This is a genomic window from Aporhodopirellula rubra (genome assembly GCF_014192335.1).
Lineage (GTDB): Bacteria > Planctomycetota > Planctomycetia > Pirellulales > Pirellulaceae > Rhodopirellula > Rhodopirellula rubra.
Window position 1 is genome coordinate 20,758 of record NZ_JACHXU010000031.1, and the last position, 57,671, is coordinate 78,428.

33 protein-coding genes (1 of these 33 running past the window's edge) are annotated in these 57,671 nt (G+C 56.4%); 10 read left to right on the plus strand and 23 right to left on the minus strand.

Annotated elements, in window-relative coordinates; genetic code table 11:
* Positions 1–256 (plus strand): hypothetical protein (locus tag FHS27_RS27555; protein ID WP_184309120.1); only part of this gene is annotated, 256 nt, incomplete at its 5' end.
* Positions 257–667: 411 nt separating this feature from the next.
* Here FHS27_RS27555 and FHS27_RS27560 read toward each other — a convergent pair.
* Positions 668–4,054, minus strand: a complete 3,387-nt coding sequence (locus FHS27_RS27560; RefSeq protein ID WP_184309199.1) for a general secretion pathway protein GspD — start codon at positions 4,052–4,054, stop codon at positions 668–670.
* A gap of 653 nt (positions 4,055–4,707) precedes the next feature.
* Between FHS27_RS27560 and FHS27_RS27565 the strand changes: the two genes are divergently transcribed.
* Complete coding sequence (locus FHS27_RS27565; protein ID WP_184309122.1) at positions 4,708–5,799, plus strand: succinylglutamate desuccinylase/aspartoacylase family protein; 1,092 nt, start codon at positions 4,708–4,710, stop codon at positions 5,797–5,799.
* 188 nt (positions 5,800–5,987) lie between these two features.
* On the opposite strand, the gene FHS27_RS27570 is transcribed toward FHS27_RS27565, so the two are convergent.
* From FHS27_RS27570 to FHS27_RS27590, 5 genes are all read right to left on the minus strand, one after another.
* Positions 5,988–6,650, minus strand: coding sequence for a DNA repair protein (locus tag FHS27_RS27570; protein WP_184309124.1), 663 nt, complete (start codon positions 6,648–6,650; stop codon positions 5,988–5,990).
* A gap of 286 nt (positions 6,651–6,936) precedes the next feature.
* Positions 6,937–7,230 (minus strand): hypothetical protein, encoded by a 294-nt coding sequence (locus FHS27_RS27575; protein WP_009105333.1) that lies wholly within the window; start codon positions 7,228–7,230, stop codon positions 6,937–6,939.
* Positions 7,231–7,258: 28 nt separating this feature from the next.
* Entirely contained in the window at positions 7,259–8,317 is a 1,059-nt protein-coding gene (locus tag FHS27_RS27580) for a metallophosphoesterase (RefSeq protein ID WP_184309126.1), read from the minus strand.
* On the minus strand, positions 8,314–9,942 hold the full coding sequence (locus FHS27_RS27585; protein ID WP_184309128.1) for an AAA family ATPase: 1,629 nt from the start codon (positions 9,940–9,942) through the stop codon (positions 8,314–8,316). The genes FHS27_RS27580 and FHS27_RS27585 overlap by 4 nt, the downstream gene beginning before the upstream one ends.
* Positions 9,939–11,480 carry a carboxypeptidase M32 gene (locus tag FHS27_RS27590; protein ID WP_246421099.1) on the minus strand — a complete coding sequence of 514 codons (1,542 nt, stop codon included), beginning with the start codon at positions 11,478–11,480 and terminating at the stop codon, positions 9,939–9,941. Before FHS27_RS27590 ends, FHS27_RS27585 begins: the two co-directional genes overlap by 4 nt.
* Positions 11,481–12,186: 706 nt before the next feature.
* Here FHS27_RS27590 and FHS27_RS27595 point away from each other — a divergent pair.
* On the plus strand, positions 12,187–13,482 hold the full coding sequence (locus FHS27_RS27595; RefSeq protein WP_184309132.1) for a sodium:calcium antiporter: 1,296 nt from the start codon (positions 12,187–12,189) through the stop codon (positions 13,480–13,482).
* Positions 13,483–13,624: 142 nt separating this feature from the next.
* Positions 13,625–14,575, plus strand: coding sequence for a malate dehydrogenase (gene mdh / locus FHS27_RS27600; protein ID WP_184309134.1), 951 nt, complete (start codon positions 13,625–13,627; stop codon positions 14,573–14,575).
* 263 nt (positions 14,576–14,838) lie between these two features.
* On the opposite strand, the gene FHS27_RS27605 is transcribed toward mdh, so the two are convergent.
* Positions 14,839–16,275, minus strand: a complete 1,437-nt coding sequence (locus FHS27_RS27605; RefSeq protein ID WP_184309136.1) for a RecQ family ATP-dependent DNA helicase — start codon at positions 16,273–16,275, stop codon at positions 14,839–14,841.
* 95 nt (positions 16,276–16,370) lie between these two features.
* Positions 16,371–17,183, minus strand: coding sequence for a TatD family hydrolase (locus FHS27_RS27610; protein ID WP_184309201.1), 813 nt, complete (start codon positions 17,181–17,183; stop codon positions 16,371–16,373).
* 280 nt (positions 17,184–17,463) lie between these two features.
* Between FHS27_RS27610 and FHS27_RS27615 the strand changes: the two genes are divergently transcribed.
* On the plus strand, positions 17,464–19,428 hold the full coding sequence (locus tag FHS27_RS27615) for a M48 family metallopeptidase (protein ID WP_184309138.1): 1,965 nt from the start codon (positions 17,464–17,466) through the stop codon (positions 19,426–19,428).
* Between the two features lie 52 nt (positions 19,429–19,480).
* On the opposite strand, the gene FHS27_RS27620 is transcribed toward FHS27_RS27615, so the two are convergent.
* Entirely contained in the window at positions 19,481–21,352 is a 1,872-nt protein-coding gene (locus tag FHS27_RS27620) for a tetratricopeptide repeat protein (RefSeq protein WP_246421103.1), read from the minus strand.
* Positions 21,353–21,392: 40 nt separating this feature from the next.
* On the minus strand, positions 21,393–22,259 hold the full coding sequence (gene kdsA, locus FHS27_RS27625; RefSeq protein ID WP_184309140.1) for a 3-deoxy-8-phosphooctulonate synthase: 867 nt from the start codon (positions 22,257–22,259) through the stop codon (positions 21,393–21,395).
* Positions 22,260–22,487: 228 nt separating this feature from the next.
* Here kdsA and FHS27_RS27630 point away from each other — a divergent pair, with 228 nt between their 5' ends.
* Positions 22,488–23,915, plus strand: a complete 1,428-nt coding sequence (locus FHS27_RS27630; protein ID WP_184309205.1) for a DUF4346 domain-containing protein — start codon at positions 22,488–22,490, stop codon at positions 23,913–23,915.
* Positions 23,916–24,044: 129 nt separating this feature from the next.
* Here FHS27_RS27630 and pncA read toward each other — a convergent pair whose 3' ends face one another.
* The 12 genes from pncA to FHS27_RS27685 all read right to left on the minus strand — a co-directional run bounded on the left by pncA (position 24,045) and on the right by FHS27_RS27685 (position 41,125).
* On the minus strand, positions 24,045–24,647 hold the full coding sequence (gene pncA, locus FHS27_RS27635) for a bifunctional nicotinamidase/pyrazinamidase (protein WP_184309142.1): 603 nt from the start codon (positions 24,645–24,647) through the stop codon (positions 24,045–24,047).
* The gene (gene pncB / locus FHS27_RS27640) at positions 24,644–25,756 is read right to left on the minus strand and encodes a nicotinate phosphoribosyltransferase (RefSeq protein ID WP_246421105.1); all 1,113 of its coding nucleotides are present in this window, start codon (positions 25,754–25,756) and stop codon (positions 24,644–24,646) included. Before pncB ends, pncA begins: the two co-directional genes overlap by 4 nt.
* Positions 25,720–26,139: a hypothetical protein gene (locus FHS27_RS31270; RefSeq protein WP_246421107.1), complete on the minus strand. Its 420-nt coding sequence runs from the start codon at positions 26,137–26,139 to the stop codon at positions 25,720–25,722. Before FHS27_RS31270 ends, pncB begins: the two co-directional genes overlap by 37 nt.
* 115 nt (positions 26,140–26,254) lie before the next feature.
* Positions 26,255–28,279, minus strand: coding sequence for a SulP family inorganic anion transporter (locus tag FHS27_RS27645; protein ID WP_184309145.1), 2,025 nt, complete (start codon positions 28,277–28,279; stop codon positions 26,255–26,257).
* 88 nt (positions 28,280–28,367) lie between these two features.
* On the minus strand, positions 28,368–29,840 hold the full coding sequence (locus tag FHS27_RS27650; RefSeq protein ID WP_184309147.1) for a proton-conducting transporter transmembrane domain-containing protein: 1,473 nt from the start codon (positions 29,838–29,840) through the stop codon (positions 28,368–28,370).
* Between the two features lie 79 nt (positions 29,841–29,919).
* A complete protein-coding gene (locus FHS27_RS27655) occupies positions 29,920–31,314 on the minus strand; it encodes a proton-conducting transporter transmembrane domain-containing protein (RefSeq protein WP_184309149.1) in 1,395 nt (464 codons plus the stop codon).
* Between the two features lie 157 nt (positions 31,315–31,471).
* The gene (locus FHS27_RS27660) at positions 31,472–34,633 is read right to left on the minus strand and encodes a DUF2309 domain-containing protein (protein WP_221225441.1); all 3,162 of its coding nucleotides are present in this window, start codon (positions 34,631–34,633) and stop codon (positions 31,472–31,474) included.
* A gap of 454 nt (positions 34,634–35,087) precedes the next feature.
* The gene (locus FHS27_RS27665; protein WP_184309153.1) at positions 35,088–35,690 is read right to left on the minus strand and encodes a response regulator; all 603 of its coding nucleotides are present in this window, start codon (positions 35,688–35,690) and stop codon (positions 35,088–35,090) included.
* A gap of 58 nt (positions 35,691–35,748) precedes the next feature.
* Positions 35,749–37,368 carry a sensor histidine kinase gene (locus FHS27_RS27670; RefSeq protein ID WP_184309155.1) on the minus strand — a complete coding sequence of 540 codons (1,620 nt, stop codon included), beginning with the start codon at positions 37,366–37,368 and terminating at the stop codon, positions 35,749–35,751.
* Positions 37,365–37,802 carry a hypothetical protein gene (locus FHS27_RS27675; protein ID WP_184309157.1) on the minus strand — a complete coding sequence of 146 codons (438 nt, stop codon included), beginning with the start codon at positions 37,800–37,802 and terminating at the stop codon, positions 37,365–37,367. The genes FHS27_RS27670 and FHS27_RS27675 overlap by 4 nt, the downstream gene beginning before the upstream one ends.
* A gap of 351 nt (positions 37,803–38,153) precedes the next feature.
* Positions 38,154–39,299, minus strand: a complete 1,146-nt coding sequence (locus FHS27_RS27680; protein ID WP_184309159.1) for an HD domain-containing phosphohydrolase — start codon at positions 39,297–39,299, stop codon at positions 38,154–38,156.
* Complete coding sequence (locus FHS27_RS27685) at positions 39,296–41,125, minus strand: hybrid sensor histidine kinase/response regulator (protein WP_315854720.1); 1,830 nt, start codon at positions 41,123–41,125, stop codon at positions 39,296–39,298. Before FHS27_RS27685 ends, FHS27_RS27680 begins: the two co-directional genes overlap by 4 nt.
* 374 nt (positions 41,126–41,499) lie before the next feature.
* Here FHS27_RS27685 and FHS27_RS27690 point away from each other — a divergent pair, with 374 nt between their 5' ends.
* A complete protein-coding gene (locus tag FHS27_RS27690; protein ID WP_184309163.1) occupies positions 41,500–42,690 on the plus strand; it encodes an HD domain-containing phosphohydrolase in 1,191 nt (396 codons plus the stop codon).
* Positions 42,691–42,774: 84 nt separating this feature from the next.
* Here the strand turns inward: FHS27_RS27690 and FHS27_RS27695 are convergent, their stop codons facing one another.
* A complete protein-coding gene (locus FHS27_RS27695) occupies positions 42,775–44,220 on the minus strand; it encodes an OprO/OprP family phosphate-selective porin (RefSeq protein ID WP_246421109.1) in 1,446 nt (481 codons plus the stop codon).
* Positions 44,221–44,844: 624 nt separating this feature from the next.
* On the opposite strand from FHS27_RS27695, the gene FHS27_RS27700 reads away from it, so the two are divergent.
* From FHS27_RS27700 to FHS27_RS27710, 3 genes are all read left to right on the plus strand, one after another.
* On the plus strand, positions 44,845–46,209 hold the full coding sequence (locus FHS27_RS27700) for a sigma-54-dependent transcriptional regulator (protein WP_184309165.1): 1,365 nt from the start codon (positions 44,845–44,847) through the stop codon (positions 46,207–46,209).
* Positions 46,209–47,594: a two-component system sensor histidine kinase NtrB gene (locus FHS27_RS27705; RefSeq protein WP_184309167.1), complete on the plus strand. Its 1,386-nt coding sequence runs from the start codon at positions 46,209–46,211 to the stop codon at positions 47,592–47,594. Before FHS27_RS27700 ends, FHS27_RS27705 begins: the two co-directional genes overlap by 1 nt.
* A gap of 494 nt (positions 47,595–48,088) precedes the next feature.
* On the plus strand, positions 48,089–57,671 hold the 5' portion of the coding sequence (locus FHS27_RS27710; protein WP_184309169.1) for an SdrD B-like domain-containing protein. It continues 713 nt past the right edge of the window; only the first 9,583 of its 10,296 coding nucleotides appear in the window; the start codon lies at positions 48,089–48,091; its stop codon lies off the right edge, out of view.

The window sequence follows — 57,671 nt, forward strand, 5'->3', positions numbered from 1 at the left end:
ATTGGTGTTGGTGTTGGTGTTGGTGTTGGTGTTGGTGTTGGTGTTGGTGTTGGTGTTGGTGTTGGTGTTGGTGTTGGTGTTGGTGTTGGTGTTGGTGTTGGTGTTGGTGTTGGTGTTGGTGTTGGTGCTGGTGCTGGTGCTGGTGCTGGTGCTGGTGCTGGTGCTGGTGCTGGTGCTGGTGCTGGTGCTGGTGCGCGACCAGGCCCGGAGGGCCGATACAACCCATGCCGGTGGCGCGAGCCACCGGTTTTGTTGATGGGAAATCATTTGAGGCCTGGAGGGCCGGTACAAACTCAGTTGTATCGGCCCTTCAGGCCTTGGGTGATTGGATCGGGGCGGTAACCGGGCCTTATCAGGCCCGGCACTGGTTGTGCCGGCCCTCCGGGCCTTTTGGTGGGGAGGCTTGGGGTGCACGGGAGCAAACCTTGGCCGGTTGTGATTCGCGGGGATGGCTGGGTGATCTAGAGGGCGGCGTGTCTCAAGCCTGCCTGGCGAGTCCCTTCAGTGTTGGCGTGCGACCGGGCCCGGAGGGCCTGTGCAACCTTTGCCAGTGGCGGGAGCGACCGGTTTTGCTGACAGATTCTTCCCCACCCAACGAAAGAACCCTCCATCAGTTTCCTGATGGAGGGTTCCGGTTGTTTGACCTGAAAGCGGTTTGCTTTCGGGTTTAGTTTCTTGGGTCGAAACCGGTTTGGGCGATTTCTTCCTCTTCTTGGATGATGATCCGTGGCGTCACCATCAGCATCAGGCTGGTCGAGGTCCGGCCCACACCCGTGTTGCGGAACAAGCGGCTGACGTAAGGGATCTTGCTCAAGAATGGGACACCGCGTTCGTTGCGGCCTTCGCTCATTCGCTTGATACCACCGAGCAGGATCGTACCGCCGTCTGGGACACTCACGGTCGTGCTGACCGAAGTGGACGCAAACGTTGGTTGCTGCACGGTCGTACCTTGGATGATGTCCTCTTCTTCGTTCTCGTCGTTTTCATCGATCACGCCGTCACCGTTGGTGTCGACTTCGCTTGTGCTCGAGCTGCGTGTCGTGCGGCTGCCTTCGTAGGTGAACGTGTTGACTTCACCGATCTGGCTGAACGTCGGAACGAGCGTCAGGCGAACGAATCGCTTGTCATCACTGACAACACCTTGCACGTTCAGCCGTGTGCCTTCGTCGAGGACGACAATGACGGGCTGTTGTGCGACGGCGAAGTCACCGACGACGGGGACGATACTGGTCACGAATGGTCGCGACACGGTGTCGTTAATCGATGCGATCTGTCCGTCGAACAGGGTCACCTTCGGTGCCTGCATGATGTTACTGCGGTTGTCACCTTGAGCGGCCTGCAAGAAGAAGAACGCTTCGATGTCACTCAGGATCGCAAAGCCGATCGTTGAAATGGCACCGGTGTCACCACCGAACGGGGCAACCGCACCACTGAAGGTTTGGTTGTCGAATCGAATGTCGAGGTCAGCGGTTGGGATACCAGGGGCGTCCAGACCGATCGTGACGGCGGAACCCGAGTCATCGTTAGGGATGCTTTGGGCGTTGTCATCGAAGCGAACGTCGAAGTCGATACCGATTTGTTCGAAGAACGTGTCGGCGAGCGTGATGAAGCGAACTTCGATCGTGATCTGCAGGTTTTGCAGGCGGCGAAGCGATTCGAGCAAGTCGACGATTTGGTCGTGCACGTCACTCGTCGTGCTGATCACCAGCGACAAGTTTTGTGGGTAAGGAGCCATCGTTCCGACGCCACCGAGAGCTTCCCAGCTATCCGGTTCGATCGTTTGTTGGATCAGTTGCATGAGCGAGTCGAAGTCAGCCATCGATCCACCACCACGACCCGATTGGGCCATGCCGGAGGTGCCGAGGCCGCCTGCGAATCCTGAGCCGCTGCCCATCGGATTGTACTGGCCGAGCATGTTGCGACCGAGGTTGTTGCTCGCATTGTTGGCCATGCCGCCGCCGAGATCGGTCATCGAAACCGGTACGACTTGAACGTCTGTTGTCGGGCGAATCATTTGGTAAGCCGACTTCAACGCACCGGCGAGCCCGTGTTCGTAGCCCGAGATGAAGTTCGGGATCGGGGTCACGAGGTCAGCGACGCGATATGTTCGTGGGAACGTCATCGTGCGTCGTGCTTCGCGGCTGGTCACGTTGAGCACGTCATTTTGCAGCACGTAGGTCAAGTCGAGGTCTTCGAGCAAGATGTTCAGTGCACTCTTGAGCGGCAGACGGCTGGTGATCGATTTCGATACCGGCGTGTCGCGGCTGATTCGGATCGCAGCAAGGGCTCGTTGGTCGATCACGATCGGCACACCGGTGACGGCGGACAGATCATCAAGGACTTCACCGAGAGGGCTGTTGCGGTATTTCAGTTCGACATCGGTTTCGAGTTTGCGTTCGATCTCTTGTTCGCGGAGGCTCAGACGTGAGTTGCTGTCACGTGCGGCGAGACGGCGACGAGAGATGGCTTCCCAGTCTTTCGGGTCACGGAATTGAAACGGACGATCCGGGTCGGGAGCGACTGCGGTTCGGCCGATGTCGAGCATGGTGCGTGCGAATCCGTTCTCGCTGTCGGCACGAATGTCGTCGTCCATTTGGATTCGGACTTGCGTGCGACTGTTGTGGAACATCGTCATCGCGATGGTCGAGTCAGGCTTCAGCTCGCCGACTTGTTTGGCGATCACTTCGGCTTCTTCGTACCGCTTTTGATCCATCAGGTCGTTGAAGCTGTCGACCAGCAACGAAATCTCTTGATCGATTCGTGCTTCTCGAGCGTCTTCAGTTTCCATCTCGGTACGAATGCGTTCGTTTTCGAGATCGAGGTCGATTTTGGCGCGGTTTGCGTTGACGTAGTTTTGTTGTTCGGTCAGGGCACGACCGACCATTGCGGCGAGCGAGGCACGTGAGGCTTCGTCGATGTTCGCACCTTCGACCTTGCGAGCGAGGCGTTCGAGGTCGTTGACGGCGTCCAGTGGAGCGTCGGTTTTCTTCTCGTTCGCTTTGGCGAGTTCGGTGGTGACTTCGCGGTACAGTCGTTTGACTTGTTGAGCGGCAGCCAGGTCAGCCTTTTCGATTGCCGACATGGGTGCGGCGGGGCTGGTTGGCGTTGGCATCCGCGAAGGTTGCAGCAACGTCAGTTTGTCTTGCAGGGCACGGCGAGTGTCGACGGGCAGGTCGGCTTCGAATTCCCATGCTTTGACGAATTTCGCACGTGCTTCGGATTGGTTGCCGGCCGACAAGAGCTTCATGCCTTCGGAGAACAGGCGTTCGCCTTCGGACGATCCGCTGTTGTTGTCACCAACGAAAGTCGACGCGGTGGCTTGCACTTGTTGAATGTTGGTCGGTCCGCCTGGGGTGAACGTGCCGCCGGCTTGGGCGACCATCGCGTTGGCGGGTTGGCCGGCTTGTCCGATCGGCATCACGCCGTTGGTTTGGGTGATGTTTGGATTGGTGATTGGCATTTGAGCCAATTGATTCAGGTCCAGTCCGCTGCGGCGAGCGGCCGACTGAACGTCGAGCATCAACTGCCAAGGGCGGGCATCGCCAGGATTGAATTCGTGTTGAGCCACCCCGAGCCGTTGGGCGGCGGTGGCGAATTGGAAGGCGGCACCAACGTCGCCACGATCCAAGGCCGTGCGGCCCATCGCGGTGAGTCGGCGGCTTTCCTGTTGGCGTCGTTCGAGCGGCCATAATGTCGGATTAGCAGGAGAGGCGTTCACCTGTTGAGCGTCGATCGGCTGCATCGCCGATGCCGAGGGTGCGGCGACGGGCGTGAGGTTCAACAGGCTGCCGTCGATGCCACGTGCGACCAAACGGTCGTAACGTTGACGAAGCTCGGGGCTCGACGGTGCGGATTGGTGTGCCGCACGGTAGGCTTGCACCGCACCGGTGAAGTTGCCCGCGGCGATCGCTGCGTCAATGGTTTGCAATTGCGACGCGATGCTCTTGGCACCGGCACCGTTGCCGCTCGGTTGGGCCGTCGATCCGGGCAGCGTGAACTGCCCATTGGCGGTTGGTGTTACGATGAACAGACATCCGACCAAGCACAGAGGCATGACCGAACCTTTCGGGATAGTCATACGCGATCTCCTTGGCGGATGGGGTAATGAGGTCGGGCTTGTTCCGACAATCTCACCGGGGTCGAGGTTACAGTCGACAGCACGCCGCTCTTCATGAGTGGTGTAGCTGTGTTCGACACTAGATGAACTCTTCTGCCTGGACGGCTTATTCGAGCGGTTCAACGCGACTCTCCTTCTTCGCGGTGAGACATTGGACAGATTTCGGAAAGCTCTCGCATCAGCTCAAAATCCTTTCGAGGCGATACGGAAACCTTCCGAGTGGGTCTGGCAATACGAACTGATCGAAGGCGGCGTCAAGTCGTTTTTGGGTGTTTTTTATATAGCGAAATCTTCAAAGTTTGGCTCAAGTCGTCGTTTCGACCGAGGAAAACGGGGTGATTGAAACGGTGCGACAACCTCGTGGGTGGGGGGCAAAACGGACTACGGCAAAAAAATGTGAAAAAAAAATTTCGGTTTACGCGATATCTCGTTCCATACGCGATGTCGCGAAATCAGCGTTTCCAACGGCTGATCGTTGGGAGGAGATGCCAGCATTGACGTGCCAAAATCGCCGCAAGTGATGCCATCTCACGGAAAGTCGCATGTTGCATTAGAATCATGTAATTCCGTGGATAATTTGAAAGCTCGCGATGAAAGACTGGAAAACGCAAAACTGGTTTGGGCACGAAATCGAGGCGGGATCGCATCAAAACGTCGACTTAGAAATTTCCGAGAGTTACAGCGGTCGTAACATCTCGATTCCCTTGCGAGTGATCCGCGGCAGCAAACCTGGCCCGACCGTTTTCGTTACCGGGGCACTGCACGGGGATGAACTCAATGGGACCGGTGCGATTCGGTCGCTGTTGGCGGATCCTGAATGGGGCCCCTCGTGCGGCAACGTGCTGATGATCCCGGTCTTGAACGTGTTGGGGTTCGAACGACACTCGCGGTACCTCCCCGACCGTCGAGACCTCAACCGTTGTTTTCCCGGCAACGCGTCGGGCAGCATGGCGACACGGATGGCGAAAGTCATCTTTGATGCGGTCGTCGCGCAATGCGATTTCGGGATCGATCTTCACACCGCGGCGGTCCGGCGGACGAACTATCCCAACGTGCGTTGCGATTTCAAGAATCAAGAATGTTTGCGATTGGCGATGGCGTTCGGCGCCGGTGTGCTGTTGGACGGTCGCGGGCCGAAGGGATCGTTTCGACGTGAGGCGACCTTGGCGGGATGTCCAACGATTGTGGTCGAAGGTGGCGAAGTTTGGAAAGTCGAGCCTTCGGTTTTGGAATGCATGACACGTGGGATCGTGAACGTTCTGAAAGTTCTCGAGATGATCGAGGGCGAACCCGACGTGCCCGAAAACCAAGTCAGGTTGAAGCACACGAAGTGGGTGCGGGCCGAACACGGCGGTTTCATGGACATGCACGTGTCACCAGGATCCACCGTTGTCAAAGGACAACCACTGGCAACGAACAGCAGTCTCGTGCAAGAGGACCACAACCGATTGGAGGCCCCTTTTGATGGGATCGTCATCGGCATGACAACGCTGCCCGCGGTGCAACCGGGAGAACCTGTGATCCATCTCGGAAAGTTGGCGAGTCCCAAGACCGCACGCCGCGTTGAAAAACAAACTCAAGCCGACGACATGCAACGAACCGCTCAAGAACACCTGTCAACGAACATGCAGGTGACCGAACCGATCGATTGCGAACCGAGTGAGAGCGAACCGGTTGAATAAGACAGTTGTGTCGGTGTCTATGCGGTAGCCACCCTCCCCAGTCAGTGGACTACGTTTTAGGCAACGTCGCAGGCGGGCGTGAGTTCGCATCGTTTCCAAAATGACCTGCGACCTCCTCGTTTAGGAGCCGAGCGTTCGTGATGCCGTTCACGCGGTTTTGTCGCGGCGCGATGGTCATCGGATTTGGGTTAGTTATCCGATTCGACAGGTGTGTCGGCGCGAATTTCTTCGATGCCGACGCCTTCGCCACGGTCGGGAGACAGGCGGTAGACGCGATCGGCGTGGCGGATGAAATGGTTCACGTCGTGGTGGCTGATCATCAAGACTTGGAACCCCAACGCCGTGCCCGCTTCTTGCACGATTCGCGTGAGTTTGGGGACGAGGTCGGGGTGCAGCCAGCAGTCTTGCTCGTCAAGCACGAGGAATTTGCGGTGGCGTCGTTCATCGAGTGTTGTGATTGCGAGCATACGCAAACCGACCGAAACAACGTTCGCAACCGAACCGCCCTGACCTTTCATGATGTCTTCGGTGTTCTCGCCGCGTGAGATTGAAAACTCGACGCTGGCGGCGCCTCGCGTGAACGTGGCACCGGCCTTGAACTCGATGTCCTGCTCGAGAACTTCCTGAAGTGCCTTGGTCATCGTGTTCTCAATCAGCGTCAATTGCCTCTGGAAGACATCGTTGCCGAGTTTTTCCAACGCCGCGGTGACATTGTCGGCAATCGCGAGGAAACGATTTTCTTCAGCGAGTTGCTCAGCAACCTTTTTCTGTCGCGACACCAATTCATCACGCTTGCCCTCGATGCGATGGGCGCGGTTGCGAAGGTCAGCAAGATCGGGAAGCGTGGTCAAGGGTTTGACGTGGGGCTAGTGAAAGGTATCAGCCAATAATGTTCTCTCCCCTCGTTCGACCCTCCCGGAGGGAGGGTGATGAGATTTTGGGGAGGTTGTTGAGAGACGGTTGATTTGTCGGGAGTCGGGGCAACGCTTCGTTCATCCTCCGCTTGGGAGGGACCGCCCGTTTCGGTCCGGGGAGGGTATTATGAATTCGTGTACGCCGGAGGCGTTTCAGTCAGTAGCCTGCCGCCGAGCGACGCGAACACTGCCGGGGCCTTCTGACGAGATCCGAGCGTTTCGCTTAGGCGTCGGCGGTTGTGTTCGCTGCGGTGGCCTTCTCGACTTCGGCTAGGTCGCCGCTGATCTTGTCGAGCAATGTTTGGTATTCGCTGCGTCGTTTTTCGTTTTCGGTTTCCATCTGTTCGAGCTTTTCGGTCAGTTCCTTCACGTCGCTGGTTCCGAATTCTTTCTCGGCTTCGGCTTGCAACGCTGTCAGTTGCTTTTGGGCTTCCTGCAGTTGCGTTTGAGCTTGGATCTTTCGTTCGTTGAGTTGTTCGTACTCGGACTTGAGTTGTTCGATGGTGCGTGCGGTCATGGTGTTCCGTTGAGGGAAAGCGAATGGGCTATTGAGTTGATTCGGTGACTTCGGCGGCGAGTCGCATGATCTCTTCAGCGACGGACGCGTCGAACTGGTTCACGTTCTGTTCGAGGTAGGTCATCAACCCCGCGCCGCTGTCGGTTTTTCGCTGCGTCAATTCTCGCAAATCGGCGATGAACGCGGAACCGTCGGCGGCCTCTTCTTCGGCGGCGTCGCCGATCACTTCGGGGTGGAAGACGTCGTCGAACGGTGCGTGTGGTACTCGGACCCAACGCAGAGTCCAAGGCACGTTCGATTGGGATTGAAAGTCGAACGATTCGATCGCGTCGTCTTTCTCGACGGCGGTGTTCGTCGGTGGCACGACGCAGACTACCGCGGGGAGGTGTGACCGCGACGCGTCGCTGCGGGCACGGCGAGTGATGTTGCCCGCGGTGATCCAGTTCGTGCCGTCTTTGCGGACAGGTTCTAATCGTCGGTGGACGTGTCCGTTGACGATCAGGTCGATGCCCGGAATCATTTTCGGCCGGATCCGGCCGGCTTCCTCGTATCCCGGAATCAAGATGTCGTGGTGCGTGATCCAGGCGACGAGGTCCGCGTCGTCTTCGTTGCTCGAGAACAGTTGTCCCTGTTCAGGCGGTTCGCCGAGCGGTTGGAATTCCTTGGGCAATCGTTCGCCCCACACGGTTCCGCCCACGATGACCCGTCGACCGTCGACCGTACCGATCCACGGATCGGTTTCGGTGAGCAGTCGCAAATGGCCGCCGGCGAACAAAATACTGACCGAGTCGTTGGGCTTGCGAGAGTTTTCACGCACGTCATGGTTGCCATGAATGGCGGGCAGTCCGGGGCCGTAAAAATCCGAGATCGTTTCGATGATCTGCGACAGCAGCCAGTTCGGGTTGTCTTGCGGCAAATGAAACAGGTCGCCGAGCAGGATCGGTTGCAGGTTTTGCTCGCGGGCGTATCGCAAACACCACGCGAATTTGGCGATCGCGACTTGCGGGTAATCGTCCTTGCGGAACCCGGGAACGCGGGCTTCCAAGTGAGGGTCGCCGATGAAGAGCAGTCCGTTCTTTTCGCTCATACGGAGGGCTCCCGTGCTGCGGTACCGTCGTCGTGATCGTGCGTGCCGGGGACCGTTGACATCAACGTTTCAGGATCGATGCTGCCGCCACAGGTGGCGCACTTCGGGTTCTCGCTGACAAAGTCACGAATCATACGTTCGTGTTTTTGCAGCAACGCCTGGGCCGCGTCGGCTTTGGCTTGGGCCTTGGTCACGTCCTCGTTGATTCGTTTGATTCGTTCGAGATGGGTTTCAACCGGTTTAAGGTCATGGGGTGGTTCGAGTGGCCGCAGTAATTGCATTTTGGCGGTTCGATCCGAAATCGTTTGGTGTTTTGTCTGGACGAGGTTGAGTTCTTGGATCGTTCGTTGCAGCGTGCCGGTAGGCTCGATGACCGGCGGCGGTGTGAGTGCCGTCGTCGCCGACAAACGGGCGTGCATCGCGGCATGATTTGCGATCGCAACCTTCAATCGCTCGACCAAGCTCGAGACACGTGGCGTGTCATGCGCGGCAGGCGGTGCGGCGAGTTGCGACAGAGCCTCATGAGTGCGGCGGGCCGCGTTGTGATGTTCGATTGCGACGGCGAGGCGGCGGGCGGTTTGCCGACAAGCGTCGGCCGGTTCGAGTGGTGGTGGCGACGTCAGCGGTGTGCAGCTTTTTGAGATCCGTTCCGCAATCGTGAAACGAGTCTGCGTTTGCACCATCTTCGCAATCAAGTCCGCCAGTGCCGCGGCGGGATGCTGATCGGGCAGCGGTTGCAGTTGCGAGAGAGTTTGGAACCGCGATTGTTCACGGTCACGAATTTGCGTCATCTCTGTCGCCGAACAAAGCCAATGTCGCAGCCGTTCGCATCTTGTCCGGTTCGTCAGCAGTTCGTCGGGCGTCGTCGTGGCTTGGTCGAGCGTTTTCAGGATCGCGAGTTCACCGCTGCACCGTGTGACGTCCGCCGCGGACGTTTGCAATCGATCGATCAGGGTCGCGACATCGCGGATTTGTTGTTGCTGCTGTTCGATCGCCGCCTGCAACTTCTCAGCGGCTTTGACCGATTCGCTGATCGCATCGATGGGAGCAAACGCGGCGAGACGGGCGATGTTTTGTTCGCTCTCGGTGTTGAGCCGTTTCGCTTCGCTGCGGGCACGCGTCGTGCGGCTGCGGTGGACGTGCTGCATCTCGACGAGGCGGGCGGCGTCGGATGACGAGGCGAAAAACGCCGCCGCTCGACTGCCGCTTTCGTTGAGCAAGAACACGGGCGATTTTTGCTCGCCGAAGTGGATGTCGTATTCGTTCTTCGACGCGCCCACTTCCGTGATGACTTTGTCCAGACGCAGTGTCTCGTGAAGTTCTTCCGGGACGCTCTGTCCGATCCGATGAACATCCTCGCCGTTGATGTTGTATTTGACGGTCGACTTCTTACGTTCCCACACGATCGTGTGGTCGTCGTCCGTTTCCACGGTAATCCGGCAGAACTTCGAACCGTGGCGCATGACGTGGGTCGTGCGGCCGTTTGCGGCGATGATTTGCAAGGCCGAAACGAGTGCCGACTTGCCGCAGTTGTTTGGCCCCGTGAGTACCGTCAATCCGTCCGCCAACTCGATCACGGTTTTCCCGTGAGACATGAAGTTTTCGAGCGTGATCTTTCGAATCATGAGGACGTGGTGCTGGCGGAAGCGGGAGGCGACACATCGTAGACCAGCGAGTACCGTTCGCGAAGGCTCGCCACCAACGGTTCAGCGGACAGGGAACGACCGGTCGCGTTTTGCACAATCTCGTCGGCCGAATATTTACGTCCATGAGCGTGAACGTTTTCACGTAGCCAGGTGAGCAACGGTTCGAATTCACCGCGTGCGATCATGCCGTTGAGGTCGCCGAGTGATTTGTCCGCAGCCGCGTAGAGCTGCGCCGCGATCAGGTTGCCCAACGTGTAGGTTGGGAAGTACCCGAACAATCCGGCGCTCCAGTGGACATCCTGCAACACTCCGTCGGCGTCCGAAGGGGGCCGCACGCCGATGACGTTTTCGTAGCGTTCGTTCCAAACCGCGGGAAGGTCGTCGGTCGACAATTCGCCGGAAATCAACGCTTGCTCGAGTTCGAAGCGAACGATGATGTGCAGGTTGTAGGTTGCCTCGTCGGCTTCCACGCGAATCAGCGAAGGCGTGACGCGATTAAATGATGCGTGCCACTTTTCGGCGGCAATGTTCTCGCCGAACGTTTCTTGCATCAGGGGAGCGAAGCACTGCCAGAATTCCGCGGAGCGTCCGACGAGGTTTTCCCAAAGCCGTGATTGTGATTCGTGGATCCCCAGCGATGCGTAGGTCCCCGGCGGTAGACCGTACCAATCTTGCGGCAGGCCCTGTTCGTACATCCCATGACCCGCTTCATGCAGCGTCCCAAAGATGCTGCCGGGCAGCCAACTCGAATCGTATCGCGTCAAAATTCGGCAATCCGAAGGCCCGAGGTTGGTGCAGAAAGGGTGTGACGTTTCGTCGAGTCGTCCGCGATTGAAATCAAATCCGATCGCTTCGGCTAGCGTGCGCGAGAGACTACGTTGGCCATCGACGGGGTATTGTTTCTTCAGCAACGTCTCGTCGACTTGGCGAGTCGAGCCTTTGATTTCGTCGAGCAGTTGGACTAATTCGCCACGAAGGTTCGCGAACACTCGCGACAGTTCGTCGGCTTTGGCGTCGGGTTCGTATTGATCGAGCAACGCTTCGTAAGTCGTTTGTCCGTCATCGGCAAGGCATTCGCCGGCTTGCCGCTGCAGCGAGATCATTTCGTCGAGAGCGGGCTGGAATTGGCGATAGTCGTCCGCTTTACGTGCCGCGTCCCAGCGTCCTTGGCCGCGAACGGTAGCCGACGCGATCGCTTCGACGAGAGCCTTGGGAAGGCGTTTTTGTTTTTCGTAGTCTTTGCGAACCAGTCGCACGGTAGCACCGACGTCGCCGTGGGGGGCGTCCGCATCCGACCAGCCGCTGAGTTGGTCGAGCCAAGATTCGATCTCGGGGCTGGTCCGCATGTCGTGGACGAGTCCGCTCAGGTAAGCGACTTGTTCGGCACGGAATTCTCTGCCGTCGACAGGCATGCCGGTTCGCTCGTCCCATTCCAATAACTCGGATGCCGATGCGACCAACGACGTCTTACGAAGGTGAGCACGCAACGCATTAAAAACCTCTCCATGATTCGTCATGTCGTCATTCATCCGTTGTTCAGTAGTTAGGAATCTCGTGGTCGGCATCTCGATGCGGTTTGATTTCGATGAATTTCAATCATTCATTTGACGTCAAAATGGTCAATCGAGACTCACGTGTCCATTTTGTTTCTCGCGTGCCGTTCGCTGTGCGTGCCACTCGAACAGTTAGTTGTTGAGGGGGACGCGTTTACCTGACGGTGGGTTTTGCGTCGGTCAGGTTAGTGGCGGACGTGTTGGCGTCGGACGGGTGGCCCTCCGACAGCGGTGAAAGGGAGCCAGAACAATACCGATATCGGAGGTTGTGTTCAACTAAACCAAAATCGTTTTCTCCCCGGTCGCGTGGTTTGGACCGAATCGACTACGATCCTTCGGACGCCTCAAATGCACTCAATCGCGGTGTGTCGATGCTCGCCGCAGAGTTCCCGCTGATACGTTTGTGTTTCGCGGTTAAGGGAAACCCGATCGACGGCGAGACTGGACGTGCGGACCGTCGAAACGAAGTGTCCTGTGCGAATCATAATTTGATTTTCGGGGGGGGGGGCTCGCGTGAGTGTCCGAGCGAGCGTGGGCGTCCGAGTAAGACTGGGCGTCCGAGCAAAGCTGGACGTTCGAGCAAGGATGCCGGGCAAACTATCTTTCGCGGGTGCTTCACGCCGCGTCGTGTGGCGTCGGACGCTTCTGAAACATTTAGTAAAGAGTACTGATGGGAATTTTGATTCCTCTGATCCTGATCTTCTTCACGTGTCTCGTCATTTGGCGGGCATGTGACGGGTTTGAAATCGCGAGCGAATACATTGGACGCAATCTCTCCGAAGGCGTTCGCGGTGGAACGATCAATGCGATTTCATCGAGTGTGCCGGAGCTGTTCACGACTTTGATCGCGCTCTTCGTGTTGTCCGATCGCGACGGGTTTTCGGTGGGGATCGGGACGACGGCGGGAAGTGCGATTTTCAACGGCATGATCATTCCTGCCGCGTGTATCTTGAGCGTCGTCGGCTTCGTCGTCGCGGGGGTCCGAGTGACGTCGGTGAACGTGTCGACCAAAGTGCTGCTTCGCGATGGGATCTCACTGATTTTGTGCGAGTTCGTGTTGATTTTGTTGGTCAACGGCGACCGGCTGCATTGGTGGCAGGGGCTCGTGCTGATGGTGATGTACTTCGCGTACATGATTTACATGTTGACATCGATGAAACAGGTGGCGGCGGCGAACGACGAAGAGTCAGGCGACGATGACGGTGCCGATCAGGACGACGAGGATGAACCGGCCGGCGTGGTCGGCACGCTGTTTTACTGGATGTCGGGCGGGCCGTTGTTGGATCTGGAGCGGTGGTTTGTCAAAGATCACCATCGCGATCAGATGGAGGACGAGTCGTGGAACGGTTGGGGGCTGTTGTTGACCTCGACGGCGGTGATCGGGGCGGCGTGTTGGGCGTTGGTGACGGCGTGCGAATGGTTGGGAACGGGGGCGGCAAACGTGGAGAACCCCTCATACACGCTGTTCGGGCAGACGTTCGAAGGGTTTGGGATGCCGGCGATGTTCGTCGCGGTGATCTTTGCCTCGATGGCGACGAGCGTTCCCGACACGGTGATTTCGATCCGGGACGCTCGCGACGGGGACTATGACGACGCGGTGGCGAACGCGTTGGGGAGCAACATTTTTGACATTTGTTTCGCGTTGGGCTTTCCGCTGTTTGTCTTCACGCTGATTCATGGTCCGATCGAATTGTCGGCCGATATCGCGGAACAGAGCGGCGAGTTGCGGCTGTTGTTGTTGGGACTCACCGTGGCTGGGTTTTTTGTTTACTTCCTCGGTCGCCGAGGGGTCACGCCGGCGGGGATTCAGTATGTGGAAATGAGAAAAGGCAAGGCGGTGTTGTTGTTACTGCTGTATTGCGGATTTGTGGCGTACATCGTCGGACGCAGCCAGGACGTCGCGTTGGCGGAGCAGATCTCCGGATTCCTGCGATCGGTCCTCGATCGGCTGCCAAAGCTGGGGTGAGACGAGTTATCGCAGTCGCCCCTCTTGACGCTCGTCAGGGGGCTGCCAACATATCGCCATCCTGAACGTCCAAGTCGATGGACATCACGGGCGGTCATCACGCCGCTCCGCCTATTTCCCCTATCAACGTTGACAAATTCTCATGTTACGTCGCGCTAAAATCACGATCATTGGAGCCGGAAACGTAGGTGCCACGTGTGCCCATTGGTGTGCAGCGGCCGAACTCGGCGATGTTTACCTGCTCGATATCCCGCAAACCGAAGACATGCCACGCGGCAAAGCTCTCGATTTGATGCAGGCTTCGCCGATCATGGGATTTGATTCAAACATCGTCGGCACGACCGATTACGCCGATACCGCCGACAGCGACGTGATTGTCGTCACCGCCGGCATTCCTCGCAAACCAGGCATGAGCCGCGACGATTTGTTGGCCACCAACGCGAAAATCGTCAGCAGTGTCGCTGAGCAGATCAAGGCCACCAGCCCGAATGCGGTCGTGATCGTGGTCAGCAATCCGCTCGACGCGATGGTCCAGCAAATGTGGAAGGTCACCGGTTTCGATCCGGCCCGCGTGATCGGCCAAGCCGGTGTGCTCGACACGGCCCGATATCGCACGTTCCTGGCGATGGAACTCGGCGTCAGCATCGAAGACATCAGCGCGTTGTTGATGGGTGGACACGGCGACACGATGGTTCCGATCCCGAGCTGCACGAGCGTCGGTGGGATCCCGATTACCCAATTGGTCGACTCTGCCCGTTTGGAAGAAATCGTTGACCGGACTCGCAAGGGCGGTGCCGAAATCGTCTCGCTGCTCAAGACCGGCAGTGCCTACTACGCCCCCGCAGCCGCATGTGCCCAGATGGTCGAAGCGGTTGTCAAAGACAAGAAACGCGTCATCCCCGTCGCCGCGTATTGCGATTCGCAGTACGGCGTTGGCGGATACTACGTCGGCGTGCCTGTCGTGATGGGAGCCGGTGGTGTTGAGAAGATCATCGAACTGAGCCTCACCGATGAGGAAACTAAAGCGTTCCAAAACAGCGTCGACGCGGTCAAGTCGCTCGTCGCATCGATGAACGAATTGCTGTCGGCGTAAGTTCGCGGTCATGCAGATCTACGAGCCCTCGTTATGCGAGGGTGTGGCCGTCTCGGTGCGTTTCAAATAACGAACACGCATCGTCTTTGCGACGATCGAAGGCCTGGACGGATGGAGCAAACCGAATGTTTGCTGCAACCGTCTGGGCCTTTTTTTGTGGCGTTGGCGTCACCACCCGCATCGTCCAAGAGAGCCACAACACACCTCCACGACGCTGAATCGCGTCGCGTTCTGCGAGCGAGATTGCGTGTGGGGCCGAGCGGTTATTCCCCGCCCAAGAAATACTCGTTCAAGAACGCTTGGCGATCGCCTTCGGGCGTTTTCGCGAATTCGACCATCGCATAAAGACGTTGTTGATCGCGGCGAAGTTTTTCCGTCAGTGCTTGCTCGCCGAAGAGGTCTTGAGGCAACTCGCTGATCACTTCGAAGCACTCCGGCGGCCGCGGACCGGCGATCACGCCGTGGCGGTCGAGCATCGCGATGGCGGTTTCGAGTCGGTGATCGTGGGGGCTGACTCGTTGCAGTTGTTGGTTGAGCCAATCGAGCCCGAAGGCGTCACATCGATCGGCGTGCTGTGTCAACGCGTGCATCAAACGGTCATAAAACCCGGCGTCGGGATTCGACCATTCAATGAATTGCATCTGCGTCATCAAGTCGGCTTGGTCATACAGCCACAAACATCGGCTCGGTTCGCCATCACGACCGGCCCGTCCGATCTCCTGGTAATACGATTCGATCGAGCCCGGTGTTTCGGCGTGAACGATCAGCCGGATGTCTTCTTTGTCGACGCCCATTCCGAACGCGGGTGTCGCGAGCACCGTGTCGACGTCGCCGCTCATGAACGCGTTCTGCATGGATCGACGTTGGCCGCGGGAGAGGTCGCCGTGGTAACAGACGTGATCGGTTCCTCGGCAACGCAGTTTATCGGCGAACCGTTCGAGCGTTTTGATTAAGGAAAAGTAGACGATCGTTCCGCCCGGTTGATCACCCCGCTGCCCCCAGATTTTGGGATCTTCGAGCGATTGAATCAGGTGTTCGAATTTCTCGTCCTCGTCGACAACTGATTCGACTTCCATCGACAAATTCGGCCGATCGATCCCTTCGTGAAACAATCGAATGTCATCACGGGCGATGCCCATTTGATCGTAAATGTCGGCGCGACATTCCGCCGTGGCCGTGGCCGTCAGAGCGATCGTGGTCGGATTGCCGAGTATCTCGCGAATTTCCGCAATTCGGCTGTAGTCGGGGCGGAAATCGTGTCCCCATTGACTAACGCAGTGAGCTTCATCGATCGCGAGCAAGGAGATGTTTCGACGACCGATCGTTTCCAAAAACTCCTCCTTGCGAAATCGCTCCGGTGTCACGTAGAGCAACCGATATTTGCCTTCGGCGATTTCCTGTTGTCGTTCCAGCCGCGTGGATCGATCGAGCGACGAGTTGATCAGTGCCGCGTCAATGTCGCGTGCCTGCAACGCGTCGACTTGGTCTTGCATGAGTGCGACCAAAGGCGACAACACTAACGTCAAGTTGCCGTCACCGGGCTGTGCGGCCAACGCAGGAATTTGGAAACACAGTGATTTTCCACGCCCCGTCGGCATCACCACCATTGCATGTTTGCCCGACATGACATGCTCGATCACTTCGGCTTGCCGAGGCCGAAACGAATCGTAACCGTAATACTTTTTGAGCAGTTCGTTCATAAAGTCAGGACATCGGGGAGTGAATCGTTCTGATCGCCGGCGACGTGTCGCAGGCATCGCCTACAACGGGCAGTAGGGGCACGGAAGTGCTCGACTTAGAGGCCAAAGAATTTGCGGGCGTTTGCGGTGGTGGTTTCGGCGAAGGCTTCGGCCGTGACACCACGCACCTCGGCGAGGCATCGCAACGTGTGTTCCACGCGTGCCGGTTCGTTGGGGCGTCGGCCGCGGAGTGGTTCAGGGGACAGGTACGGGGAATCGGTTTCGACCAGCAATCGTTCGTCGGGCACCATGGCGGCGACTTCACGCAACTCGTCGCTCTTCTTGAACGTAACCATTCCGGCAAAGCTGATCATCAACCCGAGATCCAAGCACGCGCGAGCTTCGTCGATGTTGCCGGTGAAAGAATGCATCACTGCGGGTGGCAGTTCGGATTGTGAACGCAGTTGTTCGATGATGAGCGAGCAACTCTCACGCATGTGGATGACCACGGGCAACGATTTCTTGACGGCGAAATCCAAATGCCGTTGGAAATACTCGTGCTGCATTTCGATCGGCGTGTCGTCCCAGTAGCAGTCCAATCCGGTCTCGCCGATACCGACGACTCCGGGAAGGTCCGCGAGTTCTTCGATGACGGCAAAGTCGCCTTCCGCGGCCTCGGCGGCAGAGTTGGGCTGGATGCCGACGACGGCGTGCAAATATCCCGGATGGAGCGCGGCCAAATCACACGCCCGCCGACTCGTCGCGGCATCGATCCCGATCACGGCGATCCCACCGACCCCGGCCTCCTTCGCGCGTCCGACCACTTCGTCGACGGTGGAATCGAATGTGTCGGAATTCAAGTGGGCGTGGGTATCGAACAGGTTTAACAAAACTATCGCTTTCGTTCGGCGGGATGCTGCAGCAATGATGACGGCGGGAGACGTTGCGTTCGTCGCCTCAGGATACCAATGCGGCAAAGCTTGTAAATCTGGCGTTTTTCCGCGTGCCGAATGGTGAACGGGGATCGGTGCCGCGGTCGCTCGCGGCGGCGTGAAAGGTTGCCATGGGATCGTTTGGTTCCAACATTCGTGATCGGCGGCGCGTTAACATTCGGACGTGCGAGAAACCGTACTGCTCAGGCGTCCGTGAGGTCGTGCGGGGCCGGTTGGTGACTCGGCGATTAAGCATCCCCATCGTGTAGGCAGTACTATGTCGATTCGCTTTCAGTGTCCCAAGTGCGAAAAAGTGCTGCGTGCGAGCGAGGCTCACGCCGGCAAAGTCGCAACGTGCAAACAATGCCAGACGAAGCTGCGTGTCCCGACACCGAAAACGTCACCGGTGAGTCAGCCGGCGGGAACGGGTGCGAATCTAGCGTCGCCTACGAAGTTGCCATCGTCGACGAAGGTGAAACCATCGGCGAGTTCGGAACCGTCGTCCCATTTCGAGCCGTCCGCAGGATCGACGACGTCCGGCAAAGCAACACGCCGGCCGGCTCCATCTCCCGAACCTGCATCCGGTGAAACGGACTCGTTGTTCGGAGACCTTCCCGAATTTCAAACGTTTGATCAACCGGTCGCCAAGCCCCGCAGCGTCGACGACGAGTTTCGCGAGGCCATGACGGCGGGAACACAGACACACTACGACGGCCAATCGCCGCCGACGTCATCGCAGGATCCGCCCGTCACCGGTTTCGATACTGCGGCAGCAAAAACACCGAACGAAGCAGCGAGCTTTGTCGATTCGACATCTCCAGTTGCCGCCGTCGGTGCCGATGGCGGCGACGTTTGGGAATCGATGACCGCCGCAGTGGACGTTGCGGTCAAACGTCAACTCAAAACCAATGCGGCCGTCAACGCACCCAAGATCAGTGTCGCGCAAGTAAAGGCCGCGTTCGCCGGTGAGTTACAGGATTTCGATCGTGGGGAAGGAGCCAAATTCCAAGCGATCTGCGTGGCGGCATCGATGATCCTGTTGCCGATCGCGTTTGTGATTTCGGTGATCGTCTACACCGCCGTTGTATTCGCGTTGCCCTTTGGCGCCTTGCCGATCAGTTTCGCGACGTTCATGAAGTACGGCGGTGTGATCGTGTACCCGCTGATGTTGGTTCTGATGTTCGCGTTGTGGATCCCCGTTTTCAGTCTGATCGGAGCGATCTTGTCACTCGCCTTTGCCAGCAGCGAACCCGACGAGGACGCGCGAACGCTGACACAGGAAGACCAGCCGGTGATGTATGAGTTCGTGACACTGATATGTGAAAAGGTCGGCGCACCGGCACCGTCGCGGATCGATCTGGATAGCAATTTCAACGCGTCAGCGTCGTTTCGCAACGGTTGGATGAGCTTCGGGAAAAATGAACTCGTTCTGAAGCTCGGTGTGCCCTTGATCGCCAGCCAGAGTGCCGCGCAGCTCGGGTCGGTGATCGCACACGAGTTCGGTCACTTCCGGCAAGGATCGGGGATGCGAAGCACGTATCTCGTGCGGAGTCTCACGGGATGGTTTTTCGAAAGAGCGTTCCTTGGGCAACTGCGAGCCGATTTGATCGACTACTACCAGGACGCCGAGGAAAGTAACGATTCGATCCTTGCGGTGTTCTCGTTTATCGGATGGCTCGGACGAAAAATCATGTTGTGCTTCGGATACCTCGGGCACATGTTGGCCGGATCGTTGTCACGAGAGATGGAGTACGACGCGGACCGACATGCGGTGCACGTCGCCGGCACGAAGAACTTCATCGAGTCGATGGCGAATATCGAACGGTTCGGCGTCGCGCACGGTTTGACGATCGAGAATTTGCGAATGTTGTATGTGTCGTCGGGTGTGCTGATCGAGAACATTCCGCGTTTCATGATCTACATCGGCGACACCATGTCCAACGGAGTGGTCCGGCGGATCGCAGATGAAAAGCAAAAAGAAAAGCAGGATCGGTTCGACACGCACCCGCCCACGCGAGACCGTGTCAACGCGGCCAAGGAGCTCAACCAAGCCGGCGTGTTGAAGATGCCGCGTCCGGCGTCGGATTTGGTTCGCAACTGGACGTCAGTGTGTGAGTCCACAACGCTGGAGTTCTACAGCCAAGTGATCGGCGAGCCGATTGAGAAGAACCAAACCACACGGCTCGAAAACGTGCTGAAGGCCGAGCACAAGATTTTGCTGGACAGTCGGCCGGCGACGTGATGTCCGCTACGACGAACGTCTGCCTCAACATGATATCGCTATCGACGCCGGGCTATTCCGCGTCCGCGTCGGTGGTTTCTTCGGAGTCCGTTGACTCTGAGTCGGAGGAATCCGATGAATCTGATTTGTCCGTCGGCAGGGTCTTATCCAGCAATCGGGCTCGCAAGCGGTTACCGTGGTCGGCGACGTTTCGGTCGGTCTTCAGCGTCGAAATCGCCGACTCGATGTCCCCGGCCGCTTCGCTCGATCGGGCCGCATTGTAGACCGCGCCACCTTCCCAGTACGACCGTTGGTCTTGGTCGAGGACGCGTTTGGTGAACCAGTTATGAGCGGTTTCGAATCGGCCGTCATCGTATTGAACGAGGGCTAACCAGTAGGTCGCGGTCCGTTTACCCAATCGCATGAAGTCTTGCATTTGTCGCAATTGAGCGTCGTATTGGGCGGGTTCGACGCCGAGTTCCCGGCGCAGTCCGTATTGCTTTTGCAATTCCACGTTGATTCGGAGGTCGTCGATTTCGAACTCAGGGGCACGTTGTTCCAGGTACCGTGTCCGGGCACCGCTCTCGCCTTCGATTTCATCGTCCACGAATTGACCCGTCAGGTGTTTCCACCGGCCTTTGGCGAGATTGTTTGCCGACGAATCATTTGACTCCATCACCGCGAAACGGGCTCGATACCAGAACGCGAACGCGGGGTCCCGTTCTGCGACGAGTTCCATGCCGCGAGCGTAGATTTCGTTGATCGTTGGAATCTCCCAAATTCGGGCGCCCGCGATCCCCGGAACCGCATCGAACTTCTCGGCCCAGTCATTCGCGTCAACCCACAACGTCATCCGGCGATCACCGGTTAAGCCGGACTCGAGCAGTTTCATCCGTGGAGCGAGCGTTTCCGCGTGGACGTTCAGCAACGCAACGCTTTGCGAAATATCCGACCGTGACAACGGGTAGTCAAAGTAACCTGCGACATCCAAACGACGCATCACCGAGGCGTCCTTGCGGGCTTGGGCCAGCGTCGCGACCCCGGTTTGGTTCGGGCCGGGAATCGGCAGCCCGAGTCGTGGTTCGAACAGGTAAATTTGCTCACCCACTAACACGCCAACACACCAGGGAGTCCGTCGTCCGGTTTCGTCCGACTGGGTCGCGAGCACCGCGGCAGGGATTCCAGCTTGCATGCACAGTTGTGTGAACACACCGCATCGTTGCAGCCAATCGCCACGACCACGCCACAACGTTTGATAGTCGGACTGGCGAAAACCGGGGCCTTCGAAAGGAATGCCCGGCGGCATTGGTGGAATCTGCAATCCTGTTGGTGGTTGTAACGTTTCGGGTTCGAGTGCGATGTTGCGAACCGTCCAATCGAATAGACGCATTGCCGTTTGCAGGCGATCGATCTGCATCGGCGTCAGAACGCCGTCGGAGTCCGCGTTTTCGGCCGACGATTTGCGAAGTCCCGCGAGCCAATCGGCGAACAACAAGTCGTCTCGGACCGGGCTGTCGATCCACGCGACGACACGGCGGAACGTGTTGGCGTCACGCAGGAAAGGGACGTCATCGGTGGTGAATTCCGGACGCAGTATTTTGTCTTCCATCGCATCCGGTGCGATCATCTCCCCGAGCGATTGGGCGATTTTCGGGATGGTCGCGTCGTCGTTATTGTCTGCCGAGTTTTTCAGGCGGGCCGCATTTTCGCGAATCCACTGGTTGGCATGATAGGCAATTTGGCGACGTGCCTTTTGTTCGTTCAGCACGACGTATTGGTCGAGCAGCGAGACCGTTTCGCCGAGATGGTCCTGACGCGTTTTTTCCTGCAACGCCACCTGACGCTGGGCCATGATCCGTTCCATCTCGCTCGAATCGTCCCGGCAACCGATGGCGGACGAGAATGCGAGGGCTATCGCACAGCAGGTAAAAACAGTCGATCGCATCGGTGGGGTCTATTCGGGTAACGGTTTACAAACGGCTGTTTCAAAGTCCTTCGACGGCTTCCCGCAGTCGCAACAAACGGTCAACGAGTCCCGCGAACTGATCCAGGAAGATCATGTTAGCTCCGTCGCTGGGCGACGTATCCGGCTCGGGATGGGTTTCGAAGAACAGGGCATCACATCCGATCGCTACGGCTGCGCGGGCCAAAGGTTCGACCATTTCCCGATTTCCCCCCGTCGCTCCCCCCAATCCGCCGGGTTGTTGAACGCTGTGCGTGGCGTCGAAAACGACGGGAGCCCCGAGCGATCGCATGATCGGGATGGATTGCATGTCGTTGACCAATCGCCCGTATCCGAAAAACGTCCCCCGCTCGCAAACCAGCACTTTGCCGGGAACGGAGTCGCTTTCGTCGTTGGCGACCGTGTCGGTATCGGAATTCGGAAAGCTGCCGCGGAGTTTGTCGATTGCGTAACGCATGTCGGTCGGAGCCATGAATTGCCCCTTCTTCACGTTCACCGATCGCCCGGTGTTGGCCGCAGCAACGAGCAGGTCGGTTTGACGAGCCAGAAACGCGGGAATCTGCAGCAGATCGCAAACCTCGGCGGCCGGTGCGGCTTGCTCGGGCAAGTGAATGTCGGTCGTCACGGGTAGGCCGCTGTCGGCCCCGACGGCTTCGAGCAGCCGCAAACCGGCCTCGATGCCGGGTCCCCGTTTGGCCGACAAACTCGTACGATTTGCCTTGTCAAAGGACGCCTTAAAGACCACATTCACGTCGGGCCGCTCGTTGATCTGAGCCAACGTCTCGCCGATTTGCATCGCGAGTTCGCGGGTCTGCAACACGCACGGACCGGCGATCAAAAGTAACGGTTGGCCATCGCCGCATAAATATTTACCGACACGAGCAAGCATACTGGGGAGGGCTCTGGAATGAGGGCCGAAAAGTGAGAACGTTGACGGTGGTGATCTTAAACGTCTTCCCCGGCGCCGTCCTCCCCCCATCGACTGATCATGCCTCAGCGACCGGCCATGCCGGATCGAATGACCTCGGTCGTCGTGTCCTCCAATCCCCCATCTCACAACCGCTAGATCGTAAAACCGTTGCCTCCACTCCTCACGCCCTCAACGCATCTGCATTTCGTGACCGGGCGTCTCGCCGAGGTGGCGCTGCGTGCCCAGGCAGCGGAAGCAGCGGCAAACCACAGTATCGCGCACAGCGTTCAGGTGGCACCGATCACGGTCGCCGCATTGATCACACCGAAATGGTTGACTCGCCACCTCGATGTTCCCGAGTCGGCCACGCACGTCGTCCTGCCCGGTTATTGCGAGTCGGCGATCGATGATGCGGTCAACCCGGAACTGCCCGAGACGACGTGGCGAAGCCGATTGGCGGAGATCGCGAGGCTCGAACCTGAAAACATTGTGTGTGGCCCCAATGATTGTCGCGACCTGGACGCGTGGCTCGGTGGGAAAATCCGCAGCGTCGAGTTGAACGATCACTCGATTGAAATCATTGCGGAGATCAATCACGCACCTCGATTGAGTATTGACGAAGTTGTGCGTGTTGCCGAATCGTTGCGTGCCGATGGAGCGGATCGGATCGACGTCGGGTGCGATCCGTCGCGAAAGTGTGCCGCGATCGGTGACTATGTCGCGGCGTTGATCGACGCGGGCCACCGGGTGAGTATCGACACCTTCGACGCCTGGGAAACCGGCGAGGCGGTACGAGCGGGCGCGTCGTTGGTGTTGTCGGTCAATGAATCCAACCGAGACGCCGCGGTCGATTGGGGGTGCGAGGTGGTCGCGATTCCCGACACACCGGACGATCTCGAGTCGCTCGATACGACGGTCGAGTTCCTGCAACAGCGAGGCGTGCTTATGCGTCTCGATCCGATTCTCGAACCGATCGGCTTCGGCTTCGGTGCCTCACTCCTGCGGTACGTGGAAACGCGACGTCGTTATCCCGATCTCGCGATGATGATGGGGATCGGGAACCTGACCGAATTGACGGACGTGGATTCCGCCGGCGTCAACATGATGTTGCTGGCGTTGTGTGAGGAGTTCGGTGTGACGAGCGTGTTGACGACCCAGGTGATTAATTGGGCGAGGTCGTCGATCAAGGAATGTGACATCGCGCGGCGAATGGTCCACTACAGTCTCCGCGAAGGTGTGCCACCGAAACGTTTGAATGATCAACTCGTCACACTCCGCGATCCCAAACTGCGTCCGTATTCACCCGAGGCCATCGAAGCACTCGCTGCGGGAATTCGCGACAACAATTATCGCATCCTCGCGCAAGACGGCGTCATTCACCTGATCAGCGCCGGCGTGCATCTGAGCGGTGACGAACCGTTCGGAATGATGAGCGAGTTGTTGTCGATGCCCCAGTCAAAAAATGTGGATGTCTCGCACGCGTTCTATCTCGGTTTTGAACTCGCCAAAGCAAAGATTGCGGCGCAGTTGGGCAAACAGTACGAACAGGATCAGGCACTCCAGTGGGGCCATCTGACCGTCGAAGAAAAACGACACCGAATCCCTCGCCAATCACGACATCGAAAAGACGAATGATCGAGCTAGCTCTCAACTCTGACACCGAGTCGACGAGAATGTAGAACAACAGTTGTCCCAACTGTTCACGGGATGGGGAGTTCGGTTTTCGGTGGGAGGAACAATTGGGAACTATTTGGAACTATTGTTCTACATTCCTTCAACCTCAACGCCCGCGTTTCGCATTTCATCGATCGCCCTCCGGCAATCTCCCGCATTCATTTCCACTCCGCGACATGCGTCTGCGATTAAGAAAGTCTTGAACCCGAGTCTTGCGGCATCAATCGCGGTCGCTCGGACGCAGTAGTCCGTGGCCAAACCCATGACATGCACCGTGTCGATGCCATGGGTGTGCAGGTAACGTCCAAGCCCGGTGGCATAGCGTCCGCCGTTGTCGAAGAATCCGCTGTAACTATCACGTTCGGGATCGGTGCCCTTGTGAAAGACCTTTGAAATCTTTTCGGTTTCCAAGGACGCAGGGAATTCGCTGCCGGGCGTGTCCGCGACGCAGTGGTCCGGCCAAAGGACTTGGGGTCGTCCGTCGATTTCGATCACGTCGCCAACCTGTTTCCCCGCGTGTTGGCTCGCGAAACTGCAGTGGTTCTTCGGGTGCCAGTCCTTCGTCGCAATAACGGTATCAAATCGTGTCTGCAGACGATTTGCGATCGGGATCAGGTCGTCACCGTGCGGCACCGCGAGAGCGCCGCCGGGCAGGAAGTCGTTCTGCAGGTCAACGATGATCAGTGCGTTCATGTTTGCTCACGTGCGTCGAGGATCATTTTCGATTTGAGTTTGTGTAGACCGCTCTCGAGGCCGACCGGGTACTCGTGAGGGTTGTCGAATCGCTTCACCGCCCCGGGGGTGTGATCCAAACTCTCTCGCACGCGGTCGCGGATTTCGTCGAGCGTCGGGATTGCGTAGACGAGTTCTCCGCCACGGAAAATCGGAACCAACAAATCCGACGATTCCGCCCCAGATGCAAAGTGTTTCTGTCGATATGCGTCCGCCGGGTCAATCAATGTGGCACCTTGGCCGTGCCGCCAATTCAGCAGCTCGTCATAGATCATGTCGCCACGATGTTCGGCGTCTCGCTGAAATCTTCGGACTTGCAAAATCCCCGGATTGCTGACTTTGATGGTTTGTTCGGACAGTTTGATGCGGTGTTGCCAATTGCCGTTTTCGTCTTGAATCGCGCCAAGTTTGTAAACGCCACCGAGTGCCGGTTGGTCGAACGCGGTCACCAATTTCGTACCGACGCCCCACGTATCGATGCGTGCACCCTGAAGTTTTAGGCTGGTGATCAATCGCTCGTCGAGGTCGTTGCTCGCCACGATGCTCGCATTCGGAAAACCACCATCGTCAAGAATCTTTCGCGTCTCAATGCTGAGCCACGCGAGGTCACCGGAGTCCAAGCGGACGCCCAGCATTTCGTGGCCCGATTCACGCAACCGGCGCCCGACCTCGACCGCCCGCCGAACTCCATCGAGGGTATCGTAGGTGTCGACCAGGAAGACGCAGTTGTTCGGCATCGCGTCTGCGTAGCGATCAAACGCTTCTCGCTCGTTCGGGAACGTCATCACCCAACTGTGAGCGTGCGTGCCCACGATCGGCATCCCGAACAAACGTCCCGCCAAAACGTTTGACGTTCCCGCACAACCGCCAACGAATGCGGCACGGGATGCCGCGAGGGCACCGTCGATGCCTTGCGCACGACGCAGCCCAAATTCGATCACCCGGTCTTTTGTCGTCTCGGGCGAATAAACGCCGGCGGCGTAACAAACACGTGCGGACTTGGTCGCGATGAGCGTTTGGAAATTGACGAGATTCAACAACGGTGTTTCGACGAGTTGGCACTGCAGCATCGGCCCGCGAACCCGAACAAACGCTCGTGAGGGAAGACCGTGGTGCCTTCGGGGATCGCGTCAACGTCCAACTCGAAAGACAGATCACCGAGGTAATCGAGGAACCCGTCGTCGAACAACGGTTGAGCATCGGCACCCGTCAGCGAGCCGAGGTAAGTGAGATCGTCGGTGTCGAAGCGCAGGTTCTCGAGATACTCGATCGCGGACTGCAATCCACACGCGATCGAATATCCGCCGTCAAAGGGATTGCTGCGAAAGAAAAGATGGAAGACCGCAGTGCGATCGGCCAAGCCGTTTTTCCAATACCCGTACGACATCGTCAGTTGATACAGATCGGTCAACAGGGACAACGACGGGCGGTAGATCTCGGCCAACAAATTCATCGCGAACTCCGCTGCGAAAGAGGCTGTGCCTAAAACGACAGCTTAACGCAACGGAGGTTCGCGGTGTGGGACGTTCAGCCTGCGAAAGGTTCGCGGTCTGCTCGTTTTGGTCGAGCTAGTTCTTTACCAATTCGGAGGTTTCCTGTCCCTTTTTCGGTACGCTCGATTCGACATTCGGAGTGAACGCGTCGATCCTGGCGACTTGCACGTTTTCGACCGTGAACGTCAGACGGTGATCCGGCTGCACTTCGCGGGCGAGATAATCGATCAGCGACTGAGACAATTCTTTCGTCACGATCACTTCGATCCGCACACGCCGTTGGGGTTGACCGCCTTCGGAGTTGATCTCGTGACGCCCCGCTCCCATGCAGGGAAACGCGGTGAATCCACTCACGCCCAGACGCACGAACGCGGTCTGCAGCATTTCTTCGATCGACGGATCCGTCGTGATGGTGAGCAGTTTCGCCGACGTGACGCCTTTGCGTCTGGCCGAATGAGCGTGTTCGGTGAATGCTTGATGCGACTCCAGCCCGACGGTGTGAAACGACAAGCCCTGTTGTTCGAAATCACTCTCCATCTCGTGCAGTTTGTCCATCACCGTGTGGTCAACCAATTGCACGTCCGAGAGATCGAGCACAATATTGCGTCGATCGACCAATCCGATCCGTTCAATTTGTCGCCGCATCGGAATCCAGTTACTGAACACGGCCGATTGGCGTGCGGTGAGACGTACAGTGTTGCCGTCGTCTTCGGTCAATTCGATTTCGGGTTTGAACAACGATCGAACGGGCACACCGTTGGAAAGGTGAATGACCACTTTGGTCGCAATCCCGATCGCGATCCCGATCAACAAGTCCGTCGCGAGAACACTGACGAGCGTGACGACGAAGATCACCAATTGCTCACGACCGACTTTCCAAACGTTCATGAACTCCTTCGGGTGCGCCAGTCGGAAACCCGTGTAGATCAGCATCGCAGCCAGTGCGGCCATCGGGATTCGGTGCAGCACCATGGGGATGAATGCGACGCAAACCAATAGGAACACACCGTGCCACAAATCCGCGAACCGTGTCCGTGCCCCGTTGTCGATGTTCGCTTTGCTACGCACGATCTCCGAGATCATAGGCAGTCCACCGGCGAGGGCACAACACAGGTTGCCGGCACCGACGGCGACCATGTCCCGGTCCATGTTCGTTTTGCGTTTCCATGGATCGAGCAGATCGACCGCCTTCGCACTGAGCAACGATTCGAGGCTGCCGATGATGAAGAACATGAAAACCCACGGCCACGCACGCGGTTCACGCAGTGCCGCAAAGTTGGGCAGGGTCAGTTCATCGAACATTCCGAATACACGGTCCGGCATCGTCACGAGATAGTTTTCGCCGAGCTGATATTCGTGGTTCTGCAAAACGTACGAGTGCTTGTGCATAAGATCGAATCCCATTCCCATTGGAATCGCGACGACCAACACGATCAACGGTGAAGGCAGCACTTTCAACATGGGTGCCTTTTGCTGGACGATCGGCCACAAGAACATGATCAGCACACTGACCATTCCGATCGCGGCGATCGCCGGGTTTGCGTCGGCGATGAAGTGCGGAATCTGTTTGAGCAGTTCGAGCGGTCCTCCCGATGCACTCACGCCAAGGGCCACCGGAATCTGTTTGGCGATAATGATCACGCCGATCGCCGCCAGCATCCCGTGAACGGCGGAGATCGGAAAGAACTCACCCAAGATCCCGGCACGAAAGAAGCCGAAGCAGATCTGCAGAATCGCCGCCGCAACACCGACGGCCAACGCCGCTTGGTATGCCGCCGTGTCCGCTTCCGTCCAACCGCCCACCATCCCGTCGCCTCCGAACGCGCCGATGCACCCGATCGCGATCACAATCAAACCCGCCGCTGGGCCCTTAATCGTCAGTTCCGAGTCACTGAGGAATGTGGCGACGAACGACCCGATAATCGCGGTGAAAATCCCCGCGATTGCCGGATAACCGCTCGCGATCGAGATCCCCAAACACAAGGGCAACGCGATCAAAAAGACGAGCAACCCGGAGATCACATCGTGCTTGAAGTATTTGGTGAAACCGGCGAAGTTGCCGCGAGGGACGTCTCGCCGGTTTTCTGCTGTAGTGCTCATGTTCTTCGGTGGAAAGGTGAGAGAATGTAACGAGAGGACTGATTGGTGGTTGTTGGTGAATGACTTCGAAGCGGTCGATTTCGCGCGGCTAATGAGTGTCGGCGGTGACCTCCACGATCTCGACGACGTCCAAGACTTCTTCATGCTCGGTCTCGGCGGAACCGTCCGGGCCTAAAAGACGTTGGCGCAGGTTCGTCAGCTCTTTGGCGGCGTGGTATCGCGACGACACGCCTGGTTGTGGAACCAAGCCACCACCCACGATTAACAGCGACAACATCAACACGGCGAAGCGTTCGGTCGGACGTGCGTTCATCGGGACTAACGTTCGATTGGCGTGTCCGGTGAAGATTCGGAAATAGGTCATCAAGACGGTGATGCCACACAGTGCCGCGGCCAGTACAACCAACGTGCCCACCAAAGGGTAGACGTCAACGGCACCCTCGATCAACAGTTCCATGCCGACGAAGCCGACTGTGGCGGGAAACCCGATCGCGGCAAGACCCGTCAACAGGAAGAAGCCGGCCATCATGGGCATCTGGCGATACATGCCGTGGTAATCCGCTAATGAAACTCGCGAGATACGTGCTTCGATGCATCGCAGTGTGATGCCGAATCCGGTCAGCGACAAACCGACCGACAACCACATGCACAACGCACCCGCTAATCCGATCGGTGTCACCAATTCCAGGCCCACAAGAACGAGCGACGATTGACTGAGCAGGAGAAAACAGAACATGCGGCGTGCTTCGCGTTGGATCAACGCCATCGATCCGGCGTACACCGCCGTGATCAACGATAACACCGCGATGCTTTGTAATGCCCACGATGGAGCGATCGGCAGCACGAGTCGCATCACCGCGTACGCACCCACCAACGGAGTCGTGAAAAGGATTGCGGTTCCAAACGTGCCTTTTTCAAACAGGTCGGTCATCCACAAGTGCAGCGGGAAAATGCCCGCTCGCAAGAGAGCCGCCGCCGTTAACAAGGCTCCCGGGATCAATGTGGTCGTTGGTGTGATCTCGACCATCGAAAACCATGCGTAGCCCGCAATCAACAACAGGCCAAACACGCTCATATGCAGCACATAAATTCGCGTGCAACGTTTGCGTTGACGCAGTTCAATGTAAGGCGGAATTGTTGCTGCAATCAACAACCAGATCAACGCCCACGATGCCCGGCAACTGAACGTCGCGAGCATCATTGTCTCGGACAGCAATGCGAGCTTTAGCGAAAAACGCGGTGCTTTGGTACGCAGCGTCGACATCACGACTACTAGAAATATCAACGCGGTCAACGGGATCAGGAACGCACTGAGTTCATCGATGACAAAGAATCGTGGATTGAAGATCCAGCTCAACAGCCGTCCGTGATCGTGAGCCTCGAACGTATTCATGAACAAGAAATCGAGCAGTTCACCGACCGTCAACAACAACGTCGCGACGCAGAACACGATGGCGTGCGTCATGATCGTTTCGCGATGACCGAACATGTGCACCCACAACGCGCCGATCAATGGCACGAGGATGGAGATTTCGATCCAGGGGAAATGGAGTTCAGGCATGATGTTTGGCGAGGAACGATATTTGAATTGAAAAAGCGGCAGGAGTGAAAATGCGAATTGGTAAACCGTGTCGGTCTGGCTATGCCGCCCGGCCCATCTCCTCAGGGTGCAAGTCAATGTCCTCGGATTCCCGTGACGGTTCTCGCGAGATCCAATCGGTGACGCGTTGTTCTTGGCGATCGAACCAACGCATCAAACCGACAAACGGGCCGACCACAAATTTATCCAGTGCAATGTCCATGAACCCGCGATCGAATCCGAACCGATAGCACCATCGCTGCACCGGACCGGGCAGGAATCGGGCACCCGCCCATTCCTCGTGTTGCAGACGAGTGCCGATTTGGTTTTCGAGGTCCTGGTAATCTCGCAGAAGTGTCGGGGCACGTAGCAGTTGCATCGTTCGCAGGCATGCGTGGCCGATGATGTGAATCAACGCGAGGTAATACAGCCCTAGACCGATTTCGACGACGATGATGCCGACCTGCGTCAACGACGCGTAGGCCAGCGATACTTTAATGTCGCTCTGCACACGAGACATCACGGCGCCGCAACCTGCCGAAACAATTCCCAGCACCAGCACCATGATTTGCAACGTGAACGACGCCGCAAGGATTGGACTCAATCGCAACAACAGGTACGCACCGAGGTGAACGGACAACGCACCGTAGAAGATCGCACTCGAAGGTGTCGGCCCTTCCATCGCTCGAGGCAACCAACCGCTAAAGGGGAACAATCCTGATTTTCCTGCGGCGGCGATCAACAACAATGAACCCACTAATAAGGCTTGACGGGGCTCGATTGCGGCAACCCCTTCGGGCCACACTCCGCTGCTCATCAAGCCGCCAAAGTCTCCTTCGCCGGTCATGTGGTGCATCGTGATTGCGGCGGTCAAAAACGCGGCGTCGGAGAGACGATAGATCGACCAAACCCGTTGGCCGTTTCGGACGGGGTTCACGCGTTCGTGGAAGTACGCGACCAGGAGCGCCGACGAGAGTCCGACCATTTCCCAACCGACGAACAGCGTCTCGATCGTGCTGGCCAGTGACGACAGCACCATCCCACAAAAGAAAATGGCGTAGAACAGAAAGAACCGAGCGTACCCTTCCTCGCGGTGGAGATACCGACGCGTGAACTCGGCAACGACGCCGCATAACACGCAACTGAGTATCAGGAAGGGAATGCTCAGTCGATCGAACGCGAATTTCAAATTGAAGTGAAAGTCCTGTTCTGGGATTGATACCCAGTTGCCCAGTTCGATGGGGACGTACCGGATGCCGGTCGCCAACATCAGCACGAGAATGACGATCGCGGGCAACAGCGAAAGCAATACCGACGCCTGCGTCAGACGTGATATCATCGCTTCGCTCAGCGGTCGGTTGAACAATCCCGATACGCCGAGAATCGCCAATAAAACCATCGGGCTGACGATCACGGCGGTGCCGAGAATTTGAAAAGTGTGGTCGAGGCTGATCATTCGCTTGAATGTCGATTTAGTAAGAGGTCAATTTCGTAATCCAGGCTGCAAACACCGTCGTTCTGCCAACAACTCCGTACCGCAGGCTGCCAGCCTGCAGTCACCCACGCACGATCATTCGCACGATCACACGCCCGTCGCGACGCATCCCATCGCATCATTCTCTCGCCGCCGATTGGTCAATGTTCACCGACGCGAACCCCAGGTGATCCCGGTGGCCGCGGTACCAGTCCGTTGACGAGTCGACCGCGGGCAACTCGTTCGACTCTGGAGTGTACGGCTCATACCGACCATTGACGTAACGCAGGATTTCGGACGTTGACGGATCGATCAATGCGATCTGCACCCATCGGCCTACGATTAACGTGGCAATGCCCGGGTTTTCACGGATGACTTTGTCCATGACATCGGGAGTGGTTTCGATCACGAACAGGATTCGCATCGGTTCGTGGATTTCGATCATTTGTTGTGACAATCCCGGACGCAGGTCGCTCGCCGCGCCCGTCATCACGCCCAACATCGAGACGACGTTGTGCGGCAGTTTTGAACCGCACCCGTATCCCTCAACGTCGACGGACGAGAAGTAGTATTCCAAACTGATGCCCGCACAAACGGGAATCGCCGCCTGTAAAATGCGGGTCAAGACGGAGGCGTTTTCGTCGTCAACCGACGGATCGTATTCGGTCAGGAATACCCGTCGGTCCATGAACAATCCGCGAGTCCAGTCGCGTCGTCCGACGGTGACCAACGCGTTGGTTGCGTGGTTGTATTCGGGGCGAGCTTGAGAGAGATCTTCCGAACGTTGTTCAACGTGTTCGAGTGCTTCGGAAAACGTGAGGTCTAACGGTGCCGACTCGAAACGGCGGGCTCTCTCGTGAGCGTTCCGGGCTCGGGTTTCGTTCACGCTGGCTTCGATCCGGCGAAACAGTTCGCGGTGTGTCCGCGGCAGAAGATCCAAATCGTAGTATTCGACATTGTCGCTGCACGTGTTGTGGTACGCGCCGACGAATCGCACATCGTCGGGGATCTCGACGCCTCGCTCGAGTGTCAAACGACGCACGCGTCGATCGTTCGCCATCATTGCAAACGCTCGAGCGTTCGGGCCACCTCGGCCACCGCTACACGCGCCGCAGTTGTAGGCGGACTCGTGTGGGTTGTTTAAACTGCCGCTTCCGTGGCCGAAGAAAATCACGATCGGTGGAAAATCTTTGACGCAGCCGATGTCTTCGAGAATGCGAATGACGATGCCCGCCATCTCATCGAGGCTGTATCCCAGTTCATCGGGTTGTTGCCCGGGTTCCGGTGCAATCCGTTCGAGGTGCAATTCCGACGACGGTGGTCGGACGAACGAGCCCATCGCGTCTTTGAATCGCGAAGTCAAGCGTGGGAACAAAATCCGGGCGACCATCGGGAAGGTCGCCAACGCACCAAAGATGCCCGTGAACCAACCACCGATCATCGTTCGCGAGTGAGCGTGAACTTGGTGAGTGAACCAACCGATCCGTCGGCGACGTTCGGCTCGCTTTTCACTCAGGTTTACCGCCGAGAACGTTGGTTCCTCTCGAACATAATGTTTCGGCGTGACGATCGCGGGACACAGCGGACGGTAGTGGGCGTGATCGGCACCCTGGTAGTACATCGCGACGGCAAAAAAGCCCGCGGCCGAAGCGGTCCGGCACTCGGGATCGATCTCTTCGAGATGGCGGCGGAAGGATTCCTCGCGATCGTCGATGCAAAAGATCGCCAAATACGCAGGCTTGGAGGAGACGTTCTTTGCTAACTCGCGGCGCCGCGCCGTGTGGATCGCGAGTGAGTCGAGCGTCGCGGTGGCGTAGTGCCTCTCGTAGGCGAGTTGAAACAAACGCCGACGCTCTAGTGAATCAAACGATTCAATCTCGGCAACAACGCGTGCCCATTGTTGTCGCGACATCCCGATCAATTGTTCGGGAGTCCATCCACCGGACTGCGCGAGTTGAAAGATGACGTAGGTCCGTTCGTCCGTGGACGGTCGGCGACGGAATGCGGGTTCGACTCCTCGTCGTGCGTGACGTCGCAGTTCAGATTCGATGGCGTTTCGGATTTCGGAAATGTCGCGAGTGCCGTAATAACGCTGACCGACGTCGGCGATCGCATGACGCTGCAGGATCAAACGTATCGCGAGGTATTCGTTCAATGACCCCCTTGGGATCGGATAAGGCAAGTGTGGTGAATTCGATTCGGTTTGCCATATCATTCCCGCCCACCCACGCAATGCCAACAACGCCGATGTGATCTCTTCCTCGACAGTAGATGTCCCATTGCCGTCGCCATTGCCATTGCCATTGCCGTTGCCAATGCCCAACGCTGCCAGAGAGTCCGCGATGGACGCGATCGGATTGAAATCTTGATCGCTGATCTGGCGTAGATCATCACTCAATCGACTCATCCACGAAGGTAGGATCGAAATGCGGTGCTGATACAGATTGGCGAACGACTTCGCAAACCCTTGCTCGCGTTCAGGCAACGACCAATCCGCGAATCCTTGGTCGAGGTAGCTGCCGCAGAAACGGATCAAGATCTCGCTAACCGTCACGTCGATGTCTTCACCACATGCCTGCAACAGCAGCTCTTTGAGTGAGTTGTTCTGCGGCGGCGGGTCGCATGGCAACGCGGCTTCGTCGATGCCGTTGTGGCAAACTTGCCAGAGCAGCTTCAGCGTGAAGGCTTCCCAGTCGTCGTCGCTCCATGATTGAATTTTGTCGGCGCGATGTTTCGCGATCACGGCGTCAACGATCGGCGGCAGTTTGCCTGTGTCGCGGCATCGCATCACCCAACTGCGTGTCGACGTGATGACCTGTTCGCGGCGTGGTAACGAGACCTGCGACTGGAACCGTTTGAGCAGTTTCGTTTCCGCCAACATCCATTGCAGTTCCGCGTCGGGGGCGGCATGCAGTGTCATTTGCAACATCGCCAATCGCAGCGAGTAGCGCGTCCCGAAGCTCGCGATCAGTTCGTCGGCCGCCGCATCGAGGTCGTCCATCAGGACTTGGCGAAGGTCGTCGATCGAGATCCGGCCGCGGTGCAGTTCGTTGTGGTAGCGTTCTTCGGACAAGTACGGTTCGCACCGATATCGCCGGCCGCCTTCCACGACTGCTTGCTCGAACGGCAGGTCTTCGAACGAGTGCAGCGTGTTGTGGTGCACGAAGATCGAGATCGGGCCCTGCGACGGCAAGTAGTGTTTGGCGTGCTCGATAATGGACGCTACGTCACGATCGCTGGACGAATGTTCTGCCTCTGCCGGTGACGCGGCGAGGAGACTGCCCGAGGGTGCATCTTGCATGTTGAACACGACAAAGTTGTGAAAGATCGGAATTGCACCGTCGGTTGCACAACTCGTACCAAAAGCTGGTCTGCTATGTTCGCGAAACGAGTGAAGCCCGCGTTATTTCGTTAAAACGCGAGAAAAGCTTTCCCAAACTTTTTAATGGATTCTCACAAATCTAAATCGAATTTGAGAACTGCAGAAACAGCTGCAGCAGTTTGCCGATGTACTGCAGGCAATTGCAGGTGCTGCAATTGCCATTGAACACTTCTCGAACGGCCTCAGTGATCGGCAGCAGCATGGGGGGGCGAAACGGTCGCGGAAGCAGGGGAGGCCAGAGCGAAACAGCTTTCGATTCGAGTCCGATTGGGAGCAGGCAGTGGTCGCACCGTGGACGCGATTTGCCGATCGAATTGATGAGAGCGTTGTCGCCCTTCTGGCCCCAAATGGCGGCGTTGGGAGAGAGTGTTTGTTAGCTGAGTCCTTGGCTCAACCTTGCGCAAGCGACGCCACTCATTTGTGCTCGCAGTTTAGATGAAGTTCGCCTTACGTAAGACTTGATTCGAAGGACCGGTGTTTGTTGGATTGCGGCCCCGGTGACCCTCGTTCGCTTGTTGTCCGCCGTGCGGCAAAGACGACTATCCACAGAGGAAGTTTCACGCTGACAATGCGGTACCACTTTTTTACTCTCAAGCGTTTCTTGCAAACGCATCCGAATCTCGTCGCAGGAAATCGGTTTTTGTAGAAAACCGTGCACCAAAGGACGCACTTGTGCAATCATGTCCGGCGTTGCCTGGCCCGACATGATATATCGCGTGCTATTTGGCCATTTGCTAGCGACAGCTTTCATTACCATAAAACCGTTGACATTCGGCATCACCATGTCGCTGACGACGATGTCGTATTGCGGTTTGTCGAGCAGCGACAGTACCGAACTACCGGCGTCGAGATAGCAGATGTCCCAATGTTCGCGGTCTCGCCGGAACGCTCGCTTGAGGGAATCAAGAATAAGTGCTTCGTCATCGACGAAAAGAATGCGAGGTCTCGTTGTGGAGTTAATCGAATCGATTGTCATGGTTGCGGTCTTGGCAATAGTCTGGGGCAATTGACGTTGCTTTTGAGCGTTCGTCTGGTCAAGCAGGCGAATGCGCAACGGACGTGTTCGGTGTTGGGTGTCTCGTTGGAATGGTCAGAATAAATGTTGCTCCCTGATTCACGCCATCGCTTTCGGCGGTTAACGTTCCACCAAGTTCCTTGATCGAAAGCGCCGCGCTATGCAAGCCGAATCCGTGTCCATCAGGTTTCGTGGTAAAGCCATGAGTAAATAGCTTCTGCATAACGTCATCAGGGATCCCGATTCCGTTATCCGCGATCTTCACGCTGATATTATCTTCATCAGCGAGCTGTAGGCTAATCCGAACCCGTTGGTCAGAGTTGGCGGCTCCTCCTTGTTGCACAGCCTGGGACGCATTCTTAATCAGGTTAACTAAGATTTGCAGCAGCTGGTGCTTGTCCGACATGATCTCAGGAGTATCTTCTGTTTCAAAGTCTAGGTTCACATCGTGACGTTGTAGAGAAGACTCGTTGATTTTTATCGCATCTTTCAGAAGTAACTCCATTCGGATCGGCTCGAGAATACAGGATGACGACGCGTATGATTGCTGAGTCGCGATAATCTGTTTGATGTGCTCGATTGAATCTCGGAGACTCGTCACCTCAGAATCTAGTGTGTCTCGTTCGGCTGTGGCCGCATCACTCAACTTCGACATGAAATCAGGTAGCATCTTACCCGCAGGTTCGCTGGCTACGAAACTCGGAAGATCGTCTCTGTGTTCATTGAGCAGATTCGAAAGTTTGGCGAGCGATTGAGTGCGGCTGTTTCTCAGCACCTTTCCCAACATTTCGCATGAAATGTTCACGCTGTTGAGTACGTTCCCGACGTTGTGGAGGACTCCGGTTGCGACTTCAGCCATGCCAGCATGCCTTGAAGCCGACGCGAGGTCGCTGAACAGTTTCTCACGCTCCAATTGGGTCTCTTTGTGTCGGTCGAACTCTTCTGCGAGCAAGGCACGCGCGTCTTGCAACTCAGATGTTCTCACCGAAACACGGTGTTCGATTTCCGTTTTGGTCAGCTCTAACTCTGCTCGTGCTTCGCAACTCGCCTTCGTTTCTTGCATGCTTTGACGACAGGACACAATGAGGAACACATCTTCAAAAATGACCCATGCAGAATGTTCGAGCCACCGGTAAGGCGACGTCATGACCACGCCGTAAATCGATTCAGGCCACCATGCACCGCGAATATAATGGTCGGCCGCAGTCACGACGGTCGCAGTCATGAGCACCCGCCAGTCACGATACATCGCCAGAAACGCCAACGACCCGAACACATGGAAGTGGGTTTCGAGACGCCCTCCCATGAGGTGGATGGCTAGGCTCGACCATGAGATTTGCGCGATGGCGATAACCTGCCGGGTAACCGTTTTTCCCGGGCGTAAAATTGCCAATGCGATCGGCGCCGAGGAAATGATTCCGCCTAGTAGTGCAGCAGCGATCAAGTGCACGTGAGGTTGCGATTCCGCGCCCTGCCATGTTCTGGGCGAAATCACCAGTGCGATTCCGATTCCACCGATCCATTGCACCACCATTAGGATTGCAAACAGGCGGTCCGTCGACGCGTATTGGCGATGATTGGCTTGCTGCAGGAGTTCGGCGGCGCGGGGTTGCACGTCAGGCGTGGTTTGGTTGCTCATAAGTACTCGGCTCTTTGGACTTCACTTGGTTGACAGCACTCAGAACCGCAGTTCGTTGCCGATGTCGATTCGTGGATCGGGCAACCGTAGGTTGGTAACCGGATATGCTCCACCGACCTACCGAGGACCACGTCTCGAATCGTTTGTCGTCCCTTGTTATCCCCTTCATGTCCTCGCGAAGGGGTGACGCCTCCAGCGTAGAGAACCTTTCCATCACGCGAAAACAAGCAGACGAATCCTGAGGTTGTTGCACCGAAGAGCCGTGCCTCGTTTCCGCCGCGATCAATGAAGATGGGATGTGACGAGAGTCGAGCGGCGTGCGTCCACAAATTTGTTTTCGCCCACTCAACCTCTTCATCATCGGGACAGTAGAATACGAATTGAAGATCGACTTTGCGCTCGCATTCGGCATCGATGTGTTCAAGCTCTCGCATGGTCGCATTGGTGCAAGGGCATTTCGGATGAATGAACCCGACCAACCGAAACGGACTGTCAGAGGGGGGAAGGCTGGACGATTGCGGCCACTTATCGATCGAGCCAAGTGAAACATGGCCGGCTGTGGCGGAGTAGATAAACAGGCTGGCCAAACCAGACAGCACGAACAGACACCAACAGCCAATGAAAAGTGCTGTTTTGCTGCAAAGTGCTTTTATAAGGTCCTGCTGGTTCTCTCTCAGAGAGCTGATGAAGATTGACATGATTTCAAGTGTCTTAGAAGATTCTGCTTCGGGAAATAGTGGTGCTTTGTGAGCCACGAACGTCGAAGAATCGCGACATTATTACGGTTATTCATTTATTTCAACACGAACATCAATCGGTTCGCGGATAGTACGATGCCTGCTGAATGCCCTGATGCGTTCAATCTGAACCTCGGTGAGTTGTTGGTTCGAGGTTAGCAGCAAATCACCATCGACTGTGACCACCGGCTTTTCAAGAATCATTCCTGGGACCAGTTCGGTTACCGAAACCTGCATTCGCCGGAATTCGCTTTCCAATAATTTTTCTAATGTTTGAATTAGGTTTGGATCGTATTGACGACTGTTGTTCCAGATTGCGTCGAGTCCCATGGGCACCGATTTCGTTCGCTGGCACGCGAGATCGAAGTCAAAAACCAATTTCAGAATTCTCGCGCCTATGGGAATCTCGGCCCCGGTTGGGCCATCCTTCGGAAGACCAGTTCCATCGTAACCGCGTCCTTGAAGAGAGATGAGCTTAGCGACGCTTTCAAGACGTGGGATTTTCGAAACTAGCCTGGCACCTATCTGTGCATGAGACTGGAACGTTTCTTCTTTTTTGGGGTTGTCGAGTTCATTGTTGAGTGCTTCTTCAAGAATCGAATCAGGGAGCCCAATGAAGCCGAGTCGTCCCAGGCTCGCGGCCAATTCAATGGCCCATCGTTGCGAGAGCTTGAGTTCGTCGCAGAATCGAGTGACGAGGCTGCGCACGCCCTCGGTCCGTCCGTATATTTCGGGTCTTGCGATGGACAGTACATCCGTTAGAACGCTGACGCTTCCCGTAAGCGTTCTGCTGAGTAATACTTTTTCTGCAGTGAGTGTGCGGTGAAATTCTAAACCTGCATCAATTGCCTGGGACAACTGATCGTCTTCGATTGGCTTATTTACGAACCGGAAAACATTCCCATGGTTAATCGCGTCAATTGCGGTGGTCTGATCGGCGTTGCCGGTTAGCATGATTCGAACCGTTTCGCCAGCAATCGTTTTTGCCCTGGAAAGAAATTCGGCACCGTTCATCTCGGGCATTCGCATGTCACAAACCACGACGGCGTACGGGCCCTTTTCTTGAAGAGCGGTCATTCCTTCGACTGGGCCAACTGCGATGTCAAGAGAATACTTTTTTCGAAAACGTCTCTGGATGCTTTCCAAAAGCATTGGTTCGTCGTCAACGAACAACAATTTCTCGGTGGTACTCATACAACCATCTCCGCGAGTGGTTGATGGGCCGAGTTCTCGTCTTGGGAGCTGAGAACTTCCTCGCCTCGATTCAGTGGTAGCTGAATTCGAAAGGTAGTTCCCTCACCCGGTCGGGAATCGACTTCAATTTTTCCGTTGTGTTTGTCTACGATGATTGACCGAGCGATCGACAGTCCTTGTCCTGTGCCCTTGCCAACCTCTTTGGTTGTGAAGAAAGGGTCGAAAATCCGTGAGCAATTCGCTTTGGGGATACCCACCCCGCTGTCTTGGATAGTTATTTCAGCGTGGTCAGAGAATGCTTTTGTGGAAACAATGATATTTCCTTTGGTTTCAGTGGACTTCTCAAGGCTATCGGCGACGGCATGTGCTGCGTTCACCAGAAGGTTGATGAAAACCTGATTGATTTCGGGCGCGTTACAGGGCACTAATGCCAAGCATTCGTCGTAGTTGCGCTCAATTTCCGCCACATATTTCCATTCCGTTTGGCAAACGGTGATTGTGTTGTCTAAACACTCATGAATGTTTGTCAGCGCCATTTCGGCCGAACCAGGATGGGAGAACCCTTTCATGGCGCGAACAATCGCTGAGATTCGACTGATGCCATCGAGTGATTGATCGATCGCTTTTGGGATTTCAGAAACTAGATAGGGAATATCAGATTGGTCGATCGCATGCTTCGCGGCCTCCTTTTCTTCCGTAGCAAGACTGTCGCTATCGCACTTGTCAACGAGTCTCTGGAGCGACTCTAAGGTGGTGCCGATGTCGTCAAAAGCGTCTTTTAAGAACCTTGTGTTTTCACCGACAAATTGGGCAGGGGTGTTGATCTCGTGTGCGATTCCCGCTGCTAACTGACCAACAGCCTCGAGTTTCTGCGCCTGGGCGAGATTCGCACGCATTCGTTCGTGTTCGGATTCATCTCTGACGATCGCGGTCTGAAAGCGGCCTGGTCCGTCGATGCGTTTGCCGATGGTCCAATGTGATGGAAACGTTGCTCCACAACTCTTTTGGCATTCACAGTCAACCGTCCGGTTCTGCTGCAGCCCCACTTGTTCAATCATCGACTTCAGAGCAGTGAGGCTATCGTCACACGAGGTTAGAATGTCGACAGGACGTCCTTGCATCTCTGTTTGGCTGTATCCGAACATGGCCGCAGCAGCGACGTTTGCGGACTCAATTTCACCGCGCTGATTGATTGTTACAATTCCATCAGGAGCCACATCCAACACTGTTTGGAGACGTTCCTCGCGTGCTTCGATCTCTTTTGTTCGTGCCCGGACTTCTGATTCCAGCCAAGAGAGTCTCGTATTCAATGCGGTCGAAAGTTTGCGTTTCTCGGTCAACGCGCCTGCAAGTTGGCAAACTTCTGCTGGGTCAAAAGGCTTTTTCAGAATAAGCCATTTGTCGTTGGTGCCCAACTTCGTCGCTACTTCTGACCAATCGTAGTCAGAGAATGCTGTGCAAATGACGACGTTGAGGTCAGGGTCGGCTTTCCAGAGATGAAGAATCGTCTCCAATCCATCCCAACCAGGAGGCATTCGCATGTCCACAAATGCCATGTCAAAAGGGTTGTTGGCCTCAATTGACTCCTTCACCATTTCGTACCCATCTCGGCCTTGGAAAGCGGAGAATGTCTCATATTCAGGCGAGTCGTTGAGAGGCGTTTCAGACGAACCGAACATTTCAGCTTCGAGCTGATCAAGCTCCGAATCACTCGCCACGCCCTTGAGAACCTTTTTATAGTCCTCGTGGATTGCTGTATTGTCGTCGATGATAAGTATACGACGCTTCGGTTCGTTCTCTGTTTTGCCCATTTGATTGCCCCTCATATAAGCTGTTGTTTCGCATCCGTTCTCACGGTGCTCCCAAAAACCTGCGATCTAAACAGCGGTTCAGGCTCGATCAAATATTTAGATTTCGCAAAGATTGCTTGCCGTCATCCGGAATTGCCGGATATTCAGTTTGCGACGGCATATCCGAATCGTGGGTGGGGGAATGCGTCGGTGCGAGCGAGTTAAGGGCGGGTTCGGTGCCCAACGTGTCGGGTGGTAGGGCGAGTCGAATTCGTAGTATCGATATGTAAAAACGCGCCGCGGACGCTTCGATAACCTAAATTAAATTCGCAGCGGGAGCGTTTCAGGTTGAACGCATCGCTCATTAATATTGCAACTTTGAGTTGGTGGCGGGTGTAGGACATGAGCAGATGAAGAACCATATCGCTTTCGTGGATGACGAACAGAATGTCCTCGATTCATATGGGCGTGGATTGCGAAGCTATTCTGAGAATTGGACAATGAGCTTCCATCGTTGTCCAAAGCAGGTTCTTGAATTCATGCATCAACATCAGGTCGACGTACTTGTCTCTGATGTTCGGATGCCAGTGATGTCCGGTATTGAGCTGCTTCGCAAAGTTCGCGCAAGCGACGCGTTAAACGCGACACCTGTCATTATCGTCATGGGCGAGAGCGATCGTGCTCTCAAACGCGAGGCACTCGATCTCGATGCCTCTGACCTTCTGAGTAAACCGGCCGATATCGAAGACTTGGTTGCGCGCATTCGAAATGTGCTTCGAATGAAGGATTACCGGGATAGGCTGCTGGCATGTAACGAACAGTTAGAACAACGCGTTCAAGAACGTTCAGCGCAACTCGTCGCAGCGCGGAATGACCTTCTCTGGCGACTAGGCAAAGCTGCTGAGTTGCGGGACGAAGATACTGGCAATCACGTTGTCCGGGTTGCCTGCTACAGCCGAATTGTCGCGATTCAGATGGGTTTGGACGAAACGTTCGCGAACAATCTTTTCCTGGCTGCACCACTGCATGATGTCGGGAAAATAGGTGTCGCCGATCACATCTTGCTGAAGCCTGGGAAACTTAGCAACGACGAAATGGCTCTGATGCAACGCCACTGCGAAATCGGTGTTTCCATCTTGTCAGACAAGACAAGGCTTGCCGAACTTGCGGAGCAAATCTGTCTTACTGGCGATGCTGGCACAACTCGGCACGACTGTCCAGTGCTGAGTCTTGCCAGAATTGTCGCGGGGTCACATCATGAAAGGTTTGACGGTAGCGGCTACCCGTATGGGCTACGAGGAACGGACATTCCGCTGGCAGGACGGATTGTTGCGATTGCGGACGTGTTCGACGCCTTGCGCAGCACTCGCCCGTATAAACCAGCGTTCGATCTGGAAAAGACGCTCGGCATTCTAACGAGTGGCTCGGGATCGCACTTTGATCCTGAAGTCGTCAACGCGTTCATTGAAGCATTAGACGAGATCTTGAAGGTCGAAGAAGAGTTGAAGGAAAGCGGCGATGGGGCAAGCAAGATCGGTTCATCTAGTTTCTTGCAAACGTCACAAATGGTTGACAGCCTCTACGATCAAATGGCTTCGTGAAATCGAGAAGTTCGTGAAGAAGTCGTTGCAGGAACTTTTGGTGAGTTCAGCTATTTTGGAAGCGATTTCCACGACGCACATTTTTTAGAAATCCACTTGGGCTCGCATCGCGAAGATTCCCGCGTTGCTGTCGCCGACTCCAGCGGGCGTGTCGGGGATCGGTCCGGCACCGGCTTGGGCGTCGAGCATTGAGTAGATGTAGTTGAACTGAAATTTGGTGTGTGGATTCAGGTACCAATTCAATCCGGCGGTAATGTTGTTTAGTCGTCCACCGTTGATGTTTTCGTCGGTGAGGTCAATGTACGAGTAACGCGTCGCGATTTCCCACGCACCGATGCCGCCTTCCTCCCCAACGCTCTTTCGTGGCTTGACGCTTCCGTAGACACCGGCCTTGCCGTTGTAGGGGCGTTTTTCGCCGGTGAGGAAGTAACCGCAATAGGCGTACGCACCGGAGAAGCCGAGCGACGGACCGTTAATTTGGTCAACGTATGCGTAGATGAATTCGGATTGAGCGTAAAACGATCCGTGTGCGGCGGCCAGTTCGGCGCTGAACAGGCTCGCGTTGTTAGCGTCGATTTCGCCAGTGTTCACGAACGGCGATAACTTCGGATTCGTGCCCGCGAGTACGCCACCGCCTTCTTCGCCAACGAAGACTTCTGGTTGGTTACGAAACTGGAATTGGTCGTTTGAGGGATCGAGGAAGCTGAATCCGCCGCCGATATGAAGGAGTCCGCCGGCGTCGGGACGATTGATCAACAGTCCCGTCAGACGGGTTGCCATGCCATAGCCACCGTTGTCACCAACGTTTCCGCCGTAGACGTCCGTCGGATAGCGAAAGCCGGCGATCGCCCAGGTCGCGAGTTCGTCCTTTTGGTTTCCGTACATTGCCGCGCCGATCTGGCGAAACGGAAGGAAGGCGAAAGGCAATCCGCGTTCGAGAAACGTCATCTCTTTCACGCTGGTCAGTCCATCCATGCCGAACGGTTGACGGAACTGGCCGATGCGAAGGTTGTTCGACAGAATCACGTCTTCGATGTCCAACCACACGTCCATGAAACTTGGACGCCCCGGGAAGGCGAAATCCATTTCCAATTGATAACTGATGTTGTCCCACGCCTGACCGACGGCGGCCAATCGGGCACGGCGAAAATCGGCTCCGTCTTGAGCGTCGCCGACCGCGGCAATGTTGGTCGCGTCTTGATCAAAGTAAACCGCGTCGGCTTGAAAGAATCCTGTCAATCGTGCGGTTGGGAACTTCGGTTTGACCGGTTTGGGTTCGCAACAAACGATCGGTTCGGTGGTGTAGGACGTTGCAAAATTGTCGAGTGAAGCTGGTTGCATTGACGCGTTCTTCAGCTCATCAATTTGCTGCTGCATCCGAGCGAGTTCCGAATACAGGTCTTCTTCGATCAGTGATGATTGTGCTGACGCGTTCGAGCAGACTGCCAAAGCCGCGATCGAGAACAGAACCATCCGTACGAGCAACATCGGGCTGCGTGATGGGGCGGAGGCGTTTGGAGGACAATCCATTGCAACGAATTCCTTGTGACGTGTCGGGGTGACGTTCGCACCCGTGTTGGCATCATGCGTTGACGGGGTAGAGGATTCATCGGCAGTAGGGGCGACGCCTCCTCGAACGTGAAAAGCGTGCCCTCATAACCTTCCGCTCGCACCTGCAATCGGAAGTCCGCTTCATGTCGTTGTGCAATAATTTGCACCGTGTTGCGAAAAGGATTGCACGTCGGGGCTCGAATAAATTGGCTCGGCAAGTTAAAGTTTTTTGTGACCGTCGATCGTTCGAAACAGCAGGTAATTCGGGTGGAATCGGCTCAATCGTGCGGCGCGCCAAACTGTTATACACGCCACCGAAACACCGTGAACGCGGCGACGGTCCGAAATCTGCTCACGCGTTCGTCGCGTAAAACCAACGGGAGTGCGGTTTCGCGGTCGAGCCTCGTCAATCCACACGAGAGCCCACGCGAGAGTCGCGCCGAACCGTGAGTCAAACGCGACATGAGGCCTCTGTGTCGGGGCCGTTTCCGAAGGGCCGCGTTTAAACACAGCTTATCCCCTGCTCACTGATCCCTTCTGTATAGCGGTCCCATCCGTACAGCGATCCCATCCGTCAAACGAACCTGCAAGAAGTTGAACGATATGCCTTTTCCCGATCCCTTTGGCGTTCTGATCGTTGACGATGAACCGAACATCCGCAGCGGTCTGGCCCGTGGTCTCGCCGACGACGCCGACGTGATCGAGACGGCCGCCAACGCTGACGAGGCGCTCGCGCTCATTAGCAAGGGTGACTTCCCCCTGGTCATCGTTGACGTTCGATTGAACTGCAGCATGACCGGTATCGAACTGATGAAAAGGATTGTCGCCGAGCGTCCCCATACCGCGGTCATCGTGATTACCGCCCACGGCACGGTCGAAACCGCCGTGGATGCCATGCGTGCCGGTGCGTTTGACTTCGTCCTTAAACCACTCGACCTAAATCTGGTTCGCCAACAAGTTCGCAAGGCGCGAGAACATTATCGGTTGCGGATCGAGAACCAGCAGCTGAAAAACCGATTGGCCGACTCGGGGGAAATCTCAAGCATGGTCGCCGGTGGGGCCGCGATGCAGGACGTGTTCCGGCAGGTCCGCCAAGTCGCCGCGACGGATGCGACAGTGATGATCCATGGCGAAAGCGGAACGGGTAAAGAACTGATCGCTCGCGCGTTGCACGAACTCAGTGAACGTAGCGGCGCCCCCTTTATCGCCGTGAATCTCGGTGCGTTGCCCGAGACGCTGCTCGAGAGCGAATTGTTTGGCCATGAGAAAGGATCGTTCAGTGGCGCCAGCCGGCGGAAACCCGGATGTTTCGAACAGGCTTCCTCGGGAACGTTGTTTCTCGATGAGGTCACCGAGATGTCGGCCAAGAGCCAAGTCGATTTGCTGCGGGTGTTAGAGTCGCGGCAATTCACACGGGTCGGTGGCGAACAGGTGCTGTTCTCGGATGCTCGCGTCGTTTCGGCGACGAACCGTTCGGTTCAGGATTTGATTGACGAGGGTACGTTCCGTGAAGACCTTTACTATCGATTGAACATCATCCCAATTGAGTTGCCGCCGTTGCGGGGACGGCGCGAAGACATACCGTTGTTGGTGGAGCACTTCCTTGAGCAGTTTTGCACTCGCCATCGACGCCCGATGAAACGGTTATCCGCCGACGCGATGAAAACGATGACGTCGGCACCGTGGCCGGGCAACGTCAGGCAACTCCGCAACGTGATCGAACGGATGGTGATCACGTCGGCGGGTGATGTGATCCAGGAAAACGAGTTACCATCGGAACTCAGCAAGCCGACCGGACCCGGGCACACCGTCGTCTCTACGCTCGCCGAAGCGGTCGAGGCGTGTGAGCGACAAACGATCGCAGCGGCGTTAGAATCCTGCGGCATGCACCGCGAAAAAACCGCCAAAACGCTCGGCGTGAGCGTTCGGACACTGCATTACAAGATGGGCCGCTTCGGACTGCACTAATGATTGACCCACCGGGCGAACGCGGCGTACGGCGGATCGCCATCGGGCTGGCTTTGCTGAGTTTCTTGTCACTCGCCGTCACGGCGTGGATCTTTGCGACGGTTTCGCGCGAACAAGAAATCCTCAATCAGATCATCAAGCACCTGCCGTCGAGTGATCTGAAGATCGCCAACGAGTTGTCCGGCGATCTGAGCTTACAGAACGGTCTACTCGCGTTGTTGGTGCTCAACGTGACGGCCACCGCGGTCGCGTTTGTGTTTGTCGTTCGTGCGTACCTATCAAGCGAAAAATCGCTCGCCGATGTGAAAGTTTTGTCCTCTGACATTCTCGCGAGCATGGATGCGGGCGTAATCACGACGGACCTCAGCGGAACGATCACCAGTATGAACGCGAGCGGTCGGTCGTTGCTCGGTTGGGATCATCGCCACGATTCGACCGACCCAAACGGTACGCGGGAGCGTCCAGGAATCGGCAGCAAAATCGCTGAAATCTCTCGTGAACACGGTTTGTTGGCCGAGATCTGTGATGAGAGTCGGCGGACGATTCAACCGATTCGCGATCGCGACTATACCGTCAATCAGGACGGGCTCGCCAAAACGCTCCGCGCCGGATGCACGCGACTGCACAATCGAGGCGGCCAACAAATCGGACTGGTGATTCACGTCCGCGACGTCACTCAGAAGGCGTTGATCGAAGAACGTCTGCGACGCATGGAACGCTACATGGGGCTCGGTTCGCTGGCCGCGGGACTGCAACATGAGATCAAAAACCCGCTCAGCGCCCTGGCACTACACATTCAATTACTCTGTGAGAGGTTGGCCAAGGAGACCGGTGATGCGGAAGTCAACGAGTCGCTGGATATCCTCAACACGGAAGTGAAACGCATCGGCGCGGTGCTGGATGGATTTCGCAACTACGCGTCGATCAACGATATCGGCCGGTCACCCGTCGACGTGAATCTGTTGATCGAAAAGCTCGTACGGCTGTTGCGTCCGCAAGCCGAAGGCCAGAACGTGAAGATCCGCGTTGAACCGTCACGCGAGATGCTGGGGCTGATCCAAGCCGACTCGGTGCGTCTCGAGCAAGTCTTCTTGAACCTAGCGATCAACGCGATCGCGTCGATGCCTGACGGCGGGGTATTGCGGTTCGTGATCACCGGCGAGGAGAAAACGATTCGGATTGACGTGATCGATAACGGCAACGGAATCCCGGACGAAATTCAAACGAAGATCTTTGACCCCTATTTCACAACCCGCCGTGAGGGCACGGGAATGGGGCTAGCCCTGTGCGACAAGATCGTCCGCCAACACAACGGCAACCTCGATTTTGAAACCAGCCCCACGGGCACGACCTTCACCGTCGTGTTACCTGTCCACCACGATTGAGGCGGCTGATATCACGCTAGCCCGGATGTTTCTTAAACGACGTTAGAGCATTTTGATGTGAATGGCACGCTAGCGGTTTTTACAGTTGCGCATTCCGATTGTTTTCGGGCCAAAGACGCAGCGATTTGCTCAGCCCAGTAGGCCCATGTTGGGGCCTTGAGACCTTTGTAGCCGGCGTCGTTTGAATCGAGGTGGAATTGCTCAAGGCTCGCGTTCTGGCGTGATTGGCACTATAGAAATTGATAGTCAAAGATTCATTTTCAACTTTTGTAAATATTCATCCAGAATCCTTCTGACTTCACGCATTGGCCTTTCGGATTGTGCTAGGATCGCCGGTGAACCGCATTAGAGGGGCTCTGGGTTCCCTTGTTGAGGGCGGCGCTGTCATCTTTTCTTGTCGTTTTGCCTACCTTTTCCGGCCTGCATCCTCCCCGATGCCCTCGGTTTGAGTCGCAAGCGACGCGTAATTTGGTTTGATTCGTGAGGGCATAGGCTTGATTAGTCGTCGATTTAAATTTGGTTCCGCAGGTTCACTCGTCCGTACACGTCGCCGTGCACTCGAAAAGCTGGTCGCCGCAAGAAGTCGCCGACCGCTTGTCGAATCACTCGAGTCACGACATCTCCTCGCGGGAGATTTTCCGACGGTCGAATCGCTGCTCGCCGATCCGGCGTACGGGGTCGGAAACGAGCAGGTGAGTTATTCGTTGACGTTCAGTGAAGCGGTATCCAGGGTCGATGCGACTGATTTCGTTGTTGACCAGATCGGGGTGACGGGAGCATCCGTCGCGGAAGTGGTGCCCGGTTCGGACGGATCGAGTTACACGGTTGTCGTGAACACCGGTTCGGATGACGGGACGTTGCAGTTGCGGTTAGTGGACGACGACACCATCACTAGCCTCACGGGCGGATTGCTCGGTGACTCCGGTGCAGGAAATGGTAACTTTGACGGGAACGTGGTTTCGATTGAACGCGAACCGCTTCGCACAGTAAACGGCTATGTTTTTGATGATGTCAACAACGATGGGGTTCGCGACGCGGGGGAACCCGGTGCGACCGGGGCATGGGTTTACGTGGATCTGAACAACGACGGTGTTTGGAGCTATCCCGAACCGTACGACACCTACAGCGCCGCCGATTTTTCTTCGACGACAGATGTTGATGAATCGGGGTGGTTTGAGATGGACGATGTGCCGCTCGGTGAACACGTGCTGCGGGTTCGAGACCGAACGGATTTTGTCTCGTCCGCATTTTCGTCTGCACCGATTACGGTTTCCTTCCTCACTGAATCGGTATCGGTGGACGTGCCTGCGGTTGCCAACGAGTCGGTGATCGAAGGCGTGTTGTTTGAGGATTTGAATCAGAACGGTGTGCGAGATGCCGGTGAACCGGGACTTTCCGGGCAAACAGTGTTTCTCGATTCAAGCGCCAACGGCAACCTCGATTTATGGGAAGAATCGTTCCTCACGCTCGAGGACGACCCGGCGACGTCGGATGTGGATGAAACAGGGCAATATCGGTTCGAGTCACTTTTCTTCACGTCGCATCGCGTTCGGTCGGTGTTGGACCTCGCGTGGCTGTACACGACGAGCGATCCGCAGGAAGTTGACATCGATTCGGCGTCGGATGTTGAGACTGCTAACATAGGCTGGACGAGAAACCTGACCCAAATTACGGGTGTCGTGTTTGATGACCTCGATGCGGACGGGATCCAATCCACCGGAGAATCTGGTGTCGCGGGTTGGACTGTATTTCTGGACGAGGACGGTGACGGGCGACTAGACACGTCGGAGTCGTCGACCACAACCGATTCCAACGGGAACTACTCGTTCGACACCCTTCCGTTGGGACAACATGTTGTCGCGACCGAGTTTGTAAGCGGCTACCTCAATACGACCCCCACTCGTCGATCAGTGCAGTTGTCGGGCAGCACCGATTCACCGGTCGCGGACTTTGGCGTTCGTCAGAACGATACTGCAATCGAGGGAACTCTGTTCGAAGACGTCAACGAAAATGGCATCTTCGACGTGGGGGAATCACCCATCTCCGGTGCAACGGTTTACGTCGACGCCAACGATAACTCGCGACTCGATGCGGGTGAGGCGAGCGACGTCAGCGGGGCCGACGGCAGTTATCGACTGATCGATCTGATTCCCGGCGAACAGAAACTGCGTTTTATTTCGCCCATTGGCTTTGAGCAAACCGGCGAATCGAATGTCGGCGATCGATTGTTCGTTTGGCATAGCTTTTCTTCCCTCCGCGAGGTGAATCCAGCGAACGGTTCTGTGATTGCTCAAGCGGTCGTTTCGCTATTCCCAACGCACGCGGTATTGGCAACGAGTTTGGCGTTCGATGGCGAATTTCTCTACACGCTCGATCGCAACGATGCGCTCGTCGTCGTGATCGATCCGGATACGCTCGCCGCCGTGGATTCGTTTTCGGTTCCGATCAATACTGGATCGTATTGGCATGGAGCGGCCGTGGTCGACGGCGATCTGTTCTTCTCCAATGACTCGTTTGACGAAATCATTCGTATCGATCTGGACACGCGCGAACTGATCGCGTCGTTCCACATTCCGAGCCTGAATCCGAACGCCAGCGTCACGAACCTTCAGTACTCTTTGGGCGAAACGGCGGATGGGTCGGCGTTGCTCGCGGGGACGCCAGGCGATGCGAAATTGGTGATCGACCCCCAGACCGGATTGATTACCGGTGAGATCTATCCGCTGCCTGATGGCGTGCGGCACGACGGGCTCGCCGGAGGAAACGACAGCTTCTACGCAGGGTCCTATTTGGAAGCAGCTGTTCAGAAATACCAATCCGATGGAACCGAGATCGGAACGGTCTCGGTAGGTGTTGGCGTTATGGGGTTGGCGACCGGCGTGGTCGTCGATTTCGGGCGAACCGTTTCGGTTTCCCTCGATGAACAACTCACCGGGATCGACTTTGGCGCAGTGGACGTCAGCAGCAGTGTCACGGGAGTGCAATTCGACGATGCCAATCAGAACGGCGTCCAGGACCCGGGGGAAGCGGGTATCGCAGGTGCGACGGTATTTGTGGACCTGAATAACAATGCGTCACTCGACGGCGATGAACCGTTCGCGGTCAGTGCGAGTGACGGGACGTACACGTTGGAGTCCGTTCCCGCAGGGAACGTCACGATCCGGTCGATCGCGCCGGAGAACTATCGAATCATTGATGCCGCTCCCGCAGCAGAAAAGTTGTTCGCGTTGGGGAGGGCGGGTTCCGCGGACAGCGACACCGGATTCGTTCACGAGATTATGGAATTGGATCCAGCCACGGGACAGATACTCCGCGCGATGCCGACCGGGGTTCCTGTCAACTCCGCGGCGTTGACTCTCGAGTTTGACGGCACCCATCTTTTCATCACGGACAGTTCTCTCGATTTGGTTCATGAATTGTCAACGGACGGAATTCTCATTGACAGTTCGCCGTTGGGAGAATTGACCGAGGATGGCGCCGGTTACACCAACGAAGTGGATTTTGGGTTGGTCAATGTGCAGGGGACACTGTTCTCGGTCCGTCCGAGCAACTATGGCGGTCTGTCGCTGTATTCGTTTGACCCCGTCTCCAATGAGTTCACCTATCGAACGGCGCTCACGATGGACAATGGTCTCGAATCATCGCCCGACGGATCTTCTGTGTTTCCTCCAACGATAACGTTTGCATCGGCCGCGTCGTTCGACGGAACCAAAATTCTGTTGGCAGCCGAGGACGATCGGATTTTGGAAATCGATCCCGTCACGGGCGTTGCCACGTTCGATCCGGTGTCTTTCCAAGACAATCCGCTCACCCGAGGGCTCACCACCTTGGGAGATGAGATCTTTGAGTCGTTTGGAAATCGAGTCGAGGTGCGTGATTCGGCGGAGCAATGGGTCCGTGAGGTCTTCGTCCCTAAGTTTGTCTTCGGGCTGGCTAGCGGAAGCGTTGCGGACAATGGAGTCAGTGTATTCGTCGTCGAAGGGAGTGAGGTAGCGGATGTGAACCACGGTTTCACGTCGACTCTCAGCACCCTCGCCGGAGTGATCACGGATGACGTCAATGCGAATGGCGTTGCGGACGCGGGCGAGCAACCTCTGTCGGGCGCCACGGTTTATTTAGATGCGAACCGCAACGGCATTTTTGACGCGGGAGAAGTCTCCACGGTCACCGATGCGCAGGGGGCCTATTCGTTTGAGGTCGCCGCAGGGGACTACGTCGTTCGTCAGGTTACCTCGGCGGACCTGGTGTCGCAGGCGTGGACGTCGAACACGATACGATTGTTCGCCTATATCTACGATTACGAACTCGCAACCGCGTCGATTCATGAAATCGACTCGGACTCCGGTGAGGTACTCAATTCATTTGCGGCTCCTGGAATCTCTCATCCCAATCTCGGTGCTGGGTTGGCACTCGACGGCGACACACTGTACATGTCGCAGCTCGAAAAGGTCTTTGAACTTAATGCAAACACGGGTCATGTGACTCACACCGCGTCGTTTAACGGCAATTTCGATGGAATGGCAATCATTGATGGAGAGGGTTTCCTGCTCGATTCCGACCGCAATACCATCGTGGCCTACGATTTGATCCGCCGTGAGGTAACCCGGACGCTACCGTTTTATTCCTACAACTTGTTCGGCGCGTTGGGTGAGTCTGCCGATGGGACGAAGTTGATCGCACGCAGCTCCAATCAACTGTTGACCATCGATCCGCTAACGGGGACGGTGCTATCGAGCGAGTATACGCCGTCGATTTTCGGAGCCGCCGGGGCGGGAGGTGAGCTGTTCGTTAACGGCCCTCTGGTTTCGACGAACCAAACGGCAACTCACGTTCGCGACTCTTTGGGGCAAACCATCCGTGTTTTCGAGTGGGCGCTGCCGTTCGCCGCACGTGCCTATGGGGCAGATTCGGTTACCGCGGTAGAGCACCGGGTTCGAGTGCTCGGCGGGCAAGAAATCGCGGACTTGAACTTCGGCCAGGTTTCCGCGACCGGAACGATCAGCGGTGTGCAGTTTGTCGATGAGAATGGTGATGGGATTCAAAACCCAGGCGAACAACCGCTCGCGGGTGTGACGGTGTTTGTCGACGCAAACGCAAACGGTTGGCTCGATGAAGACGAGCCGTCCGCCGTCAGTGACGTGGATGGGCAGTACACCATCGAGAACGTTCCCGGTAGATCTGTTTTGGTGCAAAGCGTCGCGCCGGAGAAGTACCGGTCAACGACTGTCGCACAAGGACGAGACAGGTTGTTTCTGCTTCGAACCACTACCGATTCCGAAAGTCCGACGGGGGACTACTTCGCGATTGCTGAAGTTGATCGATCCACGGGCGAAACCATTGGACATCACGTCACAGAGTTGCCGTCTGGGGGTGGGAATTCACTCGGGTTTGACGGAGAGCGATTGGTGTTGGTGAGCAATCAATACCGGATGGTCTACGAACTCGCAACTGATGGCACGTTGTTGGACCAGACGCCGTTCCCAGAAGGTGTGGCAGCCTTTGCTGGACCAGCAGTATTCAACGACGATTTTTACATGCTGCAGTTCGGTGGCAGCGCGACAGGTGAGTTCTTAGTGCGGTTTGATACGAGCAGCAACGAGTTTGTCGACGCGAAGGCAATCACTCATTTCGTGAACGGTCAAGTTAATAGTTTTGTCCAGGTTCAGCCGTATGAGGTCGGATTGAGCGAGTCACCGGACGGTGAGTCGTTGTTGTTGATCCCCGGGAATAGTCGTGCTGCGAAGTTGGATCCGCTAACTGCTCGCGTGACGTCGGTTCATTACGCCAATTCGATCGATCGAGCGACCTTTGGTTCGACGAGCGTGGGCGGTGAAGTATTCGTGGATTCCAATAGTGGCAGCAACTATATCCGTGTGATGGATGCTCAGTTCAATGTAACGAGGCAGATCTATCTGCCACATGGCGATGGACTCGCGGGAGGGACTTCCTACGATCGTCGAGTCGTCGTGGATGTCGCGGCCGGATTGGCAGTAAGCGGCATCAACCACGGTTACCAATCCGAACACGTTGAACTGAGCGGCACGGTCGGACTGGATGACAACGGAGATGGCGTGATTGACGAGACCGACACGCCAAGAGCCGGCGTGACGGTTTACCTCGACGCTAACCGCAACCATGTTCTCGATACCGGTGAGATAACGACAACCACTGACGCTAGCGGAACGTACTCGTTCGAGGACGTTAATCCTGGTGAACACATCGTTCGAGTTGTGGACGGTCCCGGCGTTGGATCAGTCGCCGTCGCCGAAGACCAAACCCGCTTGTTTGCGTTGCAATTTGGCGCGGGCACGTCGGCGATTCGCGAATTAGACCCCATCAGCGGTCAGGTCTTGACTGAGTTCGCGGCACCCGGCGAAGTGCAGACCGGAGTTGCCGGACTCGCGTTGGGCGACGATACGTTGTACTACGTGGCCGGACAGAACCTATGGATGCTCGATCCAGACACTGGCGCTAGCAAGAACCAGGTTGAATTGTCGCCCGGGGCGTATGACGGAGCAGCGTATGTTAACGGCGATTTGTTCGTTTCCGACCATACCAGTGATTTGATTTTGCGTGTCGATCCGGTATCCGGTGCGGTGGTCGATACCTTGAACATCAACGCTATCAATGCGAACAGTTACAATCTTCTAGGCAACCTATCCGAATCCATTGATGGAACGGCGTTGTACCTGTGGGCAGACGGCTTTGGCTTGACGATCGATCCGGATACGGGCGTGGTGACCAGCACGATGAACGCGCAAGGACCTCGACCCAATGGTCTCGCGGCGGCAGGCGGAGAAATCTATCGCGGCACGTCAGATGGCATCTACGTTGACACGATTTGGAATGGACAAGACTACACCGTTCGCTCCTTGCCGGCCGGATACCGACCGTTTGCAATTGCGGCGGCGACGGTACAGGCGAACGAACATCGTGTGACCGCGTTTGCGGGGCAGGACGTCAGCGGTTTGGATCTGATTTCGGAGTTGACGGCTGATTTCGGAGATGCGTCCGATAGCTTTGGGACGTTGTTGGCATCCGACGGTGCTCGGCATGCCGTCGATCCGACTGTGCGGCTCGGTGCGTCAGTGATGGCGACGTCGGACGCGAACGTATCGGGCAATGATTTCGACGACGATGGAATCACGTTCCACGGAAATATGGTCGCCGGTGCCGAGTTTGCTTTCGATGTGGATGCCTCAACTTCCGGTTCGTTGGGCGTTTGGATCGACTTCAACGGCAACGGGCAGTTTGACAGTGCGACCGAGCAGACTCAGTTCAACGGGCTGGCTGCGGGAGTCACCACGTTGATGGTTGAAGTGCCGGTCGATGCGGTGTTGGACTTGGTACAGGCTCGGTTCCGGTTCAGCACCGACGCGGCCGCGGTTGAATCGCCGACAGGTTGGGCACCGGATGGAGAAGTCGAAGACTATCAATTGCCGATTGCTGCACCGACCGCATCACTGTCGTTGGACCAGACATTGTTGAATGAACCCGCGGGGCAGATCAGCGCGACGGTAACGCTGGATCAAATTCTTGTCGCCGATAAAACCTATTCGATCGCGTTGGCTCCGAGCGGATTAGGGATTCTCGATCGAGTCTCGGCTCCGCAGTCAGTGGTGATTCCTGCGGGGCGTGTTTCGGCAACGTTTGTTTTAACGGGGATTGACAACAACGTCATTGACGGTGACCTCAGCGGCAGTGTCTCGATCTACGATCAACCGACCGCTCCCGTCGACTCGGCCGTGTTTATCGTGGCCGATGACGATGTTTTCGGGTTGCAAATCATGCTCGATGCAAACTCCATTTCGGAACAGGATTCGACGACGGCGACGGTGTCCCTGGATTCCATTTTGACTGAATCGATCACAATCGATCTTTCGAGTAGTGATGTCGGTGAAGCGATCGTGTCTCCGTCGAGCATCACGATTCCCGCCGGTGGGCAGTCCGCGACGGTGACTGTTTCCGGTGTCGCAGACAATCTGGTCGACCATGACGAGTCGGTGGTCATCACGGCGTCGCCGGTCGGTTACGCAGACGTGTCGACTGCAATCGTGGTCAGCAATTCGGACAGTTCCACGTTGTCGATCGCGTTGGACGAAGTTTCCATCAGCGAGAACGGGGGCACCGCGAGCGGAACGATTTCACTGTCGATTCCTCTGGTGGATGATCTCGTCGTTTCGCTTAGCAGTAGTGATTTAGGCGAAGCGTCCGTTCCGGCGAGTGTCACAATTATCGCAGGAGACACGACGGGCACGTTCACCGTCACCGGTGTGGATGAGTTGATCGACGACGAGGACGAGCTGGTCACCATTTTTGCAGGCAGCGTGCTCAATTCGGACTCGGTCGACATCACGGTGACGAACGACGATAACGCAGTGCTGTCTCTGTCGGTCGATGAGAGCACGATCGGTGAGAACGGGGGCACCGCAAACGCGATCGTTTCGTTATCAACGCCTTACTACACCGATTTGACAATTGATCTGTCGTCGAGCGATGCCGGTGAGGCGAGCGTCCCCGACTCGGTCAAGATTTTGGCAGGAGAAACGTCGGCCTCCTTTACGGTGTCGGCGGTGGACGACGGTGTGGATACTCTCGTCGACTCGTCTGTCGTCATCACGGCGACGAGTGCAGCGGTGGGTGCTCAATCGCAAACGATTGAAATTGTTGACGATGACGTAGCGGTCTTGACTGTTGAAGTGGCAGACGACGTGATCTCGGAAGACGGATCGACGCAGTTGTTTGCTCGACTATCGGTTCCGCGTGACGTGATAACGACGGTGCAGTTGACCAGCGACGACGCCGGCGAAGCCATCATCGGCGCGGTGTCCATCAACATCCCCGCAGGTAGCATGTTTGCAAACGCCGGCGTGTCCGGCGTTGCGGACAATTTGATCGATGGCGATCAAGCGGTGACGTTGACCGGGACGAACGCGGAATTTGGAAGTGCGACGGACAGTTTGATTGTGAGTGACGCTGACTCGGCGACGCTTTCGCTGGCGATTGACGTGGCGTCGATGAGCGAAAACGGAGGTGCCGCCTCTGGCACGGTTTCGTTGTCTACTCCTTCGGCGACCGACACGGTCGTCTCGATAGCCAGCAGCGATACTACCGAGGCAACGGTTCCTGTCAGCGTGACGATCCTAGCGGGCGAGTCCTCCGCGTCGTTTGTAATTAATGCAGTTGATGACTCGATCATCGACGAAACGCAGACGGTGATGATCAGTGGCAGCAGTGCGTTTGGAACCGCGGCGGCGTCGATCGACGTCACCAACGACGACGTCAACCAAGATCCGACCGGTTTGCCGTTGGTGGTTGGTGTCGCTCAAGAGGGACAAACATTGTTGACGGACACCAGCGGAATCAGCGATGCGGATGGTTTGGGCGTTTTTGCTTATCAATGGCTCCGAGATTCGGTAATCGTTCCCGGTGTCAACGGTGACAGCTATGTGCTCACACAAGAAGATGTCGGCAGCCAAATCAGTGTTTCGGTCAGTTATGTCGATGGACGCGGGACGGCGGAAGGGCCGCTGACGAGCGATTCGACGGGAGCGGTTGCATCAGCGTCACGTTGGTTTGATTTGGCGTTCGAAGATTTCGAAAGTGGATTTGGCACGTACACCGACGGCGGGGGCGACGCGAGTATCCACACTGGTTCGGGTTCGCACCAAGGTAGCCGATCGGCCAATTTGCAGGATAACAGTGGTTCACGCTCGTCAATCACGCTGACTGACCCGTTGGCATTGGCCACGAGGGAACTCGATCAATTGAAAGTCGAGTTTTGGTTTTATACGAACAGTTTCGAAAACGGAGAAGATTTCTGGTTGCAGTACTCGGACGATGGATCGAGTTGGCAAACCATTGCGTCCTGGAGACGAGGAACCGATTTCAACAACAATGAGTTTGTGTTCGCGTCGGTCGAGGTGAGTGACCAAGACGTCATTTTCACCGACGACGCCCGCATTCGCCTGCGAGCCGACGCGAGCAACAACGGCGACGATGTTTACATCGACGAAATCGCCATCCAAGGTTTCGGGGCGAATCATGCTCCCGTCGCAACCAACGATGGCGTGGTCG

What these genes read in the sequence shown, in the direction of transcription:
- FHS27_RS27650 (WP_184309147.1), bottom strand. Translation starts at nt 29,840, where the DNA reads ATGCCTGAACTCCATTTCCCCTGGATCGAAATCTCCATCCTCGTGCCA.
- FHS27_RS27705 (WP_184309167.1), top strand. Translation starts at nt 46,209, where the DNA reads ATGATTGACCCACCGGGCGAACGCGGCGTACGGCGGATCGCCATCGGG.
- FHS27_RS27565 (WP_184309122.1), top strand. Translation starts at nt 4,708, where the DNA reads ATGAAAGACTGGAAAACGCAAAACTGGTTTGGGCACGAAATCGAGGCG.
- FHS27_RS27645 (WP_184309145.1), bottom strand. Translation starts at nt 28,279, where the DNA reads ATGAGCACTACAGCAGAAAACCGGCGAGACGTCCCTCGCGGCAACTTC.
- FHS27_RS27580 (WP_184309126.1), bottom strand. Translation starts at nt 8,317, where the DNA reads ATGAGCGAAAAGAACGGACTGCTCTTCATCGGCGACCCTCACTTGGAA.
- pncA (WP_184309142.1), bottom strand. Translation starts at nt 24,647, where the DNA reads ATGAACGCACTGATCATCGTTGACCTGCAGAACGACTTCCTGCCCGGC.
- FHS27_RS27615 (WP_184309138.1), top strand. Translation starts at nt 17,464, where the DNA reads ATGTCGATTCGCTTTCAGTGTCCCAAGTGCGAAAAAGTGCTGCGTGCG.
- FHS27_RS27560 (WP_184309199.1), bottom strand. Translation starts at nt 4,054, where the DNA reads ATGCCTCTGTGCTTGGTCGGATGTCTGTTCATCGTAACACCAACCGCC.
- FHS27_RS27690 (WP_184309163.1), top strand. Translation starts at nt 41,500, where the DNA reads ATGAAGAACCATATCGCTTTCGTGGATGACGAACAGAATGTCCTCGAT.
- pncB (WP_246421105.1), bottom strand. Translation starts at nt 25,756, where the DNA reads ATGCTGCAGTGCCAACTCGTCGAAACACCGTTGTTGAATCTCGTCAAT.
- FHS27_RS27595 (WP_184309132.1), top strand. Translation starts at nt 12,187, where the DNA reads ATGGGAATTTTGATTCCTCTGATCCTGATCTTCTTCACGTGTCTCGTC.
- FHS27_RS27685 (WP_315854720.1), bottom strand. Translation starts at nt 41,125, where the DNA reads ATGAGGGGCAATCAAATGGGCAAAACAGAGAACGAACCGAAGCGTCGT.
- FHS27_RS27575 (WP_009105333.1), bottom strand. Translation starts at nt 7,230, where the DNA reads ATGACCGCACGCACCATCGAACAACTCAAGTCCGAGTACGAACAACTC.
- FHS27_RS27660 (WP_221225441.1), bottom strand. Translation starts at nt 34,633, where the DNA reads ATGCAAGATGCACCCTCGGGCAGTCTCCTCGCCGCGTCACCGGCAGAG.
- FHS27_RS27590 (WP_246421099.1), bottom strand. Translation starts at nt 11,480, where the DNA reads ATGACGAATCATGGAGAGGTTTTTAATGCGTTGCGTGCTCACCTTCGT.
- FHS27_RS27585 (WP_184309128.1), bottom strand. Translation starts at nt 9,942, where the DNA reads ATGATTCGAAAGATCACGCTCGAAAACTTCATGTCTCACGGGAAAACC.
- FHS27_RS27675 (WP_184309157.1), bottom strand. Translation starts at nt 37,802, where the DNA reads ATGCGAGAGCTTGAACACATCGATGCCGAATGCGAGCGCAAAGTCGAT.
- FHS27_RS27665 (WP_184309153.1), bottom strand. Translation starts at nt 35,690, where the DNA reads ATGACAATCGATTCGATTAACTCCACAACGAGACCTCGCATTCTTTTC.
- FHS27_RS27700 (WP_184309165.1), top strand. Translation starts at nt 44,845, where the DNA reads ATGCCTTTTCCCGATCCCTTTGGCGTTCTGATCGTTGACGATGAACCG.
- FHS27_RS31270 (WP_246421107.1), bottom strand. Translation starts at nt 26,139, where the DNA reads ATGAATTTGTTGGCCGAGATCTACCGCCCGTCGTTGTCCCTGTTGACC.
- FHS27_RS27655 (WP_184309149.1), bottom strand. Translation starts at nt 31,314, where the DNA reads ATGATCAGCCTCGACCACACTTTTCAAATTCTCGGCACCGCCGTGATC.
- FHS27_RS27620 (WP_246421103.1), bottom strand. Translation starts at nt 21,352, where the DNA reads ATGCGATCGACTGTTTTTACCTGCTGTGCGATAGCCCTCGCATTCTCG.
- FHS27_RS27670 (WP_184309155.1), bottom strand. Translation starts at nt 37,368, where the DNA reads ATGAGCAACCAAACCACGCCTGACGTGCAACCCCGCGCCGCCGAACTC.
- FHS27_RS27695 (WP_246421109.1), bottom strand. Translation starts at nt 44,220, where the DNA reads ATGGATTGTCCTCCAAACGCCTCCGCCCCATCACGCAGCCCGATGTTG.
- FHS27_RS27680 (WP_184309159.1), bottom strand. Translation starts at nt 39,299, where the DNA reads ATGAGTACCACCGAGAAATTGTTGTTCGTTGACGACGAACCAATGCTT.
- kdsA (WP_184309140.1), bottom strand. Translation starts at nt 22,259, where the DNA reads ATGCTTGCTCGTGTCGGTAAATATTTATGCGGCGATGGCCAACCGTTA.
- mdh (WP_184309134.1), top strand. Translation starts at nt 13,625, where the DNA reads ATGTTACGTCGCGCTAAAATCACGATCATTGGAGCCGGAAACGTAGGT.
- FHS27_RS27605 (WP_184309136.1), bottom strand. Translation starts at nt 16,275, where the DNA reads ATGAACGAACTGCTCAAAAAGTATTACGGTTACGATTCGTTTCGGCCT.